This is a genomic window from Microbulbifer sp. ABE4_465 (assembly GCF_056160765.1).
Map to the genome: position 1 here is coordinate 1 of NZ_JBSWXV010000012.1, position 57,671 is coordinate 57,671.

At 56.7% G+C, this 57,671-nt stretch carries 47 protein-coding genes (1 of these 47 running past the window's edge); 38 read left to right on the top strand and 9 right to left on the bottom strand.

Translation table 11 applies throughout. The features are described from left to right. Nucleotides 1-260: EF-Tu C-terminal domain-related protein (locus ACXAG1_RS15715; RefSeq protein ID WP_475120222.1), on the top strand; the 260-nt coding region annotated here is incomplete at its 5' end. A gap of 89 nt (nt 261-349) precedes the next feature. On the opposite strand, the gene ACXAG1_RS15720 is transcribed toward ACXAG1_RS15715, so the two are convergent. Then, nucleotides 350-3,103 carry a protein kinase domain-containing protein gene (locus ACXAG1_RS15720; RefSeq protein ID WP_475120223.1) on the bottom strand — a complete coding sequence of 918 codons (2,754 nt, stop codon included), beginning with the start codon at nt 3,101-3,103 and terminating at the stop codon, nt 350-352. 16 nt (nt 3,104-3,119) lie between these two features. Next, nucleotides 3,120-3,653, bottom strand: a complete 534-nt coding sequence (locus tag ACXAG1_RS15725; protein ID WP_475090662.1) for an ECF-type sigma factor — start codon at nt 3,651-3,653, stop codon at nt 3,120-3,122. A 240-nt stretch (nt 3,654-3,893) separates the two neighbouring features. Here ACXAG1_RS15725 and ACXAG1_RS15730 point away from each other — a divergent pair, with 240 nt between their 5' ends. From ACXAG1_RS15730 to ACXAG1_RS15745, 4 genes are all read left to right on the top strand, one after another. Further along, a complete protein-coding gene (locus ACXAG1_RS15730) occupies nt 3,894-4,109 on the top strand; it encodes a hypothetical protein (protein WP_475090661.1) in 216 nt (71 codons plus the stop codon). 147 nt (nt 4,110-4,256) lie between these two features. After that, nucleotides 4,257-5,009: a SapC family protein gene (locus ACXAG1_RS15735; RefSeq protein ID WP_475120224.1), complete on the top strand. Its 753-nt coding sequence runs from the start codon at nt 4,257-4,259 to the stop codon at nt 5,007-5,009. 190 nt (nt 5,010-5,199) lie between these two features. Continuing rightward, nucleotides 5,200-28,725, top strand: a complete 23,526-nt coding sequence (locus ACXAG1_RS15740) for a leukotoxin LktA family filamentous adhesin (RefSeq protein WP_475120225.1) — start codon at nt 5,200-5,202, stop codon at nt 28,723-28,725. 166 nt (nt 28,726-28,891) lie between these two features. Continuing rightward, a complete protein-coding gene (locus ACXAG1_RS15745) occupies nt 28,892-30,565 on the top strand; it encodes a ShlB/FhaC/HecB family hemolysin secretion/activation protein (protein ID WP_475090658.1) in 1,674 nt (557 codons plus the stop codon). 90 nt (nt 30,566-30,655) lie between these two features. Here the strand turns inward: ACXAG1_RS15745 and ACXAG1_RS15750 are convergent, their stop codons facing one another. Both ACXAG1_RS15750 and ACXAG1_RS15755 read right to left on the bottom strand, forming a co-directional pair. Beyond that, entirely contained in the window at nt 30,656-31,804 is a 1,149-nt protein-coding gene (locus ACXAG1_RS15750; protein WP_475120226.1) for an alkaline phosphatase PhoX, read from the bottom strand. A gap of 4 nt (nt 31,805-31,808) precedes the next feature. Continuing rightward, nucleotides 31,809-32,162, bottom strand: coding sequence for a hypothetical protein (locus ACXAG1_RS15755; protein ID WP_475120227.1), 354 nt, complete (start codon nt 32,160-32,162; stop codon nt 31,809-31,811). A gap of 398 nt (nt 32,163-32,560) precedes the next feature. Here ACXAG1_RS15755 and rpsJ point away from each other — a divergent pair, with 398 nt between their 5' ends. The 29 genes from rpsJ (at nt 32,561) to ACXAG1_RS15900 (ending at nt 47,104) form a co-directional block, all read left to right on the top strand. Further along, nucleotides 32,561-32,872 (top strand): 30S ribosomal protein S10, encoded by a 312-nt coding sequence (rpsJ, locus tag ACXAG1_RS15760; RefSeq protein WP_010133849.1) that lies wholly within the window; start codon nt 32,561-32,563, stop codon nt 32,870-32,872. Between the two features lie 110 nt (nt 32,873-32,982). After that, nucleotides 32,983-33,618, top strand: coding sequence for a 50S ribosomal protein L3 (gene rplC / locus ACXAG1_RS15765; RefSeq protein ID WP_475090656.1), 636 nt, complete (start codon nt 32,983-32,985; stop codon nt 33,616-33,618). A gap of 18 nt (nt 33,619-33,636) precedes the next feature. Beyond that, on the top strand, nt 33,637-34,251 hold the full coding sequence (gene rplD, locus ACXAG1_RS15770) for a 50S ribosomal protein L4 (protein WP_255875714.1): 615 nt from the start codon (nt 33,637-33,639) through the stop codon (nt 34,249-34,251). Next, nucleotides 34,248-34,544: a 50S ribosomal protein L23 gene (rplW, locus tag ACXAG1_RS15775; protein WP_475090655.1), complete on the top strand. Its 297-nt coding sequence runs from the start codon at nt 34,248-34,250 to the stop codon at nt 34,542-34,544. The genes rplD and rplW overlap by 4 nt, the downstream gene beginning before the upstream one ends. A 14-nt stretch (nt 34,545-34,558) precedes the next feature. Continuing rightward, nucleotides 34,559-35,383: a 50S ribosomal protein L2 gene (gene rplB, locus ACXAG1_RS15780; protein ID WP_475090653.1), complete on the top strand. Its 825-nt coding sequence runs from the start codon at nt 34,559-34,561 to the stop codon at nt 35,381-35,383. 56 nt (nt 35,384-35,439) lie between these two features. Continuing rightward, nucleotides 35,440-35,718 (top strand): 30S ribosomal protein S19, encoded by a 279-nt coding sequence (gene rpsS / locus ACXAG1_RS15785; protein WP_020411388.1) that lies wholly within the window; start codon nt 35,440-35,442, stop codon nt 35,716-35,718. A 15-nt stretch (nt 35,719-35,733) separates the two neighbouring features. Continuing rightward, nucleotides 35,734-36,066 (top strand): 50S ribosomal protein L22, encoded by a 333-nt coding sequence (rplV, locus tag ACXAG1_RS15790; protein WP_078084422.1) that lies wholly within the window; start codon nt 35,734-35,736, stop codon nt 36,064-36,066. Between the two features lie 19 nt (nt 36,067-36,085). Next, entirely contained in the window at nt 36,086-36,766 is a 681-nt protein-coding gene (rpsC, locus tag ACXAG1_RS15795) for a 30S ribosomal protein S3 (RefSeq protein ID WP_255875713.1), read from the top strand. Nucleotides 36,767-36,777: 11 nt separating this feature from the next. After that, entirely contained in the window at nt 36,778-37,191 is a 414-nt protein-coding gene (gene rplP, locus ACXAG1_RS15800) for a 50S ribosomal protein L16 (protein ID WP_010133841.1), read from the top strand. After that, complete coding sequence (rpmC, locus tag ACXAG1_RS15805; protein ID WP_043320803.1) at nt 37,191-37,382, top strand: 50S ribosomal protein L29; 192 nt, start codon at nt 37,191-37,193, stop codon at nt 37,380-37,382. Before rplP ends, rpmC begins: the two co-directional genes overlap by 1 nt. A gap of 2 nt (nt 37,383-37,384) precedes the next feature. Further along, nucleotides 37,385-37,648 (top strand): 30S ribosomal protein S17, encoded by a 264-nt coding sequence (gene rpsQ, locus ACXAG1_RS15810; RefSeq protein ID WP_010133838.1) that lies wholly within the window; start codon nt 37,385-37,387, stop codon nt 37,646-37,648. Nucleotides 37,649-37,697: 49 nt separating this feature from the next. Further along, nucleotides 37,698-38,066 carry a 50S ribosomal protein L14 gene (gene rplN / locus ACXAG1_RS15815; RefSeq protein ID WP_043320805.1) on the top strand — a complete coding sequence of 123 codons (369 nt, stop codon included), beginning with the start codon at nt 37,698-37,700 and terminating at the stop codon, nt 38,064-38,066. 20 nt (nt 38,067-38,086) lie between these two features. Then, nucleotides 38,087-38,404, top strand: a complete 318-nt coding sequence (rplX, locus tag ACXAG1_RS15820; protein ID WP_066967187.1) for a 50S ribosomal protein L24 — start codon at nt 38,087-38,089, stop codon at nt 38,402-38,404. A 14-nt stretch (nt 38,405-38,418) separates the two neighbouring features. Beyond that, nucleotides 38,419-38,958 (top strand): 50S ribosomal protein L5, encoded by a 540-nt coding sequence (gene rplE, locus ACXAG1_RS15825; protein WP_475090652.1) that lies wholly within the window; start codon nt 38,419-38,421, stop codon nt 38,956-38,958. 9 nt (nt 38,959-38,967) lie between these two features. Further along, a complete protein-coding gene (rpsN, locus tag ACXAG1_RS15830; protein ID WP_043320810.1) occupies nt 38,968-39,273 on the top strand; it encodes a 30S ribosomal protein S14 in 306 nt (101 codons plus the stop codon). A gap of 27 nt (nt 39,274-39,300) precedes the next feature. Then, nucleotides 39,301-39,693, top strand: coding sequence for a 30S ribosomal protein S8 (gene rpsH, locus ACXAG1_RS15835; RefSeq protein ID WP_475090650.1), 393 nt, complete (start codon nt 39,301-39,303; stop codon nt 39,691-39,693). A gap of 12 nt (nt 39,694-39,705) precedes the next feature. Further along, nucleotides 39,706-40,239 (top strand): 50S ribosomal protein L6, encoded by a 534-nt coding sequence (gene rplF, locus ACXAG1_RS15840; RefSeq protein ID WP_475090648.1) that lies wholly within the window; start codon nt 39,706-39,708, stop codon nt 40,237-40,239. A 9-nt stretch (nt 40,240-40,248) separates the two neighbouring features. Then, nucleotides 40,249-40,599, top strand: a complete 351-nt coding sequence (gene rplR, locus ACXAG1_RS15845) for a 50S ribosomal protein L18 (protein ID WP_043320815.1) — start codon at nt 40,249-40,251, stop codon at nt 40,597-40,599. A 10-nt stretch (nt 40,600-40,609) separates the two neighbouring features. After that, nucleotides 40,610-41,119, top strand: coding sequence for a 30S ribosomal protein S5 (rpsE, locus tag ACXAG1_RS15850; RefSeq protein ID WP_043320817.1), 510 nt, complete (start codon nt 40,610-40,612; stop codon nt 41,117-41,119). 66 nt (nt 41,120-41,185) lie between these two features. Continuing rightward, nucleotides 41,186-41,371, top strand: a complete 186-nt coding sequence (gene rpmD / locus ACXAG1_RS15855) for a 50S ribosomal protein L30 (protein ID WP_010133829.1) — start codon at nt 41,186-41,188, stop codon at nt 41,369-41,371. 1 nt (nt 41,372) lies between these two features. Then, on the top strand, nt 41,373-41,807 hold the full coding sequence (gene rplO / locus ACXAG1_RS15860) for a 50S ribosomal protein L15 (RefSeq protein ID WP_475120228.1): 435 nt from the start codon (nt 41,373-41,375) through the stop codon (nt 41,805-41,807). A 12-nt stretch (nt 41,808-41,819) separates the two neighbouring features. Continuing rightward, the gene (gene secY, locus ACXAG1_RS15865) at nt 41,820-43,166 is read left to right on the top strand and encodes a preprotein translocase subunit SecY (protein WP_475090646.1); all 1,347 of its coding nucleotides are present in this window, start codon (nt 41,820-41,822) and stop codon (nt 43,164-43,166) included. A 39-nt stretch (nt 43,167-43,205) separates the two neighbouring features. Beyond that, a complete protein-coding gene (rpmJ, locus tag ACXAG1_RS15870) occupies nt 43,206-43,322 on the top strand; it encodes a 50S ribosomal protein L36 (RefSeq protein ID WP_010133825.1) in 117 nt (38 codons plus the stop codon). 398 nt (nt 43,323-43,720) lie between these two features. After that, nucleotides 43,721-44,077, top strand: coding sequence for a 30S ribosomal protein S13 (gene rpsM / locus ACXAG1_RS15875; RefSeq protein WP_299596269.1), 357 nt, complete (start codon nt 43,721-43,723; stop codon nt 44,075-44,077). Between the two features lie 55 nt (nt 44,078-44,132). Then, nucleotides 44,133-44,522 carry a 30S ribosomal protein S11 gene (rpsK, locus tag ACXAG1_RS15880; protein ID WP_043320820.1) on the top strand — a complete coding sequence of 130 codons (390 nt, stop codon included), beginning with the start codon at nt 44,133-44,135 and terminating at the stop codon, nt 44,520-44,522. 15 nt (nt 44,523-44,537) lie between these two features. Then, nucleotides 44,538-45,158, top strand: coding sequence for a 30S ribosomal protein S4 (rpsD, locus tag ACXAG1_RS15885; RefSeq protein ID WP_043320821.1), 621 nt, complete (start codon nt 44,538-44,540; stop codon nt 45,156-45,158). A 45-nt stretch (nt 45,159-45,203) separates the two neighbouring features. Further along, entirely contained in the window at nt 45,204-46,208 is a 1,005-nt protein-coding gene (locus tag ACXAG1_RS15890) for a DNA-directed RNA polymerase subunit alpha (RefSeq protein WP_043320823.1), read from the top strand. Nucleotides 46,209-46,331: 123 nt separating this feature from the next. Then, nucleotides 46,332-46,724, top strand: a complete 393-nt coding sequence (gene rplQ / locus ACXAG1_RS15895) for a 50S ribosomal protein L17 (protein ID WP_010133817.1) — start codon at nt 46,332-46,334, stop codon at nt 46,722-46,724. A gap of 119 nt (nt 46,725-46,843) precedes the next feature. After that, on the top strand, nt 46,844-47,104 hold the full coding sequence (locus ACXAG1_RS15900; RefSeq protein ID WP_475090642.1) for a YeaC family protein: 261 nt from the start codon (nt 46,844-46,846) through the stop codon (nt 47,102-47,104). Nucleotides 47,105-47,153: 49 nt separating this feature from the next. Here the strand turns inward: ACXAG1_RS15900 and ACXAG1_RS15905 are convergent, their stop codons facing one another. Genes ACXAG1_RS15905 through uvrA form a run of 4 tightly spaced genes read right to left on the bottom strand, consistent with a single transcriptional unit; the run spans nt 47,154 to nt 52,449 of the window. Then, nucleotides 47,154-48,086 carry a 5-oxoprolinase subunit C family protein gene (locus tag ACXAG1_RS15905; RefSeq protein ID WP_475120229.1) on the bottom strand — a complete coding sequence of 311 codons (933 nt, stop codon included), beginning with the start codon at nt 48,084-48,086 and terminating at the stop codon, nt 47,154-47,156. Then, nucleotides 48,083-48,841 (bottom strand): 5-oxoprolinase subunit PxpB, encoded by a 759-nt coding sequence (gene pxpB, locus ACXAG1_RS15910; RefSeq protein ID WP_475090638.1) that lies wholly within the window; start codon nt 48,839-48,841, stop codon nt 48,083-48,085. The genes ACXAG1_RS15905 and pxpB overlap by 4 nt, the downstream gene beginning before the upstream one ends. Next, nucleotides 48,832-49,584: a 5-oxoprolinase subunit PxpA gene (gene pxpA, locus ACXAG1_RS15915; RefSeq protein ID WP_475120230.1), complete on the bottom strand. Its 753-nt coding sequence runs from the start codon at nt 49,582-49,584 to the stop codon at nt 48,832-48,834. The genes pxpB and pxpA overlap by 10 nt, the downstream gene beginning before the upstream one ends. A 39-nt stretch (nt 49,585-49,623) precedes the next feature. Then, on the bottom strand, nt 49,624-52,449 hold the full coding sequence (gene uvrA / locus ACXAG1_RS15920) for an excinuclease ABC subunit UvrA (protein ID WP_475090634.1): 2,826 nt from the start codon (nt 52,447-52,449) through the stop codon (nt 49,624-49,626). A 150-nt stretch (nt 52,450-52,599) separates the two neighbouring features. On the opposite strand from uvrA, the gene ACXAG1_RS15925 reads away from it, so the two are divergent. The 4 genes from ACXAG1_RS15925 to ACXAG1_RS15940 all read left to right on the top strand — a co-directional run bounded on the left by ACXAG1_RS15925 (nt 52,600) and on the right by ACXAG1_RS15940 (nt 56,982). Beyond that, nucleotides 52,600-54,003, top strand: a complete 1,404-nt coding sequence (locus tag ACXAG1_RS15925; RefSeq protein ID WP_475120231.1) for a mannose-1-phosphate guanylyltransferase/mannose-6-phosphate isomerase — start codon at nt 52,600-52,602, stop codon at nt 54,001-54,003. Between the two features lie 115 nt (nt 54,004-54,118). Continuing rightward, entirely contained in the window at nt 54,119-55,291 is a 1,173-nt protein-coding gene (locus ACXAG1_RS15930; RefSeq protein ID WP_475120232.1) for an MFS transporter, read from the top strand. 256 nt (nt 55,292-55,547) lie between these two features. Beyond that, nucleotides 55,548-56,117 carry a single-stranded DNA-binding protein gene (gene ssb, locus ACXAG1_RS15935; RefSeq protein ID WP_475090631.1) on the top strand — a complete coding sequence of 190 codons (570 nt, stop codon included), beginning with the start codon at nt 55,548-55,550 and terminating at the stop codon, nt 56,115-56,117. 16 nt (nt 56,118-56,133) lie between these two features. Continuing rightward, a complete protein-coding gene (locus tag ACXAG1_RS15940) occupies nt 56,134-56,982 on the top strand; it encodes a sugar nucleotide-binding protein (protein WP_475090629.1) in 849 nt (282 codons plus the stop codon). A 95-nt stretch (nt 56,983-57,077) separates the two neighbouring features. On the opposite strand, the gene fabB is transcribed toward ACXAG1_RS15940, so the two are convergent. Further along, nucleotides 57,078-57,671, bottom strand: the final stretch of a protein-coding gene (fabB, locus tag ACXAG1_RS15945) for a beta-ketoacyl-ACP synthase I (RefSeq protein WP_475090628.1). The gene runs 630 nt beyond the window's last position; only the last 594 of its 1,224 coding nucleotides appear in the window; the start codon falls outside the window, past its right edge — the gene reads right to left on this strand; it ends in the stop codon at nt 57,078-57,080.

Here is a 57,671-nt window from a genome sequence, read left to right on the forward strand (position 1 = left end):
TTTACATCCTGTCCAAGGACGAAGGTGGCCGTCACACCCCGTTCTTCAAAGGCTACCGTCCGCAGTTCTACTTCCGTACCACCGACGTAACTGGTGCGGTTGAGCTGCCGGAAGGCACCGAAATGGTAATGCCGGGCGACAACATTCAGATGTCTGTGACTCTGATCTGCCCGATCGCCATGGAAGAAGGCCTGCGCTTCGCGATCCGTGAAGGTGGCCGTACCGTTGGTGCTGGTGTTGTAGCCAAGATCATCGAGTAATCTTTACTCCTGATCTGAAGCATCAAAAAAGCCGCAGTGGAAACACTGCGGCTTTTTTTGTGTCTGGGCCAGATCGGTCTGAAGGGCTGTTAAATCTGGTGTTTTAGTTCTTTGAGTAATGAATGGTAATACCCGATCACCGGCGCATCTTCCGGGAATATTTCCTCATAAGTACGTGCCAGAAATTCGCAGCGTTCAATCGCTTTACCGATTTCCCCGGACTGTTGGTAAATCTCGATTTCCAGTGCATCGTTCTTCAGTACGATGGGGTGGTTCCGCTCAAAGGTTTTCAGCCGAATGGAGCGAGAGAGCGCGTTCAGGCGTAGCGCTTCGTTGAAATCCTTATCGTGCAGGGCGATGCGTGAAAATCGCATATAAAAGCTCCCGACACCGTAATCCTCCGCACCATACCTGTCGATATTGTCCTGAAGTGCCTCATTTAGGATATGCATGCCGGCTTCTCGCTCACCAGTCAGTGCCATAATCTCGCCGAGATTCGTACGGGGCATGAGCGTCGAGCCAGAGCCGCTTGGGTAGAGTTCGGCGTAAATGGCCACTGCGCGGGCAAAGTCACTTTCCGCCTCGTCGATACGGCCCAGTTTAAAGTAAAACTCCCCGCGCTGGTTGTGCAGTTCTGCGCTTCCCTCTAGTGCAGCTAGGTCTTCTTGTAGAAATTCACTAATAATTTCCAGCGCCTTTTCATGATCGCCAAAAGCGCTTAGTAAGCGGACGTAAGTGAGGACGCAGTGGCGATAAATCTTACTGTCGGTTGAAAACAGGCTCTGGCTACTATAGTAGGCTTTTTCGGCGAGAACCCTCGCTTCATCCCAGCGACCAATTCGCATATAGCTCCTGGCAGTGAAGCGGTAGCTATTCAGTGTATCCGGGTGTGTATCCCCAAGTAATTGTATTCTCCGTGCCAGCACCTCTGATTCCGATTTCGCCGCCATTGGAAAGTCGGGTTTGTTGTAATAGGCGCTGGATAGACTGTGCCCGGTTGCGAGGCCGAGCTCGCCTCCCTTATCGGGCATTTTTTCCCAGATTTGCTGCGCCTTAGTGAGTGTTGTAATGGCATCGTCGGGACTGCCTACACGTGAAATCAATTGCCCTTTTCGGTGTAGTGCTTGTGCCAGCAGAAAGTCATTTGGGTAAACACCCAAAATCCCGATCGCTTTTTCGAGGACGCTTTGTGCTTCGTTTGTCGCGCCGATTTCCCGCTGGTAGCGGCCTTGCTGTATAAGCTGTTCCGCTACATTGTGGGCTAGATCTTTGGGGAAATTTCGGGAAGTCAAATCGCCAAAACTCTCGAAATAGTTCAGCGACTCCTGTTGCAGCGATGCTGCATCATGATATTTGCCCAGGTTGTAATGTACGCGGGCGAGAGCGCTTAGTAATTGCGATTTAACTGCGGGCTCTTCATTGAGGGAGTCGCGAGTTTTGTTGGTGGCAATGTCTATCAATTCATCCACATTTACGGATCTCCCTTGCGCATGGGCAGGGGATGCAGCATCGAACATGTCGACGAGCAAGTCACTGGTTCTTCGTGCTGTACTGACCTGTCTCTTTATTTCTTCCTGTGCGGCCAAGAGGCTATCGCGCTCTCCTCGCAGCTGGTTTGCCAGATGCAAAGACGCGCCGAGCCCGGCAGTAATTGCCAGCACTACCGACGCCGATAGCGCACAGGCCAGCGGGTATCGCGAAATCAGCCTGCCGGTGCGATAAAAAAAACTTGGCGGTGTTGCCAGCACCGGTTCACTGCGTAAGTAGCGCTCGATATCCCGTTGCAATTCGCTGGCACTGGCATAGCGTTGTTCCGGCTCCTTGCGCAACGCTTTACCTGCGATATTGTCCAGATCTCCTCGCAGGGCTCGGCGCTCGGCAAAGGCCGCCGATTTGGCCAGCGCGCGGCTAGGCAGTGTGGGTTCCGTGCGACAAATCGCATCGATTACCTTCTCGGCACTGCTGTCACCTACATCGTGGGGAGACTGCTCGGCCAGCAAGCAGTAGAGCAGGGCGCCCAGTCCGTACACATCTGTTGCGGTTGTGGTGCGCAGTCCTCGCACCTGTTCCGGACTGGCGTAGGCCAGGGTCATGCCCTTGAGTGCGGTGGCATGGGTGCGATCGCCTTCCGCCTGCAGTGCTTTGCCGATACCGAAGTCCAGGAGTTTTACCTGACCGTTTTCAGTCACCAGCACATTTTCCGGTTTGATATCCCGGTGAATGATCAGGTGGCTGTGGGCATAGCTGACCGCTTCGCACACATCCGCAAACAGGCGCAGCCGGGCTTTCAGATCCAGGTTGTTATTGCGGCAATGCTCGTGAATCGGGCTCCCCGCCACATATTCCATGACCAGATAGGGGCGACTGTCATCGGTGGTGCCGCCGTCCAGCAGGGTGGCGATATTGGGGTGCTGCAGTTTCGCCAGTATCTGGCGTTCCTGGTGGAAGTGTTTCAGTTCCTCGCTGCTGGCAAAGCTCGGTGCAATCTTGATGGCGACCTGCTGTTCATAGTTGCCATCTGCCCGTCGCGCGCGAAATACGATTCCCATACCGCCGCGGCCAATTTCTTCTTCGATGGCAAAGGCGCCTAACATCTGCCCTTGCGGCAGGCTCTGGCTCAGGGTTTTCAGTTGCTGGCCGATGATACTGGTCTGGCTGCCATTTGTTGCTGCGGTGTCGTGAAAGGCCAGTAGGCGCTCCACCTCCTGAATTTCTGCAGGGGTGGCATTGCTCATATTCAGTAGCGCTTCGCGTTCGCTGCGGGGGGTGTCAGCGCAGCGGTCGAACAGCGCTTTGACGACTTTCAGTCGCTTGTCGGTCAGTCGCTTGTCAGTGATGGACATATTCGTAGGGGGCCGTTCAGGCGCTTGCCGGGTGGTGGAGTTCCTGGAGGCGGTCGGTAAGGAAAGCGCGTGCGAATTTCAGCTCCCTTTCCACCGTTGCCACGCTGACTTCAAGTACCTCTGCCACCTTGGCCTGTGTGAATCCAGCGAGATAGTGCAGCTCGGCGATACTCTCTAGCCGATCACTGATCTGCGACATCTCGGTCAGAGTCTGATCAATGGTCAGCAGGCCCAGGTTTACATCGATATCTCCCAGCAGACTATCCATCCAAACGGTACGCATGTGTTGCCCGCTGCGCTTCTGGGCTGATTTCGCGCGCGCGTGATCCACCAGCAAGTGGCGCATGGCTTTGGCGGCGCAACGGTACAGATGGGTGCGGCTTTCAAACTGGGTAGGGGACTCCATTAAGCGCAAACAGGCTTCGTGCACTACATCGGTTGTTTGCAGGGTCAACCCTTCCGACTGGTTTGAGAGGATACGGCGGGCACAGCGCCTCAGCTCCTCATAGAGCTGCCCGGTAAGTTCTGGCAAATGTACTTGCTGAGACATGGTGTCGCTATCTTCGGCTTGCTGTTTCGTTGTTCTTGTGAGCGCGGGCCTGATGCTTTTAGGCCCGCTGCTGTTTTAGAGGTTGTTGCAAAATTGATCAATAGAAAATCGCAAAAATAATTTTCCTCAATCATGAGGGAAAGTTCTGCTCAGTTACGTAACTACTTCTAAGGATTCTCATTTGCCATGAATGGCCAACGAATCAGTACCCGAAACGCCCTGACGGCGGGAGGCACACACATGCTCAAACAATTTCTGGTAGGACTTTCCCTGGGGGCTTCCGTGTTTTCATTTGTGGTGCTGAGCGCCCGATCAGAAGTGGGCGACCGTCTAATTTTACGCGGCGCTTCAATAAAAGAGGCCGAAGGCGCTGCTACGAGCAAGTTACCGGATTTCGGGCAGCTCTATTCATTGCCACACAACCTTTACTTACGTGACTTAACTGTAGAAATGTGAATGATACCGGAATTAATTCTAACTTCGTCACGAGAAAGTCGTTAAATTTATCACATTATTCTGTTCCCGCGGGCCTTTTGTAAGGGGCCGATTTATGAAGGGAATCATACAAAAAAATATATATCTAGATTTTTACGGAATAAGAAAATGCGCGAATTACTGTTCTATTCAAAACCTGTTGCCCTGAACCGGGAAAATCACCGCAATCTGAAATTTTCTCCCAGTGACAGATTTCGTTTCTCTAGCGAAATCAATTCAGTGCCCCTCACCGGTATTGAATTCTTCGAAGCCAGTCGCGATCTGCCCATCTTTTTCAGCCGCAATGAAGCCGGCGAGTACTTCCCTCTGGCACTACTTTCCCTGCGTAACAATCAGCACACCCAGGTGGATGAGGAGGGTATATGGCAGGGCAATTACGTACCCGCGTTTATTCGTCGCTATCCCTTCGCAATGACCGATAGCCAGACGGTCTGCTTCGACGACGAGAGCGGCCAGTTCTCCGAGCAAGATGGTCAGCCGCTTTTTGACGAGAACGGTGAAAACAGCGAGACGCTAAACAATGTGCTGCAGTTTCTTACCAACTTCGACAAGTCTTTCAGGGTAACCCGTGAATTCTGCGCTGCGCTTGCCGAGCAGGACCTGTTCAAATCCTTTGATATCCAGGTGATGGCAGGAGACGGCAAGCCGGTACGCCTCGAGGGGCTGCACGTGGTTGATGAGGCCAAACTAATCGACGTCGATGCCGGCAAGGTGCAGGCCTGGTTCAAGACCGGCCAACTGGCTTGGGTTTATGCGCATCTGCACTCTCTGGGGGCGCTGCGTCAGCTGTCCAAAAAGCAGCTGCAGGCAAATGCCGTGGCGGAGGCGCACGAGAAAGCCGAAGCCGGCGCACTGAACTAGCGCCAATTCACTGTGCCGGTCGACCGGCAGAAAGCCGGGCCTGTTGAAGTAGTCTGGTCCAAAGCAGTCGCAATCCGGAAAAACGGTGCGGCTGCTTTGCTGTTTTAGCAAATACTGAAATGGCGCCGCTTGCGCGCACGAAAAATTACAACGACGAAAACCATCCCAGCCGTTTTCAAGGATCCTGAGCATGAAGCCCTTCCGTCACCACCTGCTTGCCCGCGCTATTCGCTTTGCTACTCGCAGCAGCCAAAGTGCACAGCCGAGCCGGAATAAGCGTCCACATACCGGCAAGGCCGTCACCCTCGGTGCGGTGCTGTCCGGTGGCGCGGTGAACCTGTTGGCGGCGACCCATAATATTGATGCGGTGGATGCATTTACCGAGGTCGAGGACCTGGGTAATAACGTCGAAAAAGTTACCAGCAAATACAAAAACGGCAGCGTTGGGGTCAACGTCTTCAACGATTTTGTGGTTGGGGATCTGAACACGGTCAACCTGGAGCTGGATAGCGATATCGACCAGCTGGTAAATATCGTGCGCGACAGTCGCCCGGAAGTGCACGGAGTACTGAACAGCTACCAGGATGGCAGTCTCGGCGGCAACGTGGTGTTTGCCAGTTCCTACGGATTTCTCGTGGGTCCGTCCGGCATCATCAATGTCGGACAGCTCTCGGTAAAAACCCCTTCCCAGAGTGAACTGGACAGCTGGCTGGATCTCGGTGCGACGTCTTTCTCCGAGGATGGACTCGTCGCGCTCGACGACAATTCCTATACCGTTTCCAGCAGCGGCCTGGTAACTGTGTCCGGCAAGATCAATACCGCTACCGGCATCGATATCCAGGGCAATCAGGTGGTGGTGGATGCCGGCGCGGTGATGACCGCGGGCAACGCCATCCAGGCGATTTACGTGGATGCGGCGATGGTGAATGTGGGCGATGCCAGCGCCCCAACCGAGCTGCAACAGGACGGCGGGGGTATCTATATCAGCGCTGCTGGCGGTGGTGTGAATGGTGATCATGTGGCCATCAATGGCGACCTGTTTGCCGATGGCGGCATCACCATCAGTGCCGACAGTATCAATGTTTCCAGCACCGCCACCGTGGATACCCGAGATGCGGTAACGGCAAATGACATTGACTCGATTGCTACCTTTCTCGGGGATACCGTTAATCTCGCCGGTGAAGTACTGGCGAGCAACGTCAATATCACCGCGGATACCGAAGTCACCATCAGTGGCAATATCACCGCGCTGGGTACCGACGACGGCGATACCGTGACCATTGGACTGATCGATATTGACGGCGCTACCGCGACCATCGATGGCGGAGCCAATGCTGTGGTTCTGGCGGATACCGCCGGTGATGCCGAGGCGCTGTCCGCGAGTGCTGGTGATCTGGTACTCGTGGGTAATATCGATGCCTACGACCAGCTGGATATTACCGGCAACCGCGTGGTGATTACCGCGGGTAACAGCGTTTCTGCTTCTGACGCCAGCCTGCACAGCAGCGATATCAATATCGACGGCAGCCTGATTGCAGACGCGACTGCCGCCGACAGTAGTGGACGCATTACCCTGGACGGTGATGCGGAGTACGGCGATCTCGATAATATCAGCGCGACTGTTGTGCGCGTCGATACCAGCGGTGACTTCACCATCACCGCCGACGCGACGGGTGTATCTGCCAGTGCCGGCGATATTGTGTGGGAGGAAACCGGTGGTGCGGTCGACCTGGGTTTTGCCCTGGAAGTGGATGCGGACAATGTCACCACGGAAATCGATGTCACCGCTGTGGATATCAGTCTCGCCGCAACTAATGGGGTGCAGGCAGATGGCTGGCTGAATGCTGCCGGCGATGGCACAACCCTCGGTCAGATCGGATTGTCTGGCGGTACCCTGGCTTTCGATTTCGCCAAGCTTTCCGCCGATGGGCTCTCGCTCACCACATCCAACAATATGGTGTTTGCGGCCAGTGCTAGTGACACCGCCTACACCGGCGCGGGTGCTAGTGACTTTAAACACCTTGGCAATGTGGATTTCGATGGTGACCTGACCCTCAACGCCGCCGCGGTAACGGTCACCAGTGGAGCGGATATCAGTGCGCGCAATATTGCCGTGCAGTCTTCCGCGACAGCGGTTGATGGCTCCCTCACCGCAGATTCCGGCAGTGGTAGCATCCGACTGATCGACGATGCGGATTACAGTATTCTCGACAATCTGAGTTTCGGCACCCTTGCCATAGAAACCGACAACGCCATCGTGCTCGCCAATAGCAGCAGTGATGGTGCCGTGACCGGCGCCGGTAGCGATGACATTGTCTGGGTCGACACTGGAAATTTCGATTTCAGCGGCAGCGATATCATTTTCGATGGCGGCGATCTGACCCTCGTAACCGACACCAGCTTTACCGCCGATAATATCGAACTGGATGTCGACAGCTTTACCAATAACGGCACTATGGCAGCGAGCGAAAGTATTCTGCTGCGCTCCAGTATCACCGACAGCCTCGATCTTTCCAGCCTGACCGCAACCAAACTTACCCTGGAATCCGACAGCCTCGTCTGGACCAAGGCGTTGATTTATGCCGGTGAACTGGCCTTTATCGCCGACGATATCACCATCGAATCTACTGCCGATATTTCTGCCGCGGCCATTTCCATGGAGGCGGATAGTATCGATGTAGCTGGCACCCTGCGCACCAGTGCAGGCACCGGCGATACGGTGGGCAATATCGAGTTGGATGCCGCCACCATTAACCTGGCCAGCACCAGTGTACTGGATACCGCTGACGGCGATACTGACACGACCGACGGCGATGTGATCCTTACCGCCACGCAAAAGGATTCTGTTGGCTACGCGTCTGCCAGTGCCGAAACCGGTATCACCATCGCCGGCGCCATCGACGCGAACAATGTCACTGCAACTGCATTCAGTTCTGCCATCAGTTCCATGTACGAAGAGATCGGTATGACCCTGGGGTTGAAAGCGGTGTCCGCACTGGGTGGTGTCGATTTCAACTATATGGAGGCTGATGCCGACGCAACGGTAACCGTGGAATCCTCCGCGGACATTACCGCTTCCGGCGACGTCAACCTGTCGGCCACGTCTCACGCTGTAGCCGAGGCGATGGCGTTGGTGATGGGGGGCGATCTGTTAACTGCATCACTTGCTGGCATCTATGTTGGCGGTAGTGCCACCAGCACTGCAAAAGTGAAGTCCGGCGCGACCATTTCTGCCGGTGGGGACTTGTCGGTTACCGCGCACAACGAGGCTTACGTATCTTCCAGTGCCTTTGTGTTACAGGCGGACGATGCCAATAAGGTGGTGGCTGCGGTCGCGGTGGGCGAAGCGGACGTCGACGCGAATGCAATTATCGAAACCGGCGCGAACCTGGAAGCCGATAACCTCCTGGTGGCCGCAGAAAACCTGAATCGCTTTTATGCCTCGGCGTCGGTCTATGGTTTGGCCAACACGCGCTATGGCATCGCCGTGGCAATTGGAGATTTTGATACCAGTGCCACCGCGGAAATGGGGGCGGACCTCGGAACTGATCTGGCGCAAGTGGGTGATGTCTCCGTGGTCGCCCTGGACCGCACCGTGGAGCAGCGTGTGCACTCGGGTGTAACTGTTGGCAGCAGTATTCTCGCGCGCACCATCGGCTCAAAGCTGGTCAAAGGGATGGGTAAGGTTCAGGGAGGTGTTTCTACCCTGGTAAGCAAGTTCATGCCGGACGGCGTCGAACTTAGTGAGTCGGATGACTCTGCCGATTCTAGTGACGACGCCGGTGATGATGCCGGGGATGAAGCAGAAGATAGCGCAGAAACGTCAGGCACCGTTACGTGGAAGGGAGGCCTCGCCTTCTCACTGAACCTCTCGGACAAAGAAGCCTACGCCTATCTCGGAAACAACGTTGGTGGTGCAGAAGATGCGCCGACCATCAACGCCAGCGGCAATGTGCTGGTGGCCGCTGCCACGGATCTTGGAACCGACAACGACGAAGTGATCGGCGGCGATGGTCGTGGAGCTGTTGGTGGTGACCAGGGTGGTTACCGCACCTCCGCGGAAGCGGTGGTAACTTCGCCGAAGGAAGGTACGGTCGGCGCACAGCAGACCAGTGCCGCAGAAAAGAGTGCCGCATTCGCGCTCAACTTTGCCATTCACGAAGGCGATGCGGTGGCGGAGATCGGCGATTACACCACGATAATTTCACAGAACCTCGGCGTGGTGGCAGAGCAGAAAATGCCCATCGTCTCCACCTATGACCGCTGGGAATCACTTTCCGATGTCATAGGCAAGTTCAACGGCACCGGTGGCCTGCAAAATAATATTCTTACCAGCTTCGCCAATGCCGGTGCGGGTGCCGACAAGGAAGCCTACGGTGGCAGTGTCGATGTTCAGTGGAACGAGATCGGTACAAAAGCGTGGATTGGCGACGGAGTACAAGTCACTACCACAGGTACAAGCGACTGGAGTGTTTCTTACGATCTCGATTCGGAACTGGCCAGCCCGGGTATCTTCAGTGATTTTGAACCTTTCAAGGACGTCACCTACAGTTACGACTTTGACAGCTCGGTGGCGGTGCGTGCCTATAACCTGATTGAAAGTGCCCATGTGGCCGGCAATATCGGTACTCTCGGTATCCTGCCAAATGGCAACGGCACCAACGACGAAGGTAAATCGGTCGGTGGTACCATCGCCTATGTCCAGCAGAATGCGCAGGCGGTAGCGGGGGTTGGTGATGCCAGTATTACCGCCGCCGACGATGTGGAGATTACCGCGGAAACCGACGAGCGCCATTTTGTTATTACCCCGTCTTCCGGCATGGGTACCGGTACCGGATTCAACGGGGTGATCGCGATTCTAAATAGTGAATCCCTCACCCACGCTTCCCTATCCAACAGCGCCTATGTCAGCGCGGATGACCTGGTTGTTGTCGCCGACCATCAGATGGGCAACTGGACCGGTGCCGGTGCAGTGAACTGGACTGCCGGTGAAAGCGCGGTGGGCATCGCCATCGCTACCAATATTACCCAGGGCGATACAAAAGCCTTTATCGGTGATAACAGCGAAGAAGCGGAAAAAGTCGATTTCAAAAACGGCACGCAGCCGGCCCCTACTGCTCCGACCAACCCCGAGCAACCGAGTTCGCCGGTGATTATTGCGCGTAACGTCGAAGTGCGAGGTAAATCCAGCGGCACCAACGGCAGTGTTGCCGCTGCCGGTGCTTTGCTGACAGAAGATACCGGTGAGCCTGGTGTCGGTCAGAAATTTGAAGACTGGTACGGTAGCAAATTCGGCAATTACTCGGCCGATCTTTCCAGCAATACTTCGGACAGCGCCAACAGCGCAAACAGCAGCTCGGGTGACAGCTCTATTGGTAAATCGTCCGAGAGCGGTTCCAACGATAGCGACAGCGCCAGCAGTGAGGAAAGTGTCGCGCAAGTAGACTCCGATGCGACCAGTTTCGCCGGCGCTGGTAGTGTCACTATTGTGGTGCAGAACCTGGATGCCAAGGCCATAGTGGATGGTGTCACCATCAAGGGACACACCGGTGAAGAGGTCACCCTGGATATCCAGGCGCTGCAAAAAATTGTTTCTGCTTCCGCCTCTGGCTCTGCCGCCTTCAACCTGTCTACATCGACCAAAACACCTACCAGCAGTGCCATGGCGGGTGCCATTGCCTACCAGATCAGCTTTAACGATGCTTTGGCGTGGTTAATTGATTCCGATGTGCGCAACCTGGATGACCTCTCGATTCAGGCGCTGCACGGTGGTGAACTGACTTCGGTTGGCCTGGCATTGGCTGTGGATAAACCCTCGCAGGGCGGAAAGTCTACATCTGCGGGTCTCTCTATTTCCGGTGCCCAAGTGCGCGATGGCACCTCCGCGCGTATGGAAGGCACTGTGGTCAGCGCCAGTGGTGTTGGCGACAACGATTTTGAAGTTTCCGCCTACAACAATACCGATATCGGTGTGGGTGGTGGCACCCTGTATGGTGGTGGCCAGCAGGGTTACGGCCTGGCAATTACCTTTGCGGATATCGACGATCCGGGCAACCTGATCGGCGACAGTAACCCCGATGGTAACAATGTTCTGTCTTCGGCTTACAACGAGGACGTATTCAGCGGCAAGGCCGTTGAGGCCATCGTTACCGATTACGAGAAGGGGGGCTTTTTCTACAACAGTCAGATATATAACTTTGACAACATTGATATCAGTGCGCGTGGATTACAGCGCATTGGTATTGGTGCGGCCGGGGTCGGTTATAACGATAACGCTGAAAACTCCATGGGCTACATGGGCAGCTTTGCTATCGGCTCGATCAAGGGCGACACCAAAGCGTTGCTTGAATACGTCACTATCAATGGAGCAGATAGCGTTGCAGTCAATGTGGCTGGCACCAAAGTAGGTAGTCTCGACAGTATTCTCGATGGACTGGGCAACAGCGAAGTCAACAAGGATTATGATTTTACCGGTGCTGCGGCCATCGACAATACCGAAGTGCATACCAGTGACGACGGCACCGGATCTGCTTATGACTACAGCTCTGAAGGGGAGCGGATTATCGCGGTCGCCGGTGTGGTGCAGGTGGGTAAATCCAACCTGGGCCTTTCCTACGCCCATGCGGATGTACAGACCGAAAAAACTGCGCGTATTCAGTACTCCGATATCAATAGCGGCGATACTGCTGCAAGTAGTGTTGATGTATCAGCGCGCAACGAAGCACTGCTGTACAGCGTTGCCGCGGGTGTCGGTGTCGCCACTGGCAAGTGGTCCGGTATCGGTTCTGTTGCGGTAAACAGTGTCAACAATACTGTAAAAGCGGAAATAGGTGATTGGAACGGCTACGACTACGGCACCATTAATACGGATGACGTCTCGGTGCTGGCTCAGAACGATATGGATCTGGTGAACGTTGCCGGCGCGATTGGTGTTTCCACCGGCAGCGGCGCAGCGGTGGGCCTGGCGGTTGCCATGAACCTGATCGGCGATAGCGGCCACGAAACCCGCGCGCGTATCGGCAACGTGGATCTGCAGGCGTCCGGCGACGTAACCGTTAAAGCCGCCAGTGGTGCAGATGACGATCACAACCTGCTGGTGGGCAATGCCATTGCGATTGGCGCGTCTACCGGTAGCGGCGGCCTCGGCTTCGCCGGCGCGCTCAGCGTGACCGATCTGGATCAGACGGTGCAGGCGGGGATCAAGAATACCGGCGATAATTCCGCAGGCTCCGCGAGCAGTACCGGTGGCAATATCAATGTCCTGTCCGGGGACTTCACCGACAGCGTATCCACTGCGTGGATGGGCGCCGGCTCTTCCAGCGGTTCTGCTGGTGGAATTGCTGCGGCGGTGAATCGAGTTGACTCCGATGTGACCAGTGAAATTCTCGGCAACGGCAGCAGTGACACCAGTGCCAAGTTCAAGGCAAAAAATGTCCATGTGATTGCCGAGCGGGACAACTGGCTGCTGACCATCGATGCCGGTGTCGCAGCGGCGAAACAGGTGGGCATTGCCCCGTCGATTGGTACCGGCGTAGTGGATGGCAATGTCACCGCGCGCATCGCCGATAACGCCCATATCAATGCCTATGGCAATGTCACCGTGGAGGCGGAAGCCAATACGGAAAATCTGGTGGGCAGTGGTGCCGTGGGCGTGGGCCTGAGCGGCGGTGCCGGTGCGGTGGCAATTTCCACCGCGGCGGAGTACGGAAAAACCCAGGCGTATATCGAAAACGCTACGGTGAAAGCCCTGGGCAATGCGGGCGACTACGCCATCAACAGTGGCGAACTGGTGGGCACAACCGATCTGCCGGATCTGTCCGCCACCGAAGAAGACGGCGACGGCAATTCCAATGCGGTGGGTAACTCCGATGTCAGCATGGATGATCTCACCACCGCGTTTGGCTCACAGAACCTGAGCGAGCGCACCGAGCGGGTTACCGGTGTGGTGGTCAATGCCACCAGCTATGTCAAACAGCAGGCGATTACCGTTGGCGGTTCCGGCGGCAAGAATGTGGCGATTACCGCAAACGTCGCCACCAACGTGTTTGAATCCAGCACCGATGCCTACATCAAGAATTCCACCATCAACAGCGGTGTGTCCGGCGAAGACAATGCAGATGTGGTGGTGCGTGGCTCCAGTCACGATTACGGCCTCAGTGTGTCTGCCGGTATTGCCCTGTCCACCGGTGGTGCCGGTGTGGGTGGCTTTGCCAGCAACCATATGGGCAAATCCGCCAGCGCCGAGATCAACGGCTCTAGCATCAAGGCGGACGAACTGACCCTGGACGCAAACTCCACCCAGCTGGCGCAGGCGGTTTCTGCCGGTATTGCCGCGGGCGTAGGCGCCGAGGGTGGCATCGGCGGCACCGCTTCGGTCACCATCAACAACATGCTCGGCGGTACCAAAGCCTGGCTGCACGACAGCACCGTCACCGCTTCCGATGTGGTGGTAAATGCGGAGCGCCGTCAGGACGTTAATTCCGCAGCGGGCTCGGCCGGTATCGGCACTTCCGTGGGGGTGGGGGTTGGCCTCGCGGTGAATGTGATCGGCGGTAACAGCACCGCATTGATCGGCAACGACCTGGACGATTCCGGCGATGCGGATAGCACCGTAATCAAAGCCGACAACGTCACCGTGGATGCGGATCGCCTGGAAAGCGTGAACAGCTATTCCCTGGGTGCTGGTGTGAGCACCGGCTTTGGCATCGCGGCGATGATCAACGTCACCGAATTCCGCGGTGAGACCCGCGCCGGGGTGCACGGCCTGCTGCACGACAACGGCACCAGTGGCGATAGCGCCGACGATTACTTCACTACGCAGATTCTCGGTAAAGACGGCGCCTCCGATGCCACCAGTGTAACCGTCAATGCGCAGGAAATTCTCGACGTCGACCAGGAAACCCTGGGTATCGGTGCGGGTAATACCGTGGGCGTGGGTGCTGTGGCCAACGTGGTACTCGGCCGCAGCCAGGTGTACTCGGAAGTGGTGGGTTCCGATATCGACGCGACCCTGCTCGATATCGACGCCACCGCACAGCGCGAAGCCTGGATGATTTCCATGGCCGGTGGTGCATCCACCAATGTGGGCGCGGCGGTGAGTATCGGTGTGGCCCTGTTCGGCCAGGGCGATACCACCACCGAAGACGGCACCAACGCGGAAAACGAATTCGATCCTTCCCGCCAGGCCGCCAACAATGTGATGTCGGAAGACACTGCGGCCTACAACCCGCATCTTTCTGACGATGATATTGCGGCGATCGAAGAAGAGAGTGGCGTAACCATTGAGGCAAGCGCCGTACCCTCTACGGCCACCAGTACCGAATCCGGCGAGTCACTGAAAATCGGTGGCGAAAGCGTGGTGGCTGCGCGTATTTCCGGCGGCGATATCGATGTGGACACCCTGGATGTGGACGCGCAGACCATGCTGTTCACTTATCAGGGCCTGGGTGCAGTCTCCCTCGGCAGCATTGCCATCTCTGGTGCTGTGGGGGTTACCCGCCTGTATGACATGACCATCGCCACGGTGGACACGGATCTTACCGCCAACGACGTCACCGTCGATGCGCAGGTGATGAATGTGTCCGACGACGATGCGGCCGGTGAAATGAAATCCTGGGTGGTCAGCGGCGGCGGCACCGGCGTGACCGTCAATTACAATGATGTGCGCAGTGAATTGCGCACCGTGGCCGGTGTGACTTCTGCAACCGGTGACGACACCGGGGATATTTCCGTATCCGCCCGCGATACCACCGAACTGCGTGTGGGCGACCTGGACAGTGGCAAACCGGATGACCCAACCGAAGGCTCTCTGAGCGTTACCGTCGGTGCCGGTGCCATCGGCGTTTCCATTGGCTTTGCGGAAAAGAATAGCGATGTGGATGCCTGGCTGGGTGAAGCGGGCCAGGCCATCAGCGGATTCAATAATGTCGAGCTGGAGGCATTCTCCGGAGGTTTGGTAAAAACCAGTGCCTTTGCGTTAGCCGGCGGTTTGCTGGTTGGTGTTCAGGGCGTGATTACCGATGCCCGTGACGAGTCCAATGTCAATGCCACGGTACACGGCACCATTGATGCGGATGGAGTGGTGAATATCGATGTCCAGGCGACTCCGGAAGTTTTCTCCCGCGCATACGGCGTTACCGTAGGCGGCGGTGGAGCCATGGGTGGCTCCTTCTCCTATGCCATCGCCGATACCAAAGCACAGGCGGAAGCCGGTGACGGTACCTATTTCACCGGTACCGCGGATGTAAATATCCGCGCGGAAACCGGCGATGGTTCCGATGACGATTATGTCAGCGCCGATGCCAATGCGTTCGCCGCATCCGGCGGTTTGCTGGCCGGTGTTGCCGGCTCCGAAGCATTGGCAGAAAACAGTTCCCAGGCTGTAGCCAAAGTCGGCGACGGTGTGCGTATTCCGGATAACGATTTCGGTGTTTACGCGCGCAATACCGCGGTGCAGTACGCGGATGCCAATGGCTACTTTGTTGGCCTGTATGCGGGCGGCTTCAACTGGTCCACCGCGGAATCCAGTACCTCTGCGCGGGTGGAATACGGCAGCAACCCGATTTCCAACGCGGTGCTGCGTACCGGTGATTTTATTCTTGACGCCTACAACTACGACGAAAACCAGAGCTTCACCACCGCGGGAGGTGGCGGTTACTACTCCGGTTCCGCCGCCGTCTCCAATGCCAACAGCTACAACAATTCCAGTTCCAATAAGGCGGCCAGTGTAGAAATCGCCGATTGGGCCTCAGGCTATACCGCCGTCCCGATCATGGGTGGCGAAGTGCGACTTTCTGCGGCACACGAAAGTCAGTTCTTTGCCGGTACCGATTCCACCACGGTTTCCGTGGTTGGTGGTTCCGGTGCGGTATCCAATTCCGATATCGATAACGATGCGGAAGTCATCCTCGGCAACAACGTCAGCTTTGAAGCGCTGCAAATCGAAATTGAAGCGGACAACGCGGCGCTGCAAATCCAGAATGCCGCCAAGTCTGGTTTCGAAACCAGTATCAATGCCGGTGCCGGCGGCGCAGCCAATGGCTCTGCGGGTCTGTCCTATCAAGATCTCACTGGTGTCGATGCTGCGGTGGAAATTGGCAACAACGCCGTGCTGGCCATCAGCGACCTGGCTTGGGTCGACAGCACATACGATCACGGCATCTTTATCGATGCTCACACCCGTTTCTATGTGTATGACGCTGCCGTTCTGAAAGTGGGTGGCGCTTTGCAAGGAGCCGGTTCCGAATCCGATGTGGATGCCAAGTCCAGCAATACGGTCACCATCGGCGACGGCGCATTGTTGTACAACCCGGTAGGTGAAATTGGAATTGGTACTTACACAATTGGCTCGGCCACCGCGCAGGCGGAAACCAGTGTATGGGCGATTGCCGGCGTCGCCGGTGGCGTTTCCGATGTAAATGTCACCGTCAATAACAAGGTGGATATCGGGGAAGACGTAATCATCAATGCCCTGGAAAATGTCGGCATCTACGCCGGCCGCGGTTCCCGTTATCTGTTTGAAAACCAGCTGGTGGCAGACGCGCGCACCAATGTATACAACTGGACCGCGGTACCTATCCCCGCGGGCAACAAAGCTGACGCGGACGTAAATGTTACCAACAAGGTTGTTTTTGGAGATGACATCGATATTGGCAGCGACAGTCATGTCACCATTGAAGCCAATGAGGGTTCTGTGTATGCCAACGCGGACGGTGTAGAACGCAACCCGTACCTGGAACTTTTCTCTACCGAAACCACTTTCGGTTCCAACGATACCGACAGTGAAAATACCCTGGTATTTGAAGGCTCCGGTTCCGTGGTTGCGGGGCAGAATGCCTATCAGTGGGTTGATGTGGATGACGAAGGCAATATTACTTCCGACCTCGCCGGGTACGGTACTGCGGAACAGTTAAGTGATAAGTTCTCTTCCCGTGCGAGCTTGCAGGCCTATATCGATGAATTGCAGACCCTGGTAGATGAGTACGAAGCCTGGACCGATGCTGGTACCAGTAATGACGGTAGCAAGGCGGATGGCAATGAGGACACTGGTGATACCGGCAGCGGTGGATCCAGTACTGAAACCAGCACCGGTAGCTCCGGTGAGAACCCTTACACCGACGAAATCAATGAGCTGAACACAGAAATTGCCGCTCTATCAGTAATCCTCGATACCTTGTCGGCAGAAGAAAACAATGTGATTTCTGTGACCGATATCTATGCCTCTGCCGGTAACGTGAGTCTGGTGGCGGACAGTATTGACCTTGAAGGTGGAAGCAGTAATCACCCGGAAATTATTGCCCGTGGTGACGCTTACATTGATGTTAGTAATCGCGATGACCAGCATCTTCTGGTTGGTAATTTATACATTGCTAATCAGACCGGCGGTAATGTCTATGTCACCGGCGGTGCGTCACTGGATGCGGCGTATATCACTGAAGAAGACAGCACGACGACCGGTGTAAGCTCCGGTATTCATATTAATCACAACCCGGCGGGTGACGATAAGCTGAATTCCGATGTGATTGTGGATGGTGCTATTACCAATTTGCTCTCTACGGTAAATATCACCCTGGAAGAAGGTGACCTACTCCAGCAAGCTACTATCGAAGCCAACACCATTAATTTAACGGTGGAAAATGGCAGCTTGGTGGTGAACGCAGGCAACAGTGATGTTTACTACGGCCGCTCGCCGTCTTCGCTGGTTAACTTTGTCGACAAGTGGAAGCCTACGGATGCGCAAGATTTTGTTCAGTACTGGATCAACTACACCTACGAAGATGATATTGATGCGACCGGTATAGATGAGTTTAACAACTGGTTTTATTCCTGCGCTACTGCCAAAGACTGTTACATTGGGGGTGTTGAAGACAACAGCGAAGACCCCTACTACGCCGGCGATTATGACACCGTCCATGTTTTCTTTAACTGGGGCTTCAGTGATTCACAGGAGTATGAAGGTGCCGATCAGATTCGACTGAAGTTTAAAACCGACAGTAGCAGCCGCGGTGGTAGGAACTGGCGCTTCAAACCAGTGGAGGACAAGCAGAGTAACCTGATCCGCACCGCGAATTATTCGAGCGTGAAGAGTGATATCGGAGCGCCCGGATCCACGATCGTGGGTGAAAAGGTCGTTATCAATGCGCGCCGCGTCGACCTGAATGGCACCATTGAGGTAGGCACCGACAACAACTGGTCGGTTAGCGTGGGTAGTGGCTTTGATGCGGCGATTGCCGAATACATCGATAGGATGGGGCTATCCAGCGGAGACCAGATTGAGCTGGAACCCGGAGAGACACTGCGGGTAGAAAACCCGGCGTACGTGAATGATTTTATCACTCCGTTTGAACAAGAATACATCTACATAGATCCGCAGATTTCCAAGGTCAGTGGTGCAGAGAGTATTACATTGACCTATGACGTTGCCTCCGGTCAGTTGCTGGTGGATGACGTGCCGGTCTCCGGCGGCGGTTACCTGTCTATCAATGCCAAAATTTCCTCTACCAGTGAAGATGGAAAAATTCTGGTGCGCGATGGCCTCGGTCAGATTGATATTGACAATGCGTCAAGCACCGAACTGGTGATTAACAGTCTGGATGCCGGTGATGATGCGGTGGGTATCGTGCGGATCACCGATTACAACTTCACCAAAAATATGAATGACGGTGGCAGTACCAGTGATTACTTTAGTCACTGGTATGTACACAGCCCCGGCGGCAAGATTCAGGAGTACGAAACCACTTCATACGCCACCAGCTATGAAGACGGCACCTTTATCGGGACCTCTGGTGGTACCGGTACTACGTCGAGTACGACATATAACCCGCTGACCGGGCAGCTGTATTACATCCGTGAAGACGCTTCGGTTAGCCGGACCTATACCGACTTCGAAGATGGATATCTGGCGAAATACCCCAATACAGTGGGCGAGTGGCAGGGGACCGGTGCCGGCGGTGCGCTGGAGTGGAATGTGGAGGCCAATTACTACACTACCTGTGCAGCAAACCCGGATGTGTGTACCAATGGCACTGCGACGGATTATATTCGCCACGAATTCGATGCAGATACCATTCGTCGCTATTGGTGGGCGATTGGCTACAGCTACGACAAATACTACGGCTCCAATTGGACCGATACTGACCCCAGTGTGTATATCCCGTATTACCTCAATATGGAAACGCACACCTATGTAAAGGCGGATCACAGTATCGGCATTTCTTTTACCGGTTTGGCTACCGGTAGTATCGATATCGACTCTACAGCCAATGTCACGATCAACGGTAATATCTATAACCCACTGGGTACCACTGACATCAATACCCTGGGTGCCCTAAATGTGGGGACAGGCTCCTCGTTCGATGCAGAAACCCTGCGGCTGTATGCCGGGCAGGGCGATCTGGGTACGCTGGACGACCCGCTGAATATTGCTACCAATACGGTATCTCTGGATGCAGATAACGGCTCTCTGTACTTCGATATCACCGGTAAATCCGGTGCGGTGCAGCTGGAGAAATTCCGTGCGCGATATGACATCGTCGGGACCGTAGACAAAGGTCTGGAAGGGGTGGGCAGTGGCACCCATATCCAGGGTGATACTCTGGACCTGGTGAGTTACTCCGGCAGTATCGGTTCCGCGGGCACTATTGGTGAAACCTCCACTTACGACTACATCAACCTCGATGTAAACGAAGTGACACTGGAAGCGGCAGATGACATTGTGATCTCCCAGGCCTCCGGTGATCTCGCGGTTAATACCATTACTGCCAGCGAAGATGTGGTAATCAGACTCGGCAGCGGTAGCCTGATTAACGGCATCGGTCAGAATGAAAAGACCGATGAAGAACTGGCCTACTTGCAGACCGTATGGGATCGCCTGGGTCTTCAGGATGATGATGCCGGCGAGGTCGCGGTCACCGGTTATGAAAACCAGTTCACTAGTAAGTATCACAGTTACTGGTTGATCAAGCAGCGCCTGAGTGATTCTTCTGAAGCGGGTTTCACCATCGACAGTGCCTTCGAAGAAACCTTTATGAGCCGCTACGGCGTTTCAACCGTGGCGGAAGCCACCGCGCTGGCGAAAGAGGAATTCCTCGGTCTGGAAGACTGGTTTGCCGACCAGGTCGCGGCGCCAGATGTCTATGCCAATGAGGAAGACGCCATCGGCGTAGAGCAGAAGGGGACTCTCGAAGGTTACGACTACGGTGACCTGCTCTCCAGCAGCTACAACAGTGACTATGCCCTGGTGATTGATGAAGCCAGCGGCTGGTACGCCAGCCTGGTAGACGGCGCCCAGTGGAGCCAGAGCCAGCTGGATATCAGTATCAATGCCGCAGCACTGAATGCCGATGCCCAGGCGACGTTGACCAACCGCGAAGCCAATGTTGTCGCGCCGAACCTGGACATCAGTGTCAGCGGCGGCAGCGTGGGCGAAGACCTGGCAGACCTGGTCTTCGCTATTGATCGCAACAACCCGACCATAACCGACGCGCAGAAAATTGCCCTGCTAGAAGCTGGCCCCGGAGATATCGAAACCACGGAATCCGGCTCACTGGTGATCTTCAACGTATCTCAGGTGGACCCGATCAAGATCGACACCACCGGCGTGCTGAATATTACCGCCAGTGAAGAAATTTATGCGGAATCTGCCAGCGGTCTGACCCTGGGCAGCATTGTTTCCAGCAACGGGGATGTGCGCCTTGCGGTTAACGGTGCGATCGATTCGATCAGCGGCACCAATATCTCCGCGAACGATCTGTATCTCGCCAATACCCAGGGAGATATCGGCAGCGAATCCCATTACGTACAGGTGGATTTGAGCGGCGTGCTGCGTCAGGCCGGTGCCGCCAATAACCTGTACCTCTCCCAGGTGGGTGGTGATCTGGTGGTGGATGCCGTCAGTGCCGGGGGTATCGCCAACCTGCTGAGTGGTGGCGGTGTTTATGGCCTGGACAGCGACAGCGTCATCTCCGGTGATGGGATTCAACTGGAAGCCAGTGATGATCTGGGAAGCGTATCGCAGGCACTGAATTTGCGTATGTCCGGCGGTGGTGACCTGAGTGTTGAAGCAGTTAATGCATGGCTGAATATTGCCGGTACTTCGGAAGCACGCCTTGCGGCCGAAGTTAACAGTGTGTTGAGTGTCAATGCCAGTGGCAATCTGGTGATTGACGGTGATATCAGTGCAGCCGAATTGGATCTCTACGCCGCTGGCGACATTCGCGATAGCGATGCGTTCACGGTCACCGTAACCAACCAGGCAAAGCTTTCTGCAGATAATATCGATGTCGATGCGGTCAGCTTCAACATTGGCAGTGGCGATTTCGATGCAACTGCCGGTAGCATGATCCTCGGAGATATCACTACTCGCGGAGACCTGGATCTGTTGGCGACAGGTCAGTTGCAACTGAATGGCAATCTGGATATCGCTTACACCAGTGCTTCCAGTGGCGGTGACGCCGGTCTTCTGGCGGATGCCCAATCTATTGCCATGGCTTCCGGTAAAAAGATTCAGAGCGAAGGCGATATACAGCTTCTCGCGATCGACAGCTTAAACCTGCAGACGTTGATTGCCGGTGGCGATATTAATCTCACAGCCCTGAATAATCTGGACAGCGCCATTGGCGGTATCGACGCCGTGTACCTGCAGGCGAGAAATGTCTTTGCGGATGCGCAGGCGGGATTGCAGATCGGCGATGTCGATGTCAGCGCCTCTCCATTGGGTGTGGTCGACCTAGAGGGGGAGACTCTGCTCGTTACAGGCGATCTGCTTGGTAGTGGACAAGTCAGTCTGACCGCGGAAAATGGCCTTGAGGTGCAGGGAAATATCGGCAGCGCGACGAGCAAAGTCGCTTCGATTTCGTTGCAATCCGGTATCGGCGTCATGAACCTCGGAGGGGATGCCTATACATCTGGGCAGTTCACCGCAAATGCGGGCGGCCTCTTCACACTTTCCGGCGGCAGCCTGGTGGATGCCATGGGTATCAACATTAACGCTGACGGTGTTTCTGCGGCGGCCACCAGTAACTTCGATGCCATTGTCTCGGCATCTTTTGCTCTCGGCGATTCCGACAGCACCTTCGGCAGTATCAACGGCGGCTCTGCCCTGCAAATTGATAGCGGCAGCGATATTACCTTCGGCAATACGGTGATCACTTCGGGCCACCTCAGCCTTGAAACCCTTGGTGATGTGTTTGTCTCTGACGGTGTGACACTGGATGTCTCGGGTAACTTGCGCGGCATCAACGGCAGTCCTCTGCTGGCGCAAAGCTGGCAGATGGCCAGTGGCAGCCAACTGTTGGTCGGCAACAATGCCGAAATTGAAACCACCGCGGGGCAGCAATTTGAAGCACTGACCGTTAGCCGAAACCTGACTCTGCGCGCCGGTGACGATATTGCGTTTAATGGCAATACGAATATCGGTCGCAGCTTTCACCTGACCACTAGTGGCGAACTGTCTCTGACCGGCGACCTCGCCGTTGGTACCGCGGCGACGTCCGCAATGACCTTGCTGGTAGATGGCACTGTGACACAGGCCGCCAACCAATCGAGCAGCGCCAGCGGCGCGGTAAATGTAACCGCAGGCGCCTGGCTTGCGGATGCCAGTAGCCTGCTGGAAAGTGGTACTGCAGCCACACTCGATTTCGCATCGGCGAGCCAGTTCGGTTCACTAACGAGCGGCGGCAATCTCACGATCGACAGCGATAGTGACATTACATTCCTGAACGATGTCATGGTCGGCTCTGCTGCCTCCCCGGCAAATGCGAATCTTGATTTGAGTGGTTCGGTAACCCAAACAGCGGCAACCACGTTTGATGTTTCTGGAGCGCTCACTGCTTCCGCCTATCGTTGGAACATGGGTAGCGATGCATTGCTCAAAACGGGCGATGCACTGGGTATTTCCTCTGCAGCGGGTATGGACCTGGCGCAACTGGATAGTGCTTCCAGTGTCACGCTGAATAGTGGTACAGAAATCGCCTTGCGTGAGTCTCTTGTGGCAACCGGCGCTGTAACTCTGACTGCAGCCGACGCGATCGCCATGAGCGAGAATGCCTTGCTGCAAAGCGGTAGCGATCTTTCCATTACCGGCAACAGCTTTGCCATGGGCAGTAATGCGCTGCTGGATATTACCGGTGGCTTTATTGCTGGCACCGATGCTGAGCAGTTCTACGCAAAGGTGCAGATTGACGGTGATTCCGAACTCACAGTCGGCGGTAATATTACCTTCAGTGAAGCAGCGGATTTTGGCGGTGTACTTACTGTTATTGACGGCAATAACCTGAAACTGGTGGGTGATGTTACGGTCGGATCAGCTGGCGCTGGTTCTGCCAACCTGACGCTGCGTGGCAATGTTACGCAGTCCGCTGCACAAACCTTCGATATTGCGAGTGATCTAACTACATCTGTAAACAGCTGGAGCATGGGCGACGGCGCGCTGCTGAAAACCGGCGGGGCTGTGGATATCTCCACTGCTGCGGGCATGGATCTGGCGCAGCTGAACAGCGCTTCGAGCGTAACGCTAAATAGCGGTGCAGAAATCAAATTGCGTGAGTCCCTGATTGCGACCGGCGCGGTTACTCTGACAGCCGCCGACGCGATTGCCATGAGCGAAAACGCCTTGCTGCAAAGCGGTAGCGATCTTTCCATCTCCGGCAACAGCTTCACCATGGGTAGCAATGCTCTGCTCGATATCGCTGGCGGCTTCACCGTGGGTACCGATGCTGAGCAGTACTACGCACAGGTGCAGATCGGAGGTGATTCTAAACTGACGGCCGGCGGCGATATCAGCTTCAGCGAAACTGCCGACTTCGGCGGTGCGCTTACTGTCATTGACGGTAATAGCCTGAACTTGGTTGGCGACGTAACTGTTGGTTCCACAGGTACTGGCGCTGCCAATCTGAACCTGCGCGGAGACGTCACTCAGTCCGCAGCGCAAACCATCGAAATAGCCGGTGCCCTGACCGCATCCGCCAACAGCTGGACCATGGGCGACGGCGCGTTACTTAAAGCCGGCGGCGCGATGAATATATCCACCGTTGCGGGCATAGATCTGGCGCAGCTGTTCAGCGCTTCGAGCGTAACGCTGAACAGCGGTGCAGAAATCAAATTGCGTGAGTCCCTGATTGCGACCGGCGCGGTTACTCTGACAGCCGCTGGCGCGATTGCCATGAGCGAAAACGCCTTGCTGCAAGGCGGCAGTGACGTTTCTATTTCCGGCAACAGCTTCTCCATGGGCAGTAACGCCCTGCTCGACATCGCTGGTGGCTTCACTGCGGATACCGATGTTGAGCAGTACTATGCACAGTTGCAGATCGGCGGTGATTCGGTGCTCGCCGCTGGTGGTGATATCAGCTTCAGCGAAGCGACCGATTTTGGTAGTGCGCTGACAATCGTTGATGGCGACAATCTGAATCTGGTCGGCGATGTAATAGTAGGTTCCGCAGGCACCGGTTCTGCCAACCTGACGCTGCGTGGAGCCGTCACTCAGTCCGCAGCACAAACCTTCGATATTGCTGGTGATCTAATTGCATCTGCTAACAGCTGGAGCATGGGCGATAGTGCGCTTTTGAAAACCGGCGGTGTGATGGATATTTCCACCATCGCAGGTATGGATCTGGCTCTGCTGAACAGTGCATCCAGCGTAACGCTCAGCAGCGGTGCAGAACTCAATCTGCGTGAGTCCATGGTCGCGACTGGGACGGTTACTCTGACAGCAGTCGATGCGATCGCCATGAGCGAACACGCGTTGCTGCAAAGCGGTAGCGATCTTTCCATCACTGGCAACAGCTTTACCATGGGCAGCAATGCGCTGCTCGATATCGCGGGTAGCTTCACCGCGGGTACCGATGCTGAGCAGTACTACGCACAGGTGCAAGTTGACGGCGATTCTGAACTCACCGCCGGTGGTGATATCAGCTTCAGTGAATCAGCCGATTTCGGTGGTGCGCTCACTATCATTGACGGTAATAACCTGAACTTGGTTGGCGACGTAACTGTTGGCTCTACTGGAGCAGGCTCTGCCAGCCTGACTCTGCGCGGTGATGTTACCCAGTCTGCGGCACAAACCTTCGATATTGCTGGTGATCTGATCGCATCCGCCAACAGCTGGAGCATGGGCGACAGTGCGCTATTGAAAACCGGCGGCGTGATGGATATTTCCACTGTTGCGGGCATTGATCTGACTCAGCTGGACAGCGCTTTCAGCGTAACGCTGAGCAGCGGTGCAGAACTCAATCTGCGTGAGTCCCTGATCGCAACCGGTGAGGTTACTCTGACAGCAGCCGATGCGATCGCCATGAGCGAAAACGCTTTGCTGCAAAGCGGTAGCGATGTTTCTGTGACCGGCAACAGCTTCACCATGGGCAGCAATGCTCTGCTCGATATCGCAGGTAGCTTCACCGTGGGTACCGATGTCGAGCAATACTACGCGCAAGTGCAGATCGGCGGTGATTCTGAGTTGACTGCCGGCGGTGATATCACCCTCAGCGAAGCGACCGACTTTGGTGGTGCGCTGACAATCGTTGACGGCAATAACCTGAACTTGGTTGGCGACGTAACTGTTGGCTCTACTGGAGCAGGCTCTGCCAACCTGACTCTGCGTGGAGCCGTCACTCTGTCCGCAGCACAAACCTTCGATATAGCCGGCGACCTGACCGCGTCTGCCAACAGCTGGAGCATGGGTGACGGCGCGTTGCTTAAGACCGGCGGTGCGATGGATATTTCCTCCATCGCGGGTATGGATCTGGCTCAGCTGGACAGCGCATCCAGCGTAACGCTGAACAGCGGTGCAGAGATCGCTTTGCATGAGTCTCTTGTGGCAACCGGCACTGTAACTCTGGCTGCAGCCGACGCGATCGCCTTGAGCGAAAACGCGTTGCTGCGAAGCGGCAGTGACCTTTCCATTACCGGCAACAGCTTCACCATGGGCAGCAATGCTCTGCTCGACATCGCCGGTAACTTCACCGCAGGTACCGATACAGAACAGCTCTACGCACAAGTCAAAATCGGCGGTGAAACAGAACTGACAGCCGGCGGTGATATCAGCTTTACCGAAACAGCCGACTTCGGCGGATCCCTGACGATCGTAGATGGTAATAGCCTCAACCTGATCGGTGATGTCGCGGTTGGTACAGCGAGCCCAGCCAATGCAAACCTGAGCCTGCGCGGTGCTGTGATGCAGGCGGCCGGTGAGCGTTTCACCATCAGTGGTGATCTGGTGGCCAGCGCGCACTCCTGGACAATGGGCGATGCCGCGCTGCTGCAGGTAGGCGGCCTGATGGATCTCAATATCGCGAGCGATCTGGATCTGGCGCAGCTGGAAGTTGGCGGCGACTTTAATCTGCTGAGCAGCGGCGATTTCTCGATTCGTGAATCCCTGATCGCCGGCGGCGCTATTTCCATCGATGCTGACGGTGCTGTCAGCCTTAGCGATAGTGCGCTGCTGCAAAGTGGTGGTGACCTGACGTTGGCCGCTGCCCAGTTCACTATGGGTACCGATGCTGAGCTGATGGTTGCGGGAGATCTGGATGTACTGACTTCCGGTCTGCAGCGCTACGCACTGGTGGATGTGGAAGGGAACGCGTTGCTGGCAGCCGAACGCGGTCTGGGGAATCTTGTTTTTAATCAGCAGGCAAACTTCGGTGCAGACCTCACTATTAATGAGTTCTGGAACCTGGAGATGAACGGTGATGTTGCCGTGGGCTCCAACACCATAGGCGATGCGACGATCACGGTACTAAATCGTCTGACTCAGGCTGCAGGCCAGAGCTTTACCAGCAGTGGTGCGATCTACGCCGGTGCGGGAAGCTGGACCATGGGTGACGACAGCCTGATCCAGAGTGGTAACTTTGCGACCCTGTACGCGTGGCGCGAAATGGACATGGCTCGCATTGACAGTGGCAGTGTGCTGTCCCTGAAGAGCTTCACTTCCGATATTACGTTGCGCGATCACCTCACTGCCGCAGGCCCGATTTATTTGTCTGCTGCTGGCGGAGTGCATGTTGATCCGAATGTAGAACTGCATAGTGGTGGCGCTTTCGCGCTGGAAGCCGATCACTTCGAAATGGGAGCAGGCAGCCTGCTAGACGTGGCTGGTGCAACCGATATCGATAGCGCCCGTGATGTAGTGTTGGCGCAGTTTATCGGCCAGGGCAATACCACCATTAATACGGGCGGTATGCTCCAGTTTAATGAGCGCGCAGAATCCTTCGGCAGTATGCAGCTGGATGTCGTCGCTGACCTGTTGCAGGCAGAAGGCCAGCATCTGGTGGTACACGGTGATTTGGCAGCGTCCGCTGGCAGTTGGCAGATGGCTGCTGACGCACGTCTGCAGGTACTCGGCGACGGCAGCCTTGACCTGCAAGGCGATGCGGATCTGCAGCTACTGAACCTCGGGGGTGCACTTGCGCTCGCCAGTGCCGGTAACGTTGCCTTGCGCCGCAATGTCTACACCGGTGGCGCGCTGACGATGCAGGCTGCCGGCGACATTACCCAGTCAGCCAATACGCTGGTGAAAGCCGGCGACACTGTGGCCATAGAGACCAATCGCTGGACCATGGGTGCCGGTACCCGACTCGAGTCTCTGGGCGGTATTCGCGTGCACAGTAGCGAAACCATGTTGCTGTCCGAACTGAGTAGCAGCTGGAGCGGTGACTACGCGTTTGACCTGCGCAGTGGTGGTCGCATCGACGGCCGCAGCGATGCCGAGCTGCATCTCGAAGCCGCCGCCGGAAGTCGCAGCTACCTCAGCGCCGCCACCGGTATTGGCGATGCGCTGGTCATGGACCTTCCCTGGTTCTCCGCAACAACCGATGACGGTGATATCAACCTTGTATTGCTGAACGACGCCCACGCGGAATTGCTGTCCGCCCGCAATGGCGATGTGCGTATGCGCGCGTTCGGTGATCTGGATATCGCTGAGCTGGTAGGTACACCGCACCTGTGGATTGACGGATTCCTGCTGGCCAATCAACTGACGATTCCGGAAGGTTCGTTTATTGCCAATGATGGTATCCAGCTGGATCAGGTGTTTATGACTGCTTCCGGTGAGCTGGAGCTGCGTGGCCCAACCATCGATATCAATGTCGACAGTCAGGGACATGACGAATTGTTCCTGACCCTGACCGATATCGGCGGTGCCGCGGCGCAGTGGGTGGGTGTGAATGTGGATAATTCCGCGCGACTCACCATCGATCGCCTGATGACGGATTACGGTGCCATCCGCACCAGTGGTGATTTGCGTATCGAGAGCGCGGAAGTGATTACCGAGCTGGATATGCAAACCGGCACCTTGAGTATGGCGCTGGACAATGCGGACATGTCGCCGCAGGACGTCAGTGGCCAGCTGGTAACACCCTACGGTGAATTCTGGCTGGATACCCAGGGCAACCTGTTGCTGACCAATGCGCAGGTGACCCGCTACCGCAACCCGCTGGTCTTGACCTATCAGGGCAAGGACGGCGAGTACACCCTTGGCGAACCGGGCTTCACCCGACTGTCTATCGAACATCAGCTGGAGAATGCCGTAGACGGTGAGCGCGCCGAAGGCGAAGACCTGTGGCGCCTGTGGTACAGCCGTCCGCTGGATTACCTCAATGCCGACGAGTACTTCTGGAACCCGGTCGATTGGCTGGACCCAGACGAGTACAGCGAGCTGGACCCGGAGACAGATGAACCCGGCTATGCGGAAATCAATTTGGACGAAGCGTTGGCCATGCGGGACTGAGAGTGAGGTCCTTGTGGCCATCGAACAGAAAAATGAACTGGTGTGCTCTCTAAAAAGTAAAACAACCGGCCCGATGCCATGGTGCAGGGGCTGGTCACTGATAAAAGTGGTGATTGGGGTGGTAAACAGAATCGCAAATCGAATAGCGCAGTTTTGTCGGGGGGGAATGGCCCTGGTAACGGTGGCTGCACTCACCGTGGTGGCAGCTGGCGCACGGGCTCAGGATGAGGGCGCTGTCCCTGCCTATATCCCGGGTGCGGATGCCGGCGCTCAGGCGACGGAGCTACGCCGCCGCGAGCAGCAGTTTATGGATCGCCCGATGCAGCTTGCGCCGGCGCCGATCAATGAAATTGAGGTGGAGGGAGACCCTGCTGATCTGGAAGGCCCGGTATTTGAGTTGCGCAGTGTGCGCTTCAGTGCGTCTGAGTTGCTGAGTGAGCAACAACTCCGGGACATCGTATTGCCATACCTGGGGCAGCAGGTGGCGCATAGCCAGCTGATGGAAATTGTTGAGGCGGTAAACCGTACCTATCGCGAGGCTGGGGTTTACACCGCGGTTGCGGTCTTGCCGCAGCAGGAAGTACGCGAAGGTGTGGTCGTGATCCGGTTAATCGAAGGCAAACTCGGACAAATTCGATTCGAGGGCAACGAATATACCTCTGAGGCGTTCCTTTCCCAGTGGATGGCCCGGCACCAGGGGCAGGAAACCGTCGATATGCCGCGCCTGCAGGCGGATATCCTCGAGTTTAACCGGGTTCACGATGAGCGCATCCGCGCCGAGCTGCGCCGGGGAGAGTCCTTCGGATTGACCGATATTGTGGTGACCGTTCAGGAGCCGGAGCGCGGATTTTTTCAAACGTTCGCAGACAACTATGGCTACCAGAGCTCCGGTCGCGAGTCCCTCGGATTTATGTACCGTCGTCAGAATTTGCTGAGCGACGGTGACCGCTCAATCGCCTACCTGTCTGGCAGTGAGGGCGCCCAGTCTCTCAGCCTGAGTTACAACCGCCCAATGGCTGGATCCCGCTGGCGCCTCGGCGGCAGTGCATCCGTGACACGCACGGATTTGACCGAAGGCGATTTTGCCACTTCGAATGTTCAGGGTGATTCTCACCGCCTGGGTCTGGAGTCCTCCTGGCTCGCCTGGTCTGGCGAGCGTGTGTGGCTGAACCTGCTGGGAGCGGCAGGCTACACCCGCTCGACTACCGAGATTGCCGGTGTGGTGTTCAGTGATGACGCGATTCTGCAGGGGCAGCTGGGTGCCGACCTGAACTGGGTGGGGAGAAACTGGCAGGTTACCGGTCGCCAGATGCTCGCCTATACCGACTTTAATGATAAATCCGATGTGGGCGATGCGCGCCAGAGTACCGAGGAAACCTTGTATAACGGCAGCCTAACCGGCTACGTTCGGGCGGGTAACAGCGGTTTCTATGGATTGTTCATTTCCGCCTGGCAATTCAGTGACGATGCTCAGCTACCCGGTTCCCTGTCGTTTTCGCTCGGCGGTCCTGCCAGTGTCCGCGGGTATCTCCCCAGCGCGGTGAGTGGTGACCGCGGCTGGTATGGGCAGACAGAAATCCATTACGACGGCTGGCGCCCCTGGGATGTGACCGTCGAGCCGTATCTGTTTTACGACTACGGTGAAACCAAATCCCTGGATCGCCGCCAGGACGGCGCGGAAGATATTCATGTGAAAACTGCGCTGGGTGCTGTAGGGGTTGGCCTCGCCCTGTCCGGGCGTCTCTGGTCTCTGTCCATGAACTACGCGGAGCCCTCCAAAGAGGCCATTCCCGAGCAGGACACTGCGGTGTTCTATGCCCGGGTCAGTATTCGTTACTAACGCTCTTTAAAAGCACCAGGACGAAAAAAGCCGCAGCGAGTACGCTGCGGCTTTTGCGTTTATGGTACAGCACCGGAGGTGCATGGCTCGTTACAGCGCGCCTTTATGCCATGGGCCGCGAATAGCAAAGGTCACGCCGGGGGACTGCACATTGGCAAACAGCCAGTCACCATAAAAGGTGGCGCCGGCCCATTCCCGTGAACGGAAATCGCCGGTGTGACTGTCGTGGAAGTGCTCCCGGGTGCCGGGATAAATTGCATCGATTTTGTCCAGGTCGCCGTCTGCCAGCTGAATACGGTTCTCTGCAAAAGGAAAGGTCTCACCACCGCGGCTGAGGCCGATCAGCCGCTTGGGGTCCGAGCGCCCATCTTCACACAGAATAATGCCGCCCCGGGGGCTGATGGCGATATTGTCCGGGCCGTCCACATCCGATGCATCGGTCGATTCATAAGCCAGCGTGAGGGTCTCCCGGCGCGGGCTGTACATCCACACCTGCCCGAGTCCGGCGGTACCGCCGTCGGTGGATACGAAGTAAATATTGCCGCTGTCCTCCCAGCAGCCCTCGCCGCGGGAAAAAATGGCTGCGTTGGGGGCCGAATCAAAAGCGCGGCCGTGGATGCCTTCCGGGTCTGTCACCAGCTCCCAGGTCACATCAAAAGTGTCGCCGAGGGTGAACCCGCCGCGGAAATTTTTGGAGGGAGCATTCTTGGCCACCAGGGCGTACAGGGCTCCGCCGTCGCGTAGTCCTTCACCGCGGCGGTGGCGGCTGCGCCAGTTACGGTGTCCTGCGCCGGGCTGCACGTACTTATAGAAGGCGCTGCTGCCCGCGTCTTCGGTTTCGTACACGATACCGGTACGGGGATCCACGGCGACGGCTTCGTGGGAGAAGCGCCCGGCCGCGCGGATGGGTTGACCGTTACTGATGCCGAATGCGGGGACATCGAAGATGTAGCCGTGGTTGTATCCGTCGGGGCGCCAGGTGTGGAAGGTCTCTTCACAGGAAATCCAGGAGTCCCACGGGGTCGGGCCGCCGGAACAATTGCGGATTGTGCCGCCGAGACTGGTATAGCTGTGGGTGAACTGACCGCGCACCAGGTCAAACTCGGGAGTGGTGGTACCGCCATATTCGGCCGGGTTATACATGCCACCATCGACCAGGCATTGATTGCTTTCACCCGCAGACAGTTCATGGTTGCGGACCATGGCAATGGTGCGGCCCCGGCGACCGCAAACGGCCATTCCGTCATGATCCGTGGGGGGTGGGCCGTCCGTCGTCCATCAACTGTCCGGTCCAGCCGAATGACAGATACTCGAAGCCGACTGGCAGGGCCAGCAGGGTGAGCCCTGTCGACTGACAGGTCGCAGGCTTCAGCGGGCCGTAATCGGGGGAGTGTGGCTTGCGGTAGCGTTCGCGCTCTCCGCGCCCGCGATCGTGGTGGTTGCGCGCCTCCGCGGAGAGGGCGCCAAAGGCGAGACTGGCTGCGCCGCCGATAAGGCTGCTGCGAACAAAGCCCCGTCGGCTGAGGGTGTTGGTTTCTTTGCGAGCCTGGTTGTCTGCTTGCAGCTCCGCCATTTCATTTGGGTCGAAAGTCTCCATACGATCTTCCTTATTTGTTACGCCTGTTGAGATTGTGTGTTGGTGGTTCGAGGTGGTCCTCGCGGTGCAGGCTGCGAGACGTCTGTGACCGCCAGCGGGGCGTCGTGTGAAGCTTTTGCGACCGGAGAGGAATAGGGCAAGGGATCATAGGATCAAGGGGATACAGGCGCCCCAGGGAGCGCGACTGACTGTTTGGTTATGTCCGTGCTTGTTTCTTTATATATAGATACGGAAAAGCCGGAGGGCGCTGGCTCGCGAGCGATAGGGCACCACTGGAAACTATCCGGATAACTGGTTGACAGGCCAAAAATTCACCCGTAGACTTCGCGCTCCTTTTCGCCCGCCCTCGGGGCTGCGTAAAAGGACGTTCTTTAGATTTACAACTGGAGTTTGATTCCATGCAGGGTCAACGCATCCGAATTCGCCTGAAGGCGTTCGATCACAAGCTGATCGACGCGTCTACTCAGGAGATCGTAGAGACGGCCAAGCGCACTGGCGCACAAGTACGCGGTCCCATCCCGCTGCCGACTCGCAAAGAGAAGTACACCGTACTGATTTCTCCGCACGTCAACAAGGACGCGCGTGACCAGTACGAAATCCGTACTCACAAGCGTTTGCTAGACATCGTAGAGCCTACCGAGAAAACCGTTGACGCGCTGATGAAGCTCGATCTGGCGGCCGGTGTAGAGGTTCAGATTAGTCTCGGCTAACACTTCAAATTAACTACCGAATCCCAGGCGAAAAAGGTCTGGGTAGTGTAACGCTCTGAAATTGGGCGGCCGCAGTGGGTTAAAGCCCCGTGCACTGAGAGGTTGAAAAGATGACTATAGGTATTGTCGGCCGCAAGAGCGGCATGACTCGCATCTTCACTGAAGATGGCGCTTCTATCCCGGTAACTGTTATCGAGGTAGCTCCGAATCGCGTCACCCAGGTGAAAACCGTGGAAACTGATGGCTACTCCGCAGTTCAAGTGACTGTGGGTGCTCGTAAGGCTTCCCGTGTCTCCAAGCCCGAAGCGGGCCACTTCGCCAAAGCCAATACTGAGGCTGGCACTGCTCTTTACGAACTGCGCACTGACGGTTCTGAAGAGTCCTTCGACATCGGTTCTGAAATCACTGTATCTGGCTTTGAAGCCGGTCAGAAGATTGACGTAACCGGTACTTCCAAAGGTAAAGGTTTCCAAGGCGGCGTTAAGCGCTGGAACTTCCGTACCCAAGACGCTACTCACGGTAACTCTCTGTCTCACCGCGCTCCCGGTTCTATCGGTCAGTGCCAGACTCCTGGCCGCGTGTGGAAAGGCAAGAAGATGGCCGGTCACATGGGTGCCGAGCGTGTTACCACGCAAAACCTGGAAGTAGTTCGTGTGGACGCCGAGCGCAACTTGCTGCTGGTCAAGGGTGCCGTACCTGGCGCACCTGGCGGTAACGTTATCGTTCGTCCGGCAGTTAAAGCCTAAGTCTGAGGGGAAATAGATATGGAACTGAATATCGCAACTCCCGAAGGCGCTAAAGGCACTGTTGCAGTCTCTGAAGTGGCTTTCGGTCGTGAATTCAATCAGGACCTGGTACACCAGGCAGTCGTCGCCTATATGGCTGGCGCTCGTCAGGGCACCAAGGCTCAGAAAAACCGCGCTGCGGTTTCCGGCGGCGGCAAAAAGCCGTGGCGTCAAAAAGGTACTGGCCGTGCTCGTGCCGGTACTATCCGCAGCCCGCTGTGGCGTTCTGGTGGCGTAACCTTCGCCGCTGAGCCGCGTGATCACAGTGTTAAGCTGAACAAGAAAATGTACCGCGCTGCACTGCGCTGCATTCTCTCCGAGCTGGCTCGTCAGGAGCGCCTGGTTGTGGTTGAGTCCTTCGACGTTGAAGCGCCGAAGACCAAGCAGCTGGTAACCAAGCTGGCACAGTTCGATCTGTCTGAAGCGTTGATCGTGACCGAAGAGGTAAATGAAAACCTCTACCTGGCCGCGCGCAACCTGCACAAGATCGACGTTCGCGACGTACAGGGTATCGATCCGGTAAGCCTGATTCGTTTTGACAAGGTCGTGGTTACCGTTTCTGCACTGAAGAAAATTGATGAGGTGCTGGGATGAACCAAGAGCGAATCTACAAAGTATTGCTGGGTCCGGTAATTTCCGAGAAAGCTGCTGTGCTGGCGGATGCCGCCAACCAGGTAGTGTTCAAGGTGACCACCGATGCCACCAAGGCTGAAGTAAAAGCTGCGGTAGAAAAGCTGTTCAACGTAACTGTTGAGCAAGTTCGCACCGTAAACGTTAAAGGCAAGACCAAGCGCACCCGCTACGGCATGGGCGTGCGCAATGATTGGAAAAAAGCCTACGTTCGTCTGGCCGAAGGCAGCGACATCAACTTCGAAGCCGCTGAGTAAAGGGGAAATTTGCAATGGCTATTGTAAAAACAAAACCGACCTCTGCCGGCCGTCGTCACCTGGTCAAGGTTGTTAATTCCGACCTGCACAAAGGTGCGCCTTACGCTCCGCTGGTTGAGAAGAAATCCAAGACCGGTGGCCGTAACAACAACGGTCGCATTACCACCCGTCACATCGGTGGTGGTCACAAGCATCACTACCGTATGGTGGATTTCAAGCGCAATAAGGATGGCATTCCGGCCACCGTTGAGCGTCTGGAATACGATCCTAACCGTACCGCGCATATCGCCCTGGTGTGCTATGCCGACGGTGAGCGTCGTTACATCATTGCACCGAAAGGCCTGAAGGCCGGTGCCAAGATCCAGTCTGGCGACGCTGCGCCTATCGCTGTAGGTAACACCCTGCCGCTGCGCAACATCCCGGTTGGTTCCGTGATTCACGCTATCGAGCTGAAGCCTGGTAAAGGTGCTCAGCTGGCCCGCTCTGCCGGTGCCTCTGTTCAGCTGGTTGCCCGTGAAGGTCAGTACGCGACTATCCGTCTGCGCTCTGGCGAAATGCGTAAAGTGTTGTCTGAGTGCCGCGCCACCCTGGGTGAAGTGAGCAACTCTGAGCACAGCCTGCGCAAACTGGGTAAGGCTGGTGCCAAGCGCTGGCGTGGTGTTCGTCCTACCGTTCGCGGTGTGGCGATGAACCCGGTAGACCACCCGCACGGCGGTGGTGAAGGTCGTACCTCCGGTGGCCGTCACCCTGTGACGCCTTGGGGTGTTCCGACCAAGGGTAAGAAAACGCGTAAGAACAAGCGCACCGACAACATGATTGTACGTCGTCGCGGCAAGTAATTCTCAATAGAGAGTTAGTCGCGCACGATGTGTGAGCATCTAAAGAGGAATCTAAAGTGCCACGCTCATTAAAGAAAGGTCCCTTTATTGATCTACATCTGATCAAAAAGGTGGAGGCAGCGATCGAAGCCAATGATCGCCGGCCGATTAAAACCTGGTCCCGCCGTTCCATGATTATGCCGGAAATGGTGGGCCTGACGATTGCTGTTCACAACGGTCGTCAACACGTACCGGTACTGGTCAACGAAGAAATGGTTGGCCACAAGCTGGGTGAATTCGCTGCTACCCGCACTTACCGTGGCCACGCCGCGGACAAGAAAGCGAAGAAGCGCTAAGCCGAGGTTATAGAGATGGAAGTACAAGCAAAATTACGCGGTGCTCGTCTGTCGGCACAGAAAGCGCGTCTGGTAGCTGATCAGATTCGCGGCAAAGGTGTCGAGGAAGCCCTGGACATCCTGGCTTTCAGTCACAAGAAAGGTGCTGCGATCGTCAAGAAGGTTCTGGAATCTGCAATCGCCAACGCTGAGCACAACGACGGTGCTGACGTTGACGAGCTGAAGGTTTCCACCATCTTCGTGGATGAGGGTATGACCATGAAGCGCATTAAGCCGCGTGCCAAGGGTCGTGCCGATCGTATTCTTAAGCGTACTTGTCACATTACTGTGAAAGTAGCCGAGAAATAAGAGAGCAGGCGAGAAAACCATGGGACAAAAAGTACATCCTACCGGCATTCGTCTGGGTATCGTTAAAAAGCATACCTCTGTTTGGTATGCCGGCAGCGACGAGTACGCAGACAAGCTGTACACGGATCTGAAAGTTCGCGAATTCATTCGCAAAAAACTGGCCCACGCTTCCGTGAGCCGCATCGAGATCGAACGTCCGGCCAACACCGCTCGTGTGACCATTCACACTGCGCGTCCGGGCATCGTGATCGGTAAGAAAGGTGAAGACGTAGAGCGTCTGCGCAACGAGGTGAGCAAGCAGATGGGTGTGCCTGTGCACATCGACATCGAAGAAGTGCGCAAGCCTGATCTGGACGCAACCCTGGTTGCCCAGAACGTTGCTCAGCAGCTGGAGCGTCGCGTTATGTTCCGTCGTGCTATGAAGCGCGCCGTACAGAACGCTATGCGCCAGGGCGCTGAAGGTATCAAGATTCAGGTTGGTGGTCGTCTTGGCGGTGCCGAGATTGCCCGTACCGAATGGTACCGTGAAGGCCGTGTGCCGCTGCACACTCTGCGTGCCAACATCGACTACGGCACTTATGAAGCCAGCACTACCTACGGCATCATCGGTGTGAAAGTTTGGATCTTCAAAGGCGAAGTCATCGGTGACGAAATCCCCGAAGAGAAGCCAGCGAAGACTCGCAAGAAAGCTGCTAAGTAAGGGGTGCGCAGATGCTACAACCGAAGCGTACAAAATTCCGCAAGGTACAGAAGGGTCGCAACCGCGGTCTTTCGCAGCGCGGCTCTAAAGTGAGCTTTGGCGAGTTCGGCCTTAAGGCCATCGGTCGTGGACGCATTACTGCGCGTCAGATCGAAGCGGCTCGTCGCGCAATGACTCGTCACGTTAAACGTGGCGGTAAGATCTGGATTCGTGTGTTTCCGGACAAGCCCATCACCAACAAGCCTCTCGAGGTTCGGATGGGTAAAGGTAAGGGTGGCGTTGAGTACTGGGTTGCCCAGATTCAACCAGGAAAGGTCCTCTATGAAATGGAAGGCGTTTCTGAAGAATTGGCTCGCGAAGCTTTCGAGCTCGCCGCAGCCAAGCTGCCTGTAAAGACAACTTTCGTTAAGCGTTCGGTGATGTAATGAAGACTGCAGATCTACGCTCAAAGTCAGTTGAGGAGCTGAACCAGGAACTGCTGAGCCAACTTGAAGCACAGTTCAAGCTGCGCATGCAGAAATCCACTGGTCAGCTGACTCAGACTCATCTGCTGAAGCAGACTCGTCGCGACATTGCTCGCATTAAGACTGTGTTGACCGAGAAGGCAGGTAATTAATCATGGCTGAAGCAAAACTGAAGCGTACTCTGACCGGTAAGGTCGTGAGTGACAAGATGGATAAAACCATCACCGTTTTGATCGAGCGCCGTGTTAAGCACCCGATCTACGGCAAAATCGTGAGCAAGTCCACCAAGCTCAAGGCACACGACGAAAACAATGAGTGCGGCATCGGTGATGTTGTGACCATTGAAGAATCTCGTCCGCTGTCCAAGAGCAAGTCCTGGTCCTTGCAGACTATTGTAGAGCGTGCGGCGAAGGTTTAATCCTGGCCCATTGACTGTGAAGACCTAAACAGGTTTTCGGAGAGGAACAATGATTCAAGCAGAATCCTACTTAGAAGTAGCTGATAACAGTGGGGCTCGCCGTGTCATGTGCATCAAGGTGCTGGGCGGCTCCCACCGTCGCTACGCTGGCGTTGGCGACATCATCAAGGTAACCGTTAAGGAAGCAATTCCCCGCGGTAAAGTGAAGAAAGGTCAGGTGATGAACGCGGTTGTGGTTCGCACCAAGAAAGGTGTGCGTCGCCCGGACGGCTCCCTGATCAAATTCGACGATAACGCAGCGGTGTTGCTGAACCAGAACCATGCTCCGGTTGGCACCCGTATTTTTGGCCCGGTAACTCGCGAGCTGCGCGGTGAGAAGTTCATGAAGATCATCTCCCTCGCTCCCGAAGTTATCTAAGCCACGAGCGGAGAAGAGTAATGCGCAAGATCAAGCGTGACGATGAAGTGATCGTTATCGCCGGTCGCGACAAGGGCAAGCGTGGCACCGTACGTAAGGTGTTGAACGATGGCCGTCTGATCGTATCCGGTGTCCAGATGATCAAAAAACACCAGAAGCCGAACCCCCAGCTGGGCGTTGCCGGTGGAATCGTTGAAAAAGAAGCCGCTATCCAGGCTTCCAACGTTGCCATCTTCAACCCGAATACCCAAAAAGCTGACCGGGTAGGCTTCAAAGTACTGGAAGATGGCACTAAGATCCGCGTCTTCAAATCCAGCGGCGAAGCCGTTGACGCATAAGTCAGGTGGAAAAAATGGCAAGGCTTAAAGAGCTCTACACCAAAGAACTCGCGTCCAAGCTGAAAGAAGAGCTGGGACTTGAGAACGTAATGTCCGTGCCGCGCATCACCAAAATCACCGTCAACATGGGTGTCGGTGAAGCCATTGGTGATAAGAAGGTACTGGAACACGCAGTCAGTGACATGACTGCTATTACTGGTCAAAAACCTATTGTGACCAAAGCGCGTAAGTCAATCGCGGGCTTCAAAATCCGTGAAGACTGGCCGATCGGCTGCAAGGTAACTCTGCGCGGTGAGCGTATGTATGAGTTCCTGGAGCGACTGATTGGTATCGCGATCCCACGTATCCGCGACTTCCGTGGCATTAGCCCGAAGCAGTTCGACGGTCGTGGTAACTTCTCAATGGGTGTAACCGAACAAATCATCTTCCCGGAAATTGACTACGACAAAGTAGACAAGATCCGCGGTCTGGATATTTGTATCACTACTACAGCAGCTAACGACGACCAAGGTCGCGCACTGCTGAAAGCATTCAACTTCCCTTTCAAGGGTTAAGAGGATTCCATGGCGAAGAAATCCATGATTGCGCGTGAGAACAAGCGCGCTCGAACCGCAGCTAAGTACGCTGAAAAGCGTCAAGAGCTGAAGGCGATCATCGCCAGTGCCAACGCTTCCGATGAGGAGCGTTGGGAGGCTCAACTCAAGCTGCAACAACTGCCGCGCGATGCAAGCCCGGTACGTCAGCAACGTCGCTGTCGTATCACTGGTCGCCCCCACGCTGTATACCGCAAGTTCGGCCTGTGCCGTAACAAACTGCGTGAAGCCGCTATGCGTGGTGATGTCCCCGGTCTGGTTAAGTCCAGCTGGTAAAACGGCAGACTTGAGGAGTCTTAAGTAATGAGTATGCAAGATCCGTTGGCAGATATGCTGACCCGCGTCCGCAACGCTTTGGCGCGCGGCAAGGGCAGTGTTTCTATGCCTTCTTCAAAACTGAAAGTAGCCGTAGCCAACGTACTGAAAGACGAAGGTTACGTTACTGGCGTAGCGGTCGGCGAAGGTGCCAAGCCTGAGCTGACTATTGAACTGAAATACTTCCAGGGCAAGCCGGTAATTGCTGAGCTGGACCGGGTTTCCCGTCCAGGCCTGCGTAACTACGCAGGTAAAAAAGCATTGCCATCCGTTCGCGGCGGCCTGGGCATCGCTATCGTCTCCACCTCTCGTGGTGTGATGACTGATCGCGCAGCCCGTCAGGCTGGTGTCGGCGGCGAAGTGCTCTGCACCGTATTCTAAGCGGGGGTTAATATGTCTCGAGTAGCTAATAGTCCCGTAAGTATCCCCGCTGGCGTGTCCGTTGACCTGAAAGGTCAGGACATCGCTGTTAAAGGTGGTAATGGTAACCTGAACTTCAACATCCACTCTGACGTGGAAGTGAAGCAGGAAGAAAACCAGCTGACCTTTGCTGCACGCAACGGTTCCAAGCAGGCACGTGCCCTCGCCGGCACCACCCGCGCGCTGGTTAACAATATGGTGGTCGGCGTCAGTCAGGGTTTCGAAAAGAAACTGCAGCTGAACGGTGTAGGTTACCGTGCGAAAGCATCTGGTAAATCCGTGAACCTGACTCTGGGCTTCTCCCACCCGGTAGATTACGACCTGCCGGAAGGTGTTACCGCAGAAACCCCGAGCCAGACTGAAGTTGTACTGAAGAGCAGCGATAAGCAGCTGTTAGGTCAAGTGGCCGCAGAGATCCGCGCATTCCGTCCGCCGGAGCCCTACAAAGGTAAGGGTGTCCGCTACGCCGATGAGCGCGTGTATCGCAAAGAGGCCAAGAAGAAGTAAGGCATAGATATGAACGTTAAGAAGCAATCCCGCTTGCGTCGTGCACGTCGTGCCCGCGCCAAGTTCCGTGAGCTGGGCGCCGTTCGCCTGACAGTGAACCGCACTCCCCGCCACATTTACGCACAGATCCTGTCTGCCGACGGCGACAAGGTATTGGCCACTGCCTCTACTCTGGACAAGGACCTGCGTGAAAGCAAAACCGGTAACGTCGACGCTGCTACAGCTGTTGGTACCCTGATCGCTGAGCGTGCGAAAGCCGCTGGCGTTGAAACGGTAGCCTTCGATCGTAGCGGCTTCAAATACCATGGCCGTGTTAAGGCCCTGGCAGACGCTGCCCGTGAAGCCGGTCTGAAATTCTAAGGGTTGAGTTATGGCTAGAGATAAAGTCGAGAAGAGCAACGACGAAGGCCTCCAGGAGAAACTGGTCCAGGTCAACCGTGTTGCCAAAACCGTAAAAGGTGGTCGTATCTTCGCGTTCACCGCTCTGACCGTAGTTGGCGATGGCAATGGCCGCGTTGGCTTTGGTCGTGGTAAAGCGCGCGAAGTGCCAGTTGCCATCCAGAAAGCTATGGAAGCTGCACGTCGCAACATGATCCAGGTAGACCTGAACGGTGACACCCTTCAGTATGCTACCAACGGTCGCCACGGCGGTTCCAAGGTATACATGCAGCCCGCTTCCCAGGGTACCGGTGTAATTGCCGGCGGTGCCATGCGCTCCGTACTGGAAATGGCTGGCGTCCACAACGTACTGGCAAAGTGCTACGGCTCTACCAATCCGGTAAACGTCGTCCGCGCTACCTTCAGTGCTCTGGGCAAAATGAGCAGCCCGGAAGACGTTGCCGCCAAGCGTGGCAAGTCTGTGGAAGAAATCCTGAACTGATTCGGTTTGGGTCGCAGCCGCTCTATCGCTGCGACCCACTCTGAACTTGCTTTGAGTGAATGAGTCATGGCTAAGAAGACCATCAAAGTAACCCAGGTCAAAAGCATCAACGGTCGTCTGAAGAATCATCAGGCGTGTGTTGCTGGTCTGGGTTTGCGCCGCATTGGTCACACTGTGGAAGTGGAAGACACTCCCTCTGTGCGCGGCATGATCAACAAAGTGAATTACCTCGTAAAAGTAGAGGAGGCGTAACATGCGTTTGAATGAACTGTCTCCCGCTGAGGGTCACAAGCACAGCGCCAAGCGCGTTGGTCGCGGCATCGGTAGCGGCCTGGGTAAAACCGGTGGCCGTGGCCACAAAGGTCAAAAATCCCGTTCCGGCGGTAGTGTTCGTCCGGGCTTCGAAGGCGGTCAGATGCCTTTGCAGAAGCGCCTGCCGAAGTACGGTTTCTCCTCTCGCGTCGGCCGCTTTGTTGCGGAAGTGCGTCTGGCGGAGCTGGCCAAGGTTGAAGGGGACACGATTGATTTGGCAGCGCTGAAGAATGCCGATATTATCGGCAACCACATTAAGCGCGCCAAAGTGTTCCTGTCTGGTGAACTGACCAAAGCGGTTACCGTGAAAGGTCTGGGTGTCACCAAAGGTGCTAAAGCGGCCATCGAAGCTGCTGGCGGAAAAGTAGAAGACTAAATCGAGGCCCCAATGGCACGACCAGGATCTGGTGTTAACTCCCTGGGCAACGGCAAGGGATTAGGCGAGCTTTGGGCTCGCCTTCGTTTTCTGTTTCTCGCGATTCTTGTTTATCGCATAGGGACCCATATTCCGGTGCCCGGTATTGATCCGGAAAAGCTGGCGAACCTGTTTAACCAGAACCAGGGAACCATCCTTGGTCTGTTCAACATGTTCTCCGGTGGTGCACTGGAGCGGATGAGTATTCTGGCGCTCGGCATCATGCCTTACATCTCCGCGTCCATCATCATGCAGTTGATGACCGCGGTAACGCCTTCACTGGAGGCGTTGAAGAAGGAAGGTGATGCAGGCCGGCGCAAGATCAACCAGTACACCCGTTATCTGACGGTTTTGCTGGCCCTGATCCAGGGTATCGGTATGACCTTTGGTCTCGCCGGTCAGAACCTGGCTTACTCCGCGGAACCGGCATTCGGATTTTACTTTGTGGCCGTAGTGTCACTGGTTACCGGTGCAGTGTTCATGATGTGGCTGGGTGAGCAGATCACCGAGCGCGGCGTCGGCAACGGCATTTCCATGCTGATCTTTGCCGGTATCGTTGCGGGTCTGCCCAGTGCCATCGGTCAGGCTTTCGAGCAGGCGCGTCAGGGTGAGTTACACATCCTGATGCTGCTGGCCATCGGCTTTGTTGCACTGGCGGTTGTCTACTTCGTTGTAGTGATGGAACGCGGCCAACGTCGCATCACCATCAACCACGCCCGCCGTCAGGCTGGTCGTTACTCTCAGGCGCCGGCGGCTCAATCCAGCCACCTGCCTCTGAAGGTCAACATGGCCGGTGTGATCCCGGTGATCTTCGCCAGCAGTATCCTGCTGTTCCCTGCGACTCTGGCGCAGTGGTTCGGCCAGGGCGGCGAGGGCATCGGTGCACAGATTCTGCAGTGGATGGCGCTGCAGTTGGGCCCGGGTCAGCCGCTGAACATTATCCTGTTCGCACTGCTGATCGGCTTCTTCTGCTTCTTCTATACGGCGTTGATGTTCAACCCGAATGAAGTGGCAGATAACCTGAAAAAATCCGGTGCATATGTGCCCGGTATTCGCCCCGGCGAACAGACCGCTCGTTACATCGACAGCGTGCTGACTCGTCTGACTCTGGTGGGTGCCTGTTACATCGCATTGGTATCCCTGCTGCCGCAGTTCCTGGTAGTTGGGCTGAACATTCCTTTCTATCTGGGAGGTACCTCGCTGCTGATCGTTGTGGTCGTAGTGATGGACTTCATGGCGCAAGTGCAGTCGCACCTGCTGTCCCACCAGTACGATGGGTTGATGAAGAAGGCAAATCTGCAAGGTTACGGCCGCCGTTGATCGGCAGCCGTCGCAGCAGGATTGAATTGAGGTAAGGTCATGAAAGTACGCGCTTCTGTTAAAAAGATCTGCCGTAACTGCAAAATCGTACGTCGCAAAGGTGTTCTGCGGGTTATCTGCAGCGCCGAGCCCCGTCACAAGCAGCGGCAGGGCTAATCGACGCTCCGGCGTCGATTAGCGCGACTCACCAGGGACGGTGAGTCCGGTGACCATATCAGGGATAGGGCTGGTCACCAATTGATCGTGAAAGTATTTGCCTCTTTGCACCGCCCCGTGTAAAAAGGCGCACCGCAGAGCGATATGCCTGCGGCGAAACTGGAAAGTCACCTTCGGGTGGTATGAAAGTTTCAAAAAAGGGGGCGTTGACTGTCGTCCGTTTTACCTTGGGTTCAGGCCCTGGGAAGGCGGGCTATTGCAATTTGGTGTATGAAAAGCTATTCTTGCGCGCCTTTTTGGTGGTGTTGATGGCTTTTTATTCGCTGTCAGCGCCGAAATGAGAAATGAGCTGCGCCATTACCAAGTTGCGCTGTTCACAATACGTGGAGTACGCCTCTATGGCACGTATTGCTGGTGTAAACGTACCAGACCACAAGCACGCCGTGATCTCCCTGACCCATATCTTTGGTGTCGGACGCACTACGGCCAAGTCTATTCTGGCAGCGGTAGGTATCGCTGAATCCACCAAACTTCGTGATCTGTCCGAAGACCAGATCGAAACCATCCGCGGTGAAGTTGCAAAACTGACCGTTGAAGGTGATCTGCGTCGTGAAGTTTCCATGAACATCAAACGTCTGATGGACCTGGGTTGCTTCCGCGGTCTGCGTCACCGTCGCAGCCTGCCGCTTCGCGGTCAGCGCACCAAGACTAACGCCCGTACCCGTAAGGGTCCGCGCAAGCCGATCCGTAAGTAACTCTTTGTTACTGCGTCGCGCAAGTCTTCACAAGTACAGGATTTAGGATACAGGTATGGCTAAGCCAAAAACTACTGTTCGCAAAAAGGTCAAAAAGACCGTTGTCGACGGTGTTGCCCACATCCACGCATCGTTCAACAACACGATCGTGACGATCACTGACCGTCAGGGCAATACTCTGAGCTGGGCTACCGCTGGTGGCTCCGGTTTCCGCGGTTCTCGTAAGAGCACCCCTTTCGCAGCCCAGGTTGCCGCTGAGCGCGCAGGTACTGCCGCTCAAGAGTACGGCCTGAAAAACCTTGATGTCGAAGTTAAGGGCCCCGGCCCTGGCCGTGAATCTGCCGTTCGCGCCCTGAACAACTGCGGCTACAAGATCACCAACATCACCGACGTGACGCCGATCCCGCATAATGGTTGTCGTCCGCCCAAGAAACGTCGCGTGTAAGAGGGGGTTGACGAAATGGCACGTTATATTGGACCAAAATGTAAGCTTTCCCGTCGGGAAGGTACCGATCTTCAGCTGAAAAGTGGCGTTCGCCCGCACGACTCCAAGTGTCGTGCAGAAACCAAGCCGGGTGTTCACGGCGCTGGTCGCGGCCGTCTGTCCGACTACGGTATTCAGCTGCGTGAAAAACAAAAAGTACGTCGTATCTACGGTGTGCTGGAAAAGCAGTTCCGCAACTACTATAAGGAAGCGGCGCGTCTGAAAGGTGCAACCGGTGAAAACCTGCTGCAACTTCTGGAAAAACGCCTGGACAACGTGGTTTACCGCATGGGCTTCGGCTCTACTCGTGCTGAAGCACGTCAGCTGGTATCTCACAAGGCGATTCTGGTGAATGGCGCTACCGTAAACATCCCTTCTTACTCTGTTAAAGAAGGCGACGTTATCTCCATTCGTGAGAAGTCCAAAAAGCAGATGCGTATCCAGAACTCCGTTTCCCTCGCTGCACAGCGCGGTGACGTTGAGTGGGTAGACGTGAACGCGACCAAGCTCGAAGGTACCTTCAAGCGTGTTCCGGATCGCGTGGATCTGCCGGCAGAGATCAATGAAAACCTTATCGTGGAACTCTACTCCAAGTAAGGCTCTGTTCCATTTAAGGAATAAAACTGTAATACAGGTATGGCTATGCAGACTGCTGTCAACGAGTTTTTGACACCTCGTCGTATTGACGTCACCGAGTACAACCAGAACCACGCCAAAGTGGTTCTGGAACCGCTGGAGCGTGGTTTCGGCCACACTCTCGGCAACGCACTGCGCCGCATCCTGCTGTCCTCCATGCCAGGCTGCGCCGTCACTGAAGTTGAGATCGACGGTGTTGAGCACGAGTACAGCGCAATCGAGGGTGTGCAGGAAGACGTTATCGAAATCCTGCTCAACCTGAAGGAAATTGCGGTGGTGATGCACGGCAAGGACCAGGCAGTGCTGAGCCTGAGCAAGAAAGGCCCAGGCGCGGTTACCGCTGGCGATATTCAGGTGGACCACGACATTGAAATCGTGAACCCTGAGCACGTTATCGCCAACATCACTGGCGACGTGGAACTCAACCTGCGTCTGACCGTCGCACGTGGTCGTGGCTACCAGCCCGCCGACGCGCGTCGCGAAGACGAAGAAGAGACCCGCGCTATTGGCCGTCTGCAACTGGACGCCTCTTTCGGCCCGGTTCGCCGTGTTTCCTACAGCGTGGAATCCGCGCGTGTAGAACAGCGCACCGACCTGGACAAGCTCGTTCTGGACCTGGAGACCAACGGTACTCTGGATCCGGAAGAAGCCATCCGTCGTGCCGCCACCATCCTGCAGCAACAGCTGGCAGTGTTTGTGGACCTGGAAGGCGAGAAGGATGCAGCGCCAGAAGCCAAGGAAGAGGAAGTTGATCCGGTGCTGCTGCGCCCGGTTGATGACCTGGAGCTGACCGTACGTTCGGCAAACTGTCTGAAAGCAGAAAACATCTACTACATCGGCGACCTGATTCAGCGTACCGAAGTAGAACTGCTGAAGACCCCGAACCTGGGTAAGAAGTCCCTGACCGAGATCAAGGACGTTCTGGCCTCCCGCGGTCTGTCCCTGGGCATGCGCCTCGAGAACTGGCCGCCGGCCAGCCTCAAGGGCGACAGCAAGCTGAGCCCCCTGTAAAGCGTTTGTGGCGCGGGTGATTCACCCACGCCATGTGAGAAACCCGAGTGGTGTGTGTCGTTAGCAGATACCACTCACAGACGACTTGCTGAGAAAGCAATTGAAGTCGTGAGGAATTGAGTTATGCGTCATCGCTATAGTGGCCGTAAATTCAGTCGTACCAGCTCTCACCGCAAGGCCATGTTCAAGAACATGACCGCTTCTCTGGTAGAGCACGAACTGATCAAAACCACACTGCCGAAAGCCAAAGAACTGCGCCGCGTTGCCGAGCCGCTGATCACCCTGGCCAAGAAAGACAGTGTTGCTAACCGCCGTCTGGCTTTCGCCCGTATCCGTGATAAGGATGCTGTGCGCAAGCTGTTCGACGAACTGGGTCCCCGTTACGAAGCCCGCCCGGGCGGATACATCCGCATTCTGAAATGCGGTTTCCGTGCTGGCGACAAGGCTCCAATGGCCTACGTTGAGCTGGTGGATCGTCCGGTTGCGGACGAGACTGCAGAAGCTGCAGAAGCCTAAAGCATTTTGTTTTAGGTTTTCGGAACTCGCATCAGCGGTTTCCGGACATGGAAAAGCCGGTCATTGACCGGCTTTTCTTTTATCCGCCCCATGTTTTTCTGAAAAGAGATTAGCCTCAGATGTTCCAGTCTCTCGATGATTTATTGAAAGTGCTCAATCCGCAGATTGTTGGCAGCCTCAAGCGTGCCATCGAATTGGGCAAGTGGCCGAATGGTGTCGCGCTGACTGCAGAACAGAAAATACTGTGCGGTGAGGCGATCGCCTACTGGGAGCAGCAACACGCGGCACCCACCGAGCGAGTTGGTTATGTGCCTCCCAAAGCGACCCCTTGTGCGGATAAGTCAGACGTAGAGGAAACGGTCACCTGGGTGAAATCCTAGGCTCTCTTCATTTTTTGCCTGAGGCATGGTGTACCCGCTGCGTAGGGACTTACAGCAGGTCAGGTAATTTCATCAGTAGACTGGCTTTCTCGCGCTGGATCTGCCGTGCTACCTCTGCATCGATCGTTTCCAGGTTCAGCGGTGTTCCAGCCGTCAACTGACCAAGCCGGTGGACGTCGGCACTGATGACATGTGCGATACGTGGGTAGCCGCCGATCGTCTGACCTTCCACAAAGCTGATAATGGGCAATCCATTCGGCGGTACCTGGATTGTGCCTGGGCACAAAGCGGAAGACACCTGCTGCGGCGCGCGCTCCTGGGGTAGGGGTTGGCCGTTCAGGCGGATGCCCATGCGGTTGCTCTGGGGGGAGACGGTAAAGTTCCCCGCACACAGTTGCTGCCGGGCGCCCTCTGAAAAGTAGTGTGCCTCGACACCGTCGACAGTGCGTAGCAGCGGTCGGCTCCCATAGTCCAGGCGGTACGGACCCGGAAGGCTGTGTGTCTTTTCTATTCGGCAATTGCGCAGGGGCAGCTGATCGCCAGCTTGCAGCGCGCGTCCCGCGAATCCGCCAAATCCGGCAATCACATTTGTGGAAAGGCTTCCCATACGGGGGGCGATGGCAAGCTCTGCTGCCAGAGCAATATACGCACGGGCCCCCGATCGGAGTGCGCCGAAGCGGAGGATGTCGCCGGGGCGCATCTGAAGTACCTGGTCGTTGCCCACCGGCGTGCCGTTGTGTAGGAGATCGAATTCTGCGCCGCAAATGACGATGGATAGCTCGCAGGTAAATTCCAGCTCCGGGCCGGTAAGGGCGACCTCAAGGCAGGGATGCGATAACGGGTTTGCGAGCAGCAGATTAGCCAGGGCCATGGCAAAAGTATCCGCCGCGCCACCTCGCGCCACCCCCCATCGCAGGTTGCCGGGGCGCCCCGCATCCTGAACAGTGGTCTGTAGGCCTGGTTTCAAAACGCGCAGGGTCACTGCTGTACTCCCCTTGTGGAAAGCGCGCAGAGTGGCATTTTTTCTGGCTCGGAATGCGGGTCGAATTGCGCAAATTCTTGCATGCTTATCTGCACAAATTTGACTCGGTCCAGGGGGCGGGCAATAAACGGCTGCGCCTGATCTGGCCGAAACAATGCCAGGGGCGTGCGGCCGATAATCTGCCAGCCACCGGGAGTGGCCTGGGGGTAAATACCAGTCTGCTTGCCACCGATCCCCACAGAGCCAGCTGGCACACTGAGTGCCGGTCGCGCCTTGCGTGGGCTGTGCAGCGAGGTATCCAGTCCGCCGAGGTAAAGGAACCCCGGGGTGAACCCGAGCATATGCACCAGGTATTGCGGTGCAGTGTGACGGGCGACGATTTCCGAAGCGGTCAGCCGGGACTGCGCACACAGTGCGGGCAAATCCGGTGCGAATTCGTCGTCGTAACACACGGGAATGCGGATCAGTTTGCGGGTGCCGGAAATCGACGTCGGGTGTGCAAGCGTCGTTTGGGTCAGCGACATCAGCGCGTCCAGCAATCTGGTGGTTTCTGTCACATGCAGCGGATCGAAGCATACAGTGAGACATTGGTAGGCTGGGACCAGCTCGGTGACGGCATCCAGGGAGGCCGTTTCGATAGCCTCGGCGAGGGCAATGATGGTCTCACTCAGCTGTTCACTGGGCTCGGCTGAAAAACGGATATCGAAGGCCGCGTCGCCATTTGGCAGTACCTCAAACCCCCTTGCTAACGGCATAGTCTGTACCCGGCGCGCTGCAGAGCCTGCTGGAGGTTTTGTGCAATCGATTCCGCCTGGGGGTTATCCCCGTGCAGGCAGATACTATCGACGGTAAATCGCAGCGGCTTTTTATCGATCGAGGAAAAGGTGGTGCCCGCGGTGAGCGCCAGTACCTGCCCGAGGCATTGATCAAAATCTTCGATAATGGCTTCGGACATGCTGCGGGGCGACAGCTGATGGTCGTTCAGGTAGCGGCGATCCATAAAACCTTCACGCAGCACAGGGTAACCGTGTCTGCGCGCCGCCCGTTCAACGGCTGCATTGGCGAGGGCAAGTATGTTCAACGTGGGAAAAGCCCGGCTAAACATGCGCACAAGGTCGTCGGCGAGGGTGTCATCGGCTTCGGCGTCGTTATACAGGGCGCCGTGCAGTTTGATATGGGTAAGCGCAAACTGTTCCTGAAGTGCCAGGCTTTGCAGCGCCTGAATCTGCTCCTGTACCGAAGCCAGTAGTGCCTGCCGTGGCATCGTCAGGGAGATGCGGCCGAAGTTTTTCCTGTCCGGATAGCCCGGGTGCGCTCCGGCGGCGATCTGGTGTCTGTGCGCATTGATCAGTGAAAGCCGCATGGTTTCGGCGTTGCCGGCGTGACCACCACAGGCGATATTGCAGCGGGAGATATACCGCATGATGCGCGCATCCCGCGCGCAATGCAGCTGGTCTTCTCCCTCGCCAAGATCGCAATTGATGTCTATGGTTTTCACAGTTTGCGTTCCGTGCCGTTGTCGTGGTGTGGTGTAGTTCTACTTTTTCAGCATGGGCTTCAGGAAGCGCCCTGTATGTGAACCTTTTACCTTCGCCACCTGCTCCGGTGTACCGGTGGCAATGATTTCACCACCGCCGGATCCGCCCTCCGGGCCCAGGTCTACGATCCAATCAGCAGTCTTAACCACATCCAGATTGTGCTCGATCACCACAATGGTGTTGCCGTGATCGCGCAGCCGGTGCAGTACGTCAAGCAGCAATTGAATATCGGCAAAGTGCAGGCCGGTGGTAGGTTCGTCGAGAATATACAGGGTTTGCCCGGTATCCCGTTTCGACAGCTCGCGGGACAGCTTAACCCGTTGCGCCTCACCACCGGACAGCGTGGTCGCAGCCTGGCCCAGTTTGATATAGGACAGGCCCACGTCCATCAGCGTCTGCAGTTTTTTGGCGATCGAGGGAACCGGGTCGAAGAATTCCCGTGCGTCCTCTACTGTCATCTCCAACACCTCGTGGATGCTCTTGCCCTTGTACTGAACCTCGAGCGTCTCGCGGTTGTAGCGTTTGCCTTTACAGGTATCGCAGGGCACGTAGATATCCGGCAGGAAGTGCATTTCCACCTTGATCACGCCATCACCCTGGCAGGCCTCGCAGCGGCCGCCTTTGACGTTGAAACTGAAACGGCCGGGCTTGTAGCCGCGGGAGCGGGCTTCCTGGGTGCCGGAAAACAGTTCGCGAATCGGAGTGAAAATACCCGTGTAGGTGGCGGGGTTCGAGCGCGGCGTACGGCCGATGGGGCTCTGGTCGATGTCCACGCACTTGTCGAAATGATCCAGCCCCTCGATCGCTTTGTGCGGTGACGCTTTCAGTGTGGTGGCCTTGTTCAGTGCGGTGGCCGCCAGCGGATACAGGGTGGTGTTGATCAGGGTGGATTTGCCGGAGCCGGACACGCCGGTGATACAGGTGAACAGGCCCACCGGAATTTCCAGGTCCACATTTTTCAGGTTGTTACCAGTGGCGCCTTTGATGCGCAGAAATTCGTCACCGACGGGGTTGCGCTTTTTCGGTACCGCAATCTGTTTGGTGCCGGAAAGGTATTGGCCGGTCAGCGAGCGCTCACAGGCAGCAATCTCGTCGTGGGTACCGGCGGCGACCACCTCGCCCCCGTGTACACCGGCACCGGGGCCGATATCCACAATAAAATCTGCCGCGCGGATGGCATCCTCGTCGTGCTCGACCACGATCACGGTGTTGCCGATGTCCCGCAGGTGGGTGAGGGTATTCAGCAGACGCTCGTTGTCCCGCTGGTGCAGACCGATGGAGGGCTCATCGAGAATATACATTACGCCCACCAGGCCGGCGCCGATCTGGCTGGCCAGCCGGATGCGCTGGGCCTCACCGCCGGACAGGGTTTCCGCGCTGCGGTTGAGGGTCAGGTAATTCAGTCCCACATCCACCAGGAAGCGGAAGCGGTCGCGCAGTTCCTTGAGAATCTTGTCCGCGATTTCTTTCTGCGCGCCCTTGAACTTGAGCTGGTTGGCAAAGTACTCAAATGCATCGCCCACCGGCAGCTCAGTAATCTGTGCCAGTGTTTGGTTGTCCACAAAGACGTTGCGCGCTTCGCGCCGCAGGCGGGTGCCGTGGCATTCCGGGCACTTCTGCGAGCTCAGGTATTTGGCCAGTTCCTCGCGCACAGACTGGGATTCGGTATCCCGGTAGCGGCGCTGGAAGTTGGGAATGATGCCCTCGAAGGTGTGGCGACGCACGGTGATATCGCCGCGGTCGTTGACGTAACTGAAATCAATCGGGGTGTCGCCGCTGCCGTGCAGGATCACAGCGCGATATTTCTTGGCGAGTTTTTTCCACGGTTTGTCCAGGTCGAAGCCGTAATGCTCGGAGAGAGAGTCGAGCATGTGGTAGTAGTAGATATTGCGTCTGTCCCAGCCGCGGATAGCGCCTTCTGAAATGCTGCTCTCGGGGTCGAGGATCACCTTGTCCTCGTCGAAGAACTGGTTGACGCCGAGGCCGTCACAGCTGGGGCAGGCACCGGCCGGGTTGTTAAAGGAAAACAGGCGCGGTTCCAGTTCGTCCAGTGAGTAATCACATACAGGGCAGGCGTGGCGTGCGGAGAACAGGTGATCATCGCGGTCGCCGTCCATAAAGCTGATGGACGCGATACCGTCGGTGAGGTTCAGGGCGGTCTCGAAGGATTCCGCCAGGCGCAGCTGCAGGTCGTCGCGGACCTTGAAGCGGTCCACCACCACCTCGAGGGTGTGTTTTTTGCGCTTGTCCAGCTTGGGTGTGTCGTCGAGATCGCACACGGTGCCATTGATGCGCGCGCGCACGAATCCGTCCCGCCGCAATTGTTCGAACACATGCAGGTGTTCACCTTTGCGGTCGCGTACCACTGGCGCCAGCAGCATCACCTTGGTGCCCTCCGGCAGCGCCAGTACATGGTCCACCATTTGGCTGATGGTCTGGGCCTGGAGCGGTACGTGGTGATCCGGGCAGCGGGGCTCGCCGACGCGGGCAAACAGCAGGCGCAGGTAATCGTAAATCTCGGTGATGGTGCCCACGGTGGAGCGCGGGTTGTGGGAGGTGGACTTCTGCTCAATGGAGATGGCCGGAGACAGGCCCTCTACCGTGTCCACATCCGGCTTTTCCATCATCGACAGGAACTGGCGCGCGTAGGTGGAGAGCGACTCCACATAACGGCGTTGGCCCTCGGCGTACAGGGTGTCAAAGGCGAGTGAGGACTTACCAGAACCGGACAGGCCGGTAATCACAATAAGCTTGTCGCGGGGAATATCCAGGTCGATATTCTTCAGATTGTGGGTGCGGGCACCCCTGACGTAAATCGTGTCCACTCGGATTCCTGTTTCGGTATTTGGTGTGACTCGCGCGTCGGGTTAGGCGGGACCCGGCGGAAGCAAACGGTCAAGTATAATGTGCTGCGCCGTTGTGCCAAAATCCCCGGCCATCCGAACGTGAATAATTCTGCAGTGGATACGGCAATCATGATCCCCGTTATTTTGTGTGGTGGCACCGGTTCGCGCCTGTGGCCGCTTTCCCGCGAGGCCTACCCGAAACAATTTCTTTCCCTGGTCGGTAGCGAGACCATGCTGCAGGCCACTGCCCTGAGGCTGGAGGGGCTGGCCGAGGTGCAGGCGCCGATACTGGTGTGTAACGAATCCCACCGCTTTGCCGCCGCCGAGCAGCTGCAGGAAGTGGGCCGTGCCGCCCAGTCGATTTTGCTGGAGCCCTGTGCACGCAATACCGCGCCGGCCATTGCCCTGGCTGCGCTGGCGTCGCTGGAAAGCGGTCAGGATCCGCTGCTGCTGGTGTTACCGGCGGATCATGTGGTCGCCGACAAGACCGCTTTTCAGGCGGCGGTGTCTGCGGCAACCCCGCTTGCCGAGTCCGGTCGCCTGGTGACCTTTGGCATCGTGCCCACCTCTGCGGAGACTGGGTATGGCTATATCCGTAGCGGCGGCCGCCTTGAGGGCGGATGGGAAGTGGCCGAATTTGTGGAAAAGCCGGACCTTGCCACCGCGGAAAAATATCTCGCCAGCGGTGATTACAACTGGAACAGCGGTATGTTCCTGTTCCGCGCGTCCCGTTTTCTTGAGGAGCTTGCTCAGTTCCAGCCGGAAATTCTGGAAAGCAGCCGCGCCGCCATTGCCGGTGCAGTGCGCGACCTGGACTTCACGCGGGTGGATGCCGAGGTGTTCGCCCGCTGTCCATCGGACTCGGTGGACTATGCGGTGATGGAGAAAACCGAGGCCGCAGCAGTGGTACCCATGGATGCCGGCTGGAGCGATGTGGGCTCCTGGTCGGCACTTTGGGAGCTGGCGCAAAAGGACGAATACGGAAACCTGTTGCAGGGCGATGTGCTGACCGAAGATGCCAGCGGCTGTCTGATACACGGCGGCGACCGGCTGATCGGTGTGCTCGGCGTCAGGGATCTGGTGGTGGTGGATACCGACGATGCATTGATGGTCGCGGACAAGAGCCGGGTACAGGACGTCAAAAAACTGGTTGCGCAGCTTAAACACAGCGAGCGCAGGGAAGCAGAGAATCACCGCAAGGTGTTCCGTCCCTGGGGTTATTACGACTCCATCGATGCCGGCCCCCGCTTCCAGGTGAAGCGCATCGTGGTCAAACCCGGCTGCCAATTGTCCTTGCAGATGCATCACCATCGCGCCGAGCACTGGATCGTGGTGCGCGGCACCGCAAAAGTGACCCGCGGCGACGATCAGCTGCTGCTGACCGAAAACGAATCCACCTTTATCCCTCTCGGGGTGGTGCACCGTCTGGAAAACCCGGGAGCTATCCCCCTGGAACTGATCGAGGTCCAGTCCGGCAGCTATCTCGGCGAAGACGATATTGTGCGCTTTGAGGATCAATACGGGCGCGACTGAACGGCCGCCCCGCCATAGCTTTGCACTATGTTGCTGTTTGGCCGCAGGGGGATCATTCCCCGCGGCCAGCACTGGTACAATGCCCGCCGTTATTCCCTGTGTCCGGATCTTTTGAATGAACTCCACCGAACGCCGCGCGCTCGCCGGTCTCGCTTCCCTCTACGTCTTCCGCATGCTCGGCCTGTTTATGGTGCTGCCGGTACTGTCCCTGTATGGCAGTGATTATGCGGGTAGCACGCCGGCTTTACTGGGGCTGGCGCTGGGTGCCTACGGCTTGAGTCAGGCGATTCTGCAGATCCCTCTAGGGGTGTTGAGCGACCGGTGGGGCCGCAAACCGGTCATCTTCCTGGGGCTTATCGTGTTTGCCCTGGGGAGCGTGGTGGCGGCGACCACCGACTCTGTATACGGGCTGATCGCCGGGCGAATCCTGCAGGGGGCCGGCGCTATCGCCGCTGCGACTATGGCCCTCGCCGCCGACCTGACGCGGGACGAAAACCGCGGTAAGGCGATGGCGGTCATCGGCGCCTCCATCGGAGTGGCGTTTGTGCTGGCCGTGGTTCTGGGGCCGCTGGTCGCGGGGCTGGGTGGCCTGTCGGCCATTTTCTGGCTGACCGCGGTGCTGGCCCTGTTGGGGATGCTGCTGGTGTGGCGGTTGGTACCGAATCCGGAATGCACTGAACGCCGCGGCCCCCAATCCGGTGACTTCTCGAAATTGCTTGCCGACGGCTCCGTGTGGCGCCTGGTGTGCGGGGTGTTCTTCCTGCACTTGCTGCTCACCGCCCTGTTTGTCCCGCTGCCGCTGATGCTGGTCGAACAGCTGCAATTGCCCAGTGAGCAACACTGGAAGCTCTATGCACCGCTAATGCTGGGTGCCTTTGTGGTCATGCTGCCATTGATGCGCATGGCGGAAAAGCGCCAGCAGGTACCTGCGGCCATGCGCCTCGCCTTGCTGGGACTGGTATTTGGCGGTGTGGCTCTGATGCCCTCGGTGCAGGGAAGCTGGATTGTGGTCTGCCTGGGGTTGTTCTTCCTCGCCTTCAATCTGCTGGAAGCCTTGCTGCCGGCGCAGCTTACCCGGGTGGCTCCGGCGGAGTGTCGCGGTGCGGCAACCGGTCTCTACGCCACCGCCCAGTTCCTCGGCGCGTTTGTCGGTGGCAGTGTGGCCGGAACCCTGTTTGGGCTGGGGGGCGCGGGCCCGGTCGCGACCTTCGTTCTGGGCGTGCTGGTGCTCTGGTCCATCAGTTGGCGGCAACTGCGCGGTACCCGCGTGCCGGTTGTCAGCAGCTGATTCGGCGATTTCTGCAAATCTTCCATCGAGTCGGGCAGGTCGGCTGCGGCGGCGGTGACGGTGACGGCGCCCCGCCGAGTGTTGTATCCTGCTGGATATAAATACACTGCTGGCTGCGCTCAGAGCCCCGGACGAGGGTTCCGAAAGAGGGGGCTTATTGAAAGTCCTGAGAGCGCTGATTTTCCGTCAGAATTTTTAACTTTATCTTGAACATGAGAGCTCCCGTGATTTCGGGAGCGGCAGAGAGGAGAGGCACATGGCTTCCAGAGGCGTGAACAAAGTAATCCTGGTGGGCAACCTGGGTGGTGATCCGGAGACCCGCTACATGCCGAGCGGCGGAGCCGTAACCAATATCACGGTAGCCACTTCCGAGACCTGGAAGGACAAACAGAGTGGCCAGCAGCAGGAGCGCACCGAATGGCACCGCGTGGTGTTTTTCAACCGCCTTGCGGAAATTGCCGGTGAATACCTGCGTAAAGGCAGCAAAGTGTATCTGGAAGGCTCTCTGCGTACCCGCAAATGGCAGGACAAGAACTCCGGCCAGGATCGTTACACCACCGAGATTGTTGCCGCTGAAATGCAGATGCTCGACAGCCGTGGCGAAGGTGGTTACCAGCAGAATCAGGGTGGTGGTTACCAGCAGCAACAAAACCAGGGTGGCTACGGTCAGGATCAGGGTGGCTACCAGGACGACTACTCCCAGGGCCGCTCCTCACCGTCTCCCATGGCCCCGGCGCAGCAAGGCGGCCAGCCGCAGAACAAGCCTTCCAATCAGCCGCCAGCCGGTGGTTTTGACAACAGCTTCGACGATGATATTCCGTTCTAATCGAGGCTGAGTTTCGATGCAGCATACGGGCTACAAACCGGATACGGTGGCGGTTATCGGAGCCGGTAACGCACTGGATAGCGCCCTGCAGAAAGGTCTGCAGAAGGTGGGGTTTCGGGTGCAGCTGCTGGGGGCGGAACAGTTTGCTTCGGGCGGTCTTACCGCCGGCGCCAAGCCGATTGTGCTGAATGCCGCCAGCTGTGCTGGCGGTGCCCGCATGGGCGAAGCCAAGGCGGTGTGTGAAGCTCTGTTGGATCAGCCCTGTCATGCGGTGCTGCATCTTTCTTCCTACGGTGTTTTTGGTCGCGTTCGCGGCAAAAAAATTGATGAGGAGTCTGAGCCCGGCCCTCTGTCCGAGCGCGGTAAAGACTGGCTCGCTTGCGAGCAGATCCTGTCCGGCGTGGATAATGCCAGTGTGCTGCGCCTTGGCTGGCAGGTGGATCGCAGTGAGGATGCGCTGCTCGGACGGATACTGCGCAGTCTGCTGGATGGGCGCGCGGTATCACTAGACGATGTGAGTCGCGGCAACCCGGTGACTGTGTCGGATCTGGTGCGGGTTGCCGTCGCGGTTACCCAGCAGCTGGCCAGCGGCGCCCCTAAATCCGGTTTGTATCACTACGGCTCCGCCGATACCTGCACCGCCATGGATTTCGGCCGTGAGGTGGTGGACCGGGTGCGCTCCCTGTACGGGGAGGACTTTGCCGCGGAACTGGTTACTCTGGAGCCAGATGAGGAAGACCGCTCGTCGGTACTTTCCTGCGAGCGACTGCGCGATGTGTTCGGCATCCAGCAGCGCAGCTGGCGCCAGGGGCTGACCCGTCAGGTGGAGTTGTGGCTCGAGCGGTTGCAGAAGAGCGCGATCTGACCGGACTGATTGCTGAGTTTCAACACGAAAAAGGGCGAATCCCACGGGATTCGCCCTTTTTCGTTCTGCTTGCCGGACAGTGCCCGGCAGCGCAATCAGATCTTGTCGAAGATCAGGCTGGCGTTGGTGCCGCCAAAGCCGAAAGAGTTCGACAGCGCGCGATCGACTTTGGTCTCCCGCAGCTCGGTCACCAGATCCAGGCCTTCCGCCGCTTCATCCACAGTCTCCACATTGGCGGAGGCGGCGATAAAGTCGTTCTGCATCATCAGCAGGGAGTAGATGGCTTCCTGTACGCCAGCGGCGCCCAGGGAGTGGCCGGTCAGGGACTTGGTGGAGGCAAATGCCGGTACCTTGTCACCGAATACTTCCTTCATCGCGCGCAACTCGGCCACGTCGCCCACCGGGGTGGAAGTGCCGTGGGTGTTGATGTAGTCCACATCGCCTTCCAGGCCCTTGCCGTCCATACCCGCCAGTGCCTGCTGCATGCAGCGCGCCGCGCCCTCACCGCTCGGTGCGACCATGTCGTAACCGTCAGAAGTGGCGCCGTAGCCCACCAGCTCAGCGATGATGTTGGCACCGCGGGCCTTGGCGTGTTCGTACTCTTCCAGCACCACACAGCCGCCGCCGCCGGCGATGACAAAGCCGTCGCGATTGGCGTCGTAGGGGCGGGATGCGGTAGTGGGGGCATC

Coding starts and splice junctions, on each gene's coding strand:
- ACXAG1_RS15720 (WP_475120223.1), bottom strand. CDS start 3,103: ATGTCCATCACTGACAAGCGACTGACCGACAAGCGACTGAAAGTCGTC.
- ACXAG1_RS15725 (WP_475090662.1), bottom strand. CDS start 3,653: ATGTCTCAGCAAGTACATTTGCCAGAACTTACCGGGCAGCTCTATGAG.
- ACXAG1_RS15730 (WP_475090661.1), top strand. CDS start 3,894: ATGCTCAAACAATTTCTGGTAGGACTTTCCCTGGGGGCTTCCGTGTTT.
- ACXAG1_RS15735 (WP_475120224.1), top strand. CDS start 4,257: ATGCGCGAATTACTGTTCTATTCAAAACCTGTTGCCCTGAACCGGGAA.
- ACXAG1_RS15740 (WP_475120225.1), top strand. CDS start 5,200: ATGAAGCCCTTCCGTCACCACCTGCTTGCCCGCGCTATTCGCTTTGCT.
- ACXAG1_RS15745 (WP_475090658.1), top strand. CDS start 28,892: ATGGCCCTGGTAACGGTGGCTGCACTCACCGTGGTGGCAGCTGGCGCA.
- ACXAG1_RS15750 (WP_475120226.1), bottom strand. CDS start 31,804: ATGGCCGTTTGCGGTCGCCGGGGCCGCACCATTGCCATGGTCCGCAAC.
- ACXAG1_RS15755 (WP_475120227.1), bottom strand. CDS start 32,162: ATGGAGACTTTCGACCCAAATGAAATGGCGGAGCTGCAAGCAGACAAC.
- rpsJ (WP_010133849.1), top strand. CDS start 32,561: ATGCAGGGTCAACGCATCCGAATTCGCCTGAAGGCGTTCGATCACAAG.
- rplC (WP_475090656.1), top strand. CDS start 32,983: ATGACTATAGGTATTGTCGGCCGCAAGAGCGGCATGACTCGCATCTTC.
- rplD (WP_255875714.1), top strand. CDS start 33,637: ATGGAACTGAATATCGCAACTCCCGAAGGCGCTAAAGGCACTGTTGCA.
- rplW (WP_475090655.1), top strand. CDS start 34,248: ATGAACCAAGAGCGAATCTACAAAGTATTGCTGGGTCCGGTAATTTCC.
- rplB (WP_475090653.1), top strand. CDS start 34,559: ATGGCTATTGTAAAAACAAAACCGACCTCTGCCGGCCGTCGTCACCTG.
- rplV (WP_078084422.1), top strand. CDS start 35,734: ATGGAAGTACAAGCAAAATTACGCGGTGCTCGTCTGTCGGCACAGAAA.
- rpsC (WP_255875713.1), top strand. CDS start 36,086: ATGGGACAAAAAGTACATCCTACCGGCATTCGTCTGGGTATCGTTAAA.
- rplP (WP_010133841.1), top strand. CDS start 36,778: ATGCTACAACCGAAGCGTACAAAATTCCGCAAGGTACAGAAGGGTCGC.
- rpmC (WP_043320803.1), top strand. CDS start 37,191: ATGAAGACTGCAGATCTACGCTCAAAGTCAGTTGAGGAGCTGAACCAG.
- rpsQ (WP_010133838.1), top strand. CDS start 37,385: ATGGCTGAAGCAAAACTGAAGCGTACTCTGACCGGTAAGGTCGTGAGT.
- rplN (WP_043320805.1), top strand. CDS start 37,698: ATGATTCAAGCAGAATCCTACTTAGAAGTAGCTGATAACAGTGGGGCT.
- rplX (WP_066967187.1), top strand. CDS start 38,087: ATGCGCAAGATCAAGCGTGACGATGAAGTGATCGTTATCGCCGGTCGC.
- rplE (WP_475090652.1), top strand. CDS start 38,419: ATGGCAAGGCTTAAAGAGCTCTACACCAAAGAACTCGCGTCCAAGCTG.
- rpsN (WP_043320810.1), top strand. CDS start 38,968: ATGGCGAAGAAATCCATGATTGCGCGTGAGAACAAGCGCGCTCGAACC.
- rpsH (WP_475090650.1), top strand. CDS start 39,301: ATGAGTATGCAAGATCCGTTGGCAGATATGCTGACCCGCGTCCGCAAC.
- rplF (WP_475090648.1), top strand. CDS start 39,706: ATGTCTCGAGTAGCTAATAGTCCCGTAAGTATCCCCGCTGGCGTGTCC.
- rplR (WP_043320815.1), top strand. CDS start 40,249: ATGAACGTTAAGAAGCAATCCCGCTTGCGTCGTGCACGTCGTGCCCGC.
- rpsE (WP_043320817.1), top strand. CDS start 40,610: ATGGCTAGAGATAAAGTCGAGAAGAGCAACGACGAAGGCCTCCAGGAG.
- rpmD (WP_010133829.1), top strand. CDS start 41,186: ATGGCTAAGAAGACCATCAAAGTAACCCAGGTCAAAAGCATCAACGGT.
- rplO (WP_475120228.1), top strand. CDS start 41,373: ATGCGTTTGAATGAACTGTCTCCCGCTGAGGGTCACAAGCACAGCGCC.
- secY (WP_475090646.1), top strand. CDS start 41,820: ATGGCACGACCAGGATCTGGTGTTAACTCCCTGGGCAACGGCAAGGGA.
- rpmJ (WP_010133825.1), top strand. CDS start 43,206: ATGAAAGTACGCGCTTCTGTTAAAAAGATCTGCCGTAACTGCAAAATC.
- rpsM (WP_299596269.1), top strand. CDS start 43,721: ATGGCACGTATTGCTGGTGTAAACGTACCAGACCACAAGCACGCCGTG.
- rpsK (WP_043320820.1), top strand. CDS start 44,133: ATGGCTAAGCCAAAAACTACTGTTCGCAAAAAGGTCAAAAAGACCGTT.
- rpsD (WP_043320821.1), top strand. CDS start 44,538: ATGGCACGTTATATTGGACCAAAATGTAAGCTTTCCCGTCGGGAAGGT.
- ACXAG1_RS15890 (WP_043320823.1), top strand. CDS start 45,204: ATGCAGACTGCTGTCAACGAGTTTTTGACACCTCGTCGTATTGACGTC.
- rplQ (WP_010133817.1), top strand. CDS start 46,332: ATGCGTCATCGCTATAGTGGCCGTAAATTCAGTCGTACCAGCTCTCAC.
- ACXAG1_RS15900 (WP_475090642.1), top strand. CDS start 46,844: ATGTTCCAGTCTCTCGATGATTTATTGAAAGTGCTCAATCCGCAGATT.
- pxpB (WP_475090638.1), bottom strand. CDS start 48,841: ATGCCGTTAGCAAGGGGGTTTGAGGTACTGCCAAATGGCGACGCGGCC.
- ACXAG1_RS15925 (WP_475120231.1), top strand. CDS start 52,600: ATGATCCCCGTTATTTTGTGTGGTGGCACCGGTTCGCGCCTGTGGCCG.
- ACXAG1_RS15930 (WP_475120232.1), top strand. CDS start 54,119: ATGAACTCCACCGAACGCCGCGCGCTCGCCGGTCTCGCTTCCCTCTAC.
- ssb (WP_475090631.1), top strand. CDS start 55,548: ATGGCTTCCAGAGGCGTGAACAAAGTAATCCTGGTGGGCAACCTGGGT.
- ACXAG1_RS15940 (WP_475090629.1), top strand. CDS start 56,134: ATGCAGCATACGGGCTACAAACCGGATACGGTGGCGGTTATCGGAGCC.